The organism is Actinoplanes sp. NPDC020271, from assembly GCF_044388125.1.
Classification (GTDB): Bacteria; Actinomycetota; Actinomycetes; order Mycobacteriales; family Micromonosporaceae; genus Actinoplanes.
This window is the reverse complement of sequence record NZ_JBIRWQ010000008.1, coordinates 111910-167849: the sequence shown is the minus strand read 5'-3', so window position 1 is coordinate 167849 and position 55940 is coordinate 111910. Positions and strand designations below refer to the sequence as shown.

Genomic DNA, 55940 nt, shown 5'->3' with positions numbered 1-55940 from the left:
CACTGACCTCGTCATTCCCGCCGATCTCGTCCCCCTTCTGGACATTCCGCCACTGGCAGTCACCAATGGTGCGCCCGACCCGGAATGGTGCGAGCTCCCGATCGGCCGGTGGATCCGCCGACGCCGCCCAGCCGTGCGAGTGCCCCTGGACCCTCGGGCCGCCCGCGCCGCCCGCCGTTATCTCCGTTTCGCCCCGTGGGCACTCCCGGTCATGGTGCTCGTGACGGTTGCCTACTGGATCACGCTCCACCGGGCCGGCCTGCCCCTGGCGGTCAAACTGACCGTGATCGGCCTGTACCTGCTGACGCTGATCGGCTGGCATCGCATGGTCACCGGGATGCCCCGTCAGCGGCCCCGCCGGCTGCGCTCCGGTGACCTGCGCATCCCGGACGTCCCGATCGACGTCGCCGAGCAGTGGATCGAACGGAACCCGGGAGTGACCGCCACCGACGAGCCGATCCCGCTCCCGCACTCGCGCCGGTACTACGCCGGTTGGTCGATCGGCCTGGTCACAGCCGCGATCATCCTGGTCGTGGTCCTGGTGACCGACAACCGCGAGGACTTCATCCTGTTCTGGACGCTCGCACCGGTCCTGTTCGTCGCCGGCGTCGCCGTCGCCCTGAAGACCCAGCTCCGGGCCCGGGACAAACCGAAGTACACCCTGCTGGGCTGAGCCATACCCTGGCGAACACTCCGAAGTCGGGCAGCGGGAGGTCGGGGATCGATTCCGGTCACGGGCGGGTGAATCCGGGGCTGAGCTGGGGGATCCCCCGCTGGCGCGCGCGGGCCGGTGGGGCCATGATCTAGCCCATGATGGAGACCGAACTTCCGCGCACCGGGGTGGACGACATCGACTGGTCGCTGGTGGAGGACGGCTCCGCCGTACGGGAAATGCTCAAGAATCTTGCCGGCGGTGGCCCGGCGGTCCGGACCGTCGCATTGAGCAGCCTCTATCGGCTCGCGCCGGAGGGTGCGGACGTCCGGCCGTGGGTCGCGACCGCGCTGCCGATCCTGCTGGGCATGGTGGCGAACCCGGCCCAGCCCGACCGTGGGCGGGTGTTGCGCCTGGTCGGTGATCTCGCCGGGGCGGACCGGACGTGGCAGATGTCCGGTGAGACGCTGCGGGCCAAGCGGATCCTGGCCGAGCACGACGGCCTCACCGACCTGCTCATCGACGAGGATCCGCAGGTCAGGGACGCCGCTGCCTACACCGTGCGGGCGGTCTGCCGGCTGTCGGCCGAGCTGGTCGAGCTGCTCTGGGAACGCTACATCGAGGAGCCTGATCCGGCCGTGCGCCTGACGCTGGTCGGCAGCGGCGTGCTCGCCGGGGCGGTCGGCACCGGCTACGAGCCGACGAAAAGGCTTCTCGCCTGGGTTGCCGACACCGACAAGGATTTGCGCGTACGGACGATCGCGCTCGCCGAGCTGGTAGCCATGACCAATCCTCCGCCGTTCGACGTGGAGACCGCGCGCGACACCGTGCTGGAGGCCTACCGGGCCGGGCTGAACCGCGAGCCGGCGCCCCTGGACGACCTGGTCGCGCCGCTGCTGGCCGGGCAATGGCTGGCCGCCCGGCAGTGGACGCCCGGGTTTCCGCAGGTCGTGAGCGCGGTCCGGGCGGCGTACCGCAACGACGTCGCCCCGCAACTGGACCTGCTGCAGCGCATGCTGGAGGTGGACGGCTGGGACGCCCGGCAGGACGCGCTGTACGAGGCCCGGTCCCTGGTCCAGCGGTTCCGAGGGCCGTTCCGTCCGCTCGTCGACCGGGCCGCGGAGCTGATGCGGGATCCCGATCCGCAGGTCCGGGCAGCGTCGTTGAGCCTGCTCAGCAGTATCGGCGAGCTGGCCCGCCCGGCCGCCGACGCGGTCTGGGCGGACCTGATCGACGGCGGCTACTGGATCAACGAGGGCGGTCAGGGGCCGGTGCTGGCGATGGCCGCGCGACTGCTCGCCGAGCTACGTGACGAGCGGCTGCTGCCGACGCTGGAGCGCATGCTCGACGAGGCGCCGGACACCGGTGACCTGCATCGCGGCATCGCCGGGTACGGGTTCGCGGCGCGCGCCCTGAGCCGGACGCTGCGGCGGCGGCTGCGCACCACCGAGGACGAGACGGAGTACGCCCAGCTGCTGCTGGCGTTGACCGCGGTCGCGCCGGGCGAGGCCGCCGACCATCTCGCCGAGGAACCGATCGATCTCGGCACGCTCGGGTTGCTGGCCCGCGCCGGCCGGTCCGCGGCCGCCCGCGTCCCGGACATCCGGGCCACGCTGACCTGTGGTGAACCCGCACTGGAGCTGGCCGCGGCGCACGCGATCTGGCGGGTCGCCGGCGACGCGGAGGCCGCGGCGGGCGTCTACGACCGGTACTTCGACGATCGTAAAGCCGCGCCGGAACACGCCGTGGCGGCCCTGGACGGGCTGCGTGAGCTGCGGATCCGCGTCAAGGACCGGGCTCGGCGGATGGTCCGGCTGCGCCGCCGCCAGGCGAACGGCGCGGTGCTGGCGGCCACGGCCGACGCGCTGTGGTGGGTGGCCGGCAATCAGGACGCGGCCCGCGCGCTCGGCCCGGTCTGGGAGGCGACGCCACGGGAACGGCCCCGGATCGCCCGGCTCTGGCTGGCGACCGGCGACGTGCGGTACGGCGCCCGGTACGCCCGCGCCGAACTGGACGCGCCCCTGCGGCACAACCTGCGCGGGCACACCGCCCGACCGGCCGAGGTGACCGAGGACGAGCAGCTGCTCGCCCTCTGCCGGGAGATCGTCGCCCAGGCCGGCTGACTACGATCGGCGCGTGGACGACCCGCGAACTCGTCGTCGTCCGCGCCGAGGCCTTCGAGGTCGAAGACGACGTCAACGAGTTCCGGGTGCGGCCCGAGCAGATCACCGGCCGCTGGAACGCGTGACGCACTCGTTCGGCGGGCTGACCCGGGCTCAGCCGGACGAGCGGGAGACGCGGCTCGAGACCGTACCGGGAAGTGGCTGATGTCCTAGGAGCAGGGCACAGAACGCGGTCCCGAGCAGCACGAACAGTCCGGTGTCCCCGGCCAGGTACTCGTTGACGACAACCGGGTGAGTGGTGCTGATCGCGTAGGTGCCGAGCCACGCGAACGTCGCGTTGTGCGCGAAGTGCCCGAGCACGGCCGGCCACAGACTGTCCGACCGCAGCCGGAGCCGGCCGAGGAGCGCCGAGAACGCCAGCACGCTGCCGGCGAAGAGCGCGAGCACCAGCACCCGGTTCCCGTCGTGGTGGTAGAGCGGCGTGAGCAGGATGTACGGCAGGTGCCAGCCGACCCAGACCACGCCGCTGACCAGCAGCGCTGTCCCCTCCCCCAGCCAGAGCAGCCGCGGCAGCAGGTATCCGCGCCACCCCACCTCCTCGGCGAACGCCAGCACCGGCCCGGTGACGCCGAGCGCGACCGCGTCCTTGAGCCACGGGCCGCCCGGTGTCACGAAGTGCGCCGATCCGCACACCACGACACCGGCCGCGGCCAGCAGACTCACCCCGGCCGTGGTGGCGAGGGCGACCGGCCAGTCGCGCAGTCCGAGCCGTCCCGTCCCGAGCCGCCGCCGGCCGTCGCGGGTCCAGCCGTCGCGGGTCACCACCAGCAGCATGACCAGGGTGACCAGCAGCGGCGACAGCGCCAGGATCAGCCCGCCGAGCACCCGCGCGGTGGCCAGCGAGACACCGAGCACCAGGACGATGAACGTCAGCGCCGCCGCGCGGTCGGAGAGTCGTCGGAACACCCGCCCAGTCTTCAAAACCGGGCAGGCGCGGTCATCCGTCCAAAGGAGGAGTCCGGGCCGCGGCCCTCTACCGTTCGGTGGACCGGCAGTCGACGATGCGGCCGTCGCTGGTGCCGAGAAGCAGTCGGTCCGGTCCGGTCACGGTCACCGCGGTCGGGAAGATCCGGGGCAGCCGGCACCGCCAGCGCACGGATCCATCCTGCACCGCGAGCGCCACCACCTCACCGTCCCGGTACGCGACGTACGCCGTCTCGTCGTCGGCGTCGAGGGCGATCACCGCAGTGTCGGCGCGGAACGTCCAGCGCGGATCTCCGGTCACCGGGTCGCGGCGGATGACGAACGCGCCACCGGGCTGCGGCCCATGGCCGTGGTACACGGTTCCGGCGTAGAGCAGGCTCCCGTCCGCGAGTTCGACGCCCGGACCCGGGAAGTGCGTTTCGCCGGCCACCCACGACAGGGGTAGCAGGCGACGCGCCCCGGCGGCCTCGCGCGGCCGGCCGCCGGCCGTGGGTGGCGCCGGCTCCGCGGCGGTCAACCAGTCGGTGGCATGCTCGGTCTCCCGCGTCCAGATCCGGTGTCCGCGCCGGATGCGCAAGCGGCCGCGGCGTCCGGTACGGTCCATCGACCCGATCGCCGGCGTCCCGTCGCCGCATTGGACGAGCACGAACGGCCCCGGTGGGCTGACCTCGTCGGTCCGCTTCCCGTCCACCAGGGAGAGCCGGATCAGCGATTGCCGGAACTCCCCCCGGCGTGGACGGTCCAGCCCCACCCAGACCGACCGTCCGTCCGGCGTCACGACGAGATCGCGGCCGCCTCCTCCCTCGTCCGGAACACTCCACTGCACCTCGCCCGAGGGCAGCCGGCATTCCGCGGCGACGCCGGCGAGAGCGGCCACGATCCGCCCGTCGGCGAGTTGCTCGACCGCGCGCACGGTACGCCGCGGGTCGACCGGCCCGAGGAGGCGTCGCGCCTCGGCCCGGCCGTCCGGGCGCGGCGCCGGCCCGCGGGGCCCGGCCAGTTCCGGCCAGTCGATCGAGCGGGGTGCGACGGCTCGCCAGTCGTCCCGCTGCAGGACCACCACGTGACCCTCGACCCGCGCGGCTCGGTCCTCCCAGTCGTCTGACGGCGCCAGCAGCAGACGCAGTCGCTGACTGTCGAGCCATTCCAGGCCGAGCACCTGCCGGCCGAACTCGTGCTCGATCAGGGACACGACCGCGCCTGTCCCGAGGTCGAGCAGGAGCAGTTCGCCTTTGAAGAAGTAGCCGCCGTCGTAAGCACCGGTGCCGATCGCCAGCAGCGGCCACTCCGGGTGGAACGCCAGCGCGTGCACGGGATATCGGGATCGGTGAACCGCCTGGCAGACCAGGTCGTCCACGCCGTAGACCGCGACCGGGGCCTGGCCGGACTCATGGATGAGGTCGCCCGCCACCGCCAGCCGATCGCCGGACCGGACCGCCAGGACCGGCTCGCCGACCTCGGCGAAGGGCCGGTCACCAAGGATGCGGTCGACGATCAGCGGGACGCTCACCACCGAGATCTTCGCAGGCCGAATATCGCGGGCGTGGCGGTGGGTGGGTGTGGCAGAGTGCGCGCCATGACGAAGACCCGAAAGGACCATGGGGCGTAGGGCACCGCGCGCGGTTCGCGCGCAGTCGTACACACCGCTGGCGCAGCCGGTCGAGGGGCTGTCCAGCCGGGCGAACGCCGAGATCGCCCGGATTCAGCACCTGCGGCCGGACCTGGAGGTGCGGCGGGCCCTGCTCGGCTACCGGCGCACGACCCGGCAGCCGCGGCGTTGGCTCCCGGGCGACGGCTGCTACAGCCTCGACGAGGACCTGTGCGAGCAGCGGGACGTGCTCGAGGCCACGCTCCGGATGCTGCCGGCGCCGGCCCGGCGGGAGCTGTGGCGTCTGGTCGCCCCGCTGGACGATCTGCTGCTGCGGACGACCGTGCCGGATCACCACCCCGGCCGGGTCAGCCCCTGGTACGCGGCGGCCTGGTGGCGCCGCCGGATGGCGTTGTGACCCACCGGCAAGAAGCGCTCCACCGATCGGTGGAGTGCCGCTCTCCACCCCGTACCCGGAAGATCGGGCGATCCGAGCCGGGCCCCCGCGTTGCCAGGCTGGGTTCCATGAACACGGTGATCGAGGTGGAGCATCTCCACAAGAGGTACGGGCGGACGGTGGCCGTCGACGACGTGTCGTTCGCCGTCGGGCAGGGCGAGATCTTCGGCATCCTCGGGCGCAACGGCGCCGGCAAGACCACCACGGTCGAGTGCCTGGTCGGCCTGCGGACGCCGGACGGCGGGACGATCCGGGTACTGGGGCGCGACCCGGTGCGCGACCACACCGAGGTGACCCGCCGCGTCGGCGTGCAACTGCAGGACGGGCAACTGCCGGAGCGGCTGCGGGTCGGCGAGGCGATGCGGCTCTACGCCTCGTTCTATCCGGAGCCGGCCGACGCCACGGAGCTGCTGGAGCAGCTGGGGCTCATGGGCAAGGAGCAGATGGCGTACGGGAAATTGTCCGGTGGCCAGAAGCAGCGGCTCGCCATCGCCCTGGCACTGATCGGCCGTCCTCGCATCGCCGTGCTCGACGAGCTCACCACCGGGCTGGACCCGCACGCCCGCCGCGACACGTGGGATCTGATCGCGGCGGTCCGCGCCGGCGGGGTGACGATCGTGCTGGTCACGCACTTCATGCCGGAGGCCGAGCGGCTCTGCGACCGGGTCGCGCTGATCGACGCCGGCCGGGTCGTGCACACCGGCACACCCGCGGAACTCGTCGAGCGCAGTGGCGAACGCACCCTCGAGGACGCCTACGTGACGCTGACCAGGAGGGCCGGGTGAGCACGCTCGCGCTGACGGAGCTGAAGTTGTTCCTGCGGGAGAAGTCCGGGCCCGCGTTCGGGGTGGGACTGCCGATCCTGCTTCTGATCATTTTCGGCAACCTGCCCTTCTACCACGAGCGGCGGGACGATCTCGGCGGGCGGACGCTGCTGGACACGTACGTACCGATTCTTGTCGCTTTCAGTCTTGCCATGCTCGCGCTGAACGTGTTGCCGCCGGTGCTGGCCGGATATCGGGAGCGTGGGGTGCTGCGACGGTTGCGGACCACTCCGGTCGGGCCGGTCCGGGTGCTGGCCGCGCAACTGGTGATCACGCTGGTCACGGCCGTGGTGGCGGTGACCGCGTTGCTGCTGGTGGCCCGGTTCGCGTTCGGGGTGACGCTGCCGCGGGAGTTCGGTGGATTCCTGGTCGCGGCGCTGCTGGCCACGGCGGCGCTGACCGCTCTGGGACTGTTCGTGGCGGCGGCCGCACCGGGCGGACGGGCCGCGAACGCGATCGGCGCGGCGATCTTCTACCCGCTGATCTTCTTCGGTGGCCTGTTCCTGCCGATCGAGACGATGCCGCCGGCCCTGGCCCGGATCAGTCACGCCACTCCCCTGGGCGCCGCGGTGACCGCGATGACCGATGCCACGAACGGTCACCGGCCACCCTGGATCGCGCTTCTCACGCTGCTCGCCTGGGCCGGCGCCGCCGCGGTAGCGGCCGTTAGATTGTTCCGCTGGGAGTAGGTGAGGATGACGAACTGGCAGACGGCCGGGCCGGCGGACTGGGAACGCCGGCTGCAGCCGATGGTGACCGTGGTGCCCTATCTGCTGCTCGGCGGCCTGACGCTGTTCACCGTCATCGTGGAGCACGGGCACGGGATCGCGCTGGACCTGGGGCTCGGTGCCGTCGCGGCCGGGTGGAACCTGGTGTTCTTCACCGTCCGCCCGGCCTGGCGCGACCGGCCGCGGATCATGGAAGTGTTCCTCGGCGGGCTGATCCTTCTCGGACTCGCTCTGGCGGCCCGGCACCCATGGTTCGGGTTCTACACCCCGGCGCTGTACTTCTACGCATACCGGATCATCGGCTGGCCGCGTGAGCTGTTCTACGTCGCCGGGGCCGGACTCGTCGCGGGGACCGCGCAGGCCACCGGCAGCGACTACGGCACCTGGGCCGGCCGGCTCACCTGGCTCACCGTGGTGGCCGCGAACGTCGTGCCGATGTGCCTGCTGGCCTGGCTCATCCAGATCGCCGCGCGGTACCACCAGGCGCGCGATCGGGCGATGCACGAGACGCAGGAGGCCAACTCCCGGCTCGCCACCGCGCTCGCCGAGAACGCGGCCCTGCAGGGCGAACTGGTCGAGCAGGCGCGGCTGGCCGGGGTCCAGGACGAGCGGTCCCGGATGGCGCGCGAGATCCACGACACGATCGCGCAGGGTCTGACCGGGATCGTGACCCAGTTGCAGGCGGCCGGGCACGCGGCCGCCGACCCGGCGGCGTGGCGGCGGCATCACGAAGCGGCGACCGCGCTGGCCCGGGAGAGCCTGACCGAGGCGCGGCGCTCGGTGAACGAGCTGCGGCCCGAGCCGCTGGACGGCGGGCGGCTGGCCGATGCGGTCACCGACGTGGCGGCCCGGTGGTCGGCCCGGCAGGGCATCCCGGCGCAGGTCACGGTCACCGGGGACAGGCGTGTGATGCGGCCCGCGGCCGAGGTGGCGCTGCTGCGGACCGCCCAGGAAGCCCTGGCCAACGTGGCGAAGCACGCGCCGGACGCCGGCCGGGTCGGGCTGACCCTCTCCTACATGGACGCGCAGGTGGCGCTCGACGTGCGCGACGACGGGCCCGGCTTCGACCCGGCGGCGCACACCGCCGGGTTCGGGCTGGTCGCGATGCGGCAGCGGATCGAGGCGCTGTCCGGAACGTTGCAGATCGAATCCGAGTCGGGTGGCGGGACCGGGATCTCCGCCTGCCTGCCCGCCGACCCACCGGAGGCCCGCCCATGACGGAACCGATCAGGTTGATGATCGTCGACGACCATCCCGTGGTACGCGACGGGCTGTGCGCGATGTTAGCCCGTGACCCCGAGTTCACCGTGGTCGGCGAGGCGTCCGACGGTGCCGAGGCGATCCGGATGGCGGAGACGCTGGCGCCCGACGTGATCCTGATGGACCTGCGGATGGCGGGGATGGACGGGGTGACCGCGATCGGCGAGCTGTCCCGGCGGGAGGTGCCGGCGCGGGTGCTGGTGCTGACGACGTACGACACCGACAGTCACGTGCTGCCGGCGATCGAGGCCGGGGCGACCGGCTACCTGCTCAAGGACGCGCCGCGCGAGGAGTTGCTGCGGGCGGTGCGGTCGGCGGCCCGCGGCGAGGTGACGCTCGCGCCGTCGGTGGCGGCCCGGCTGATGAGCCGGCTGCGCGCTCCCGCGCCGACGACCGGGCCGCTCAGCCAGCGTGAGCTGGAGGTGTTGCGGCTGGTCGCGGCGGGGAACACGAATCGGGAGGCGGCGGCGCGGCTGTTCATCACCGAGGCGACGGTCAAGACGCACCTGATCAACATCTACGCGAAGCTGGACGTGAAGGATCGCGCGGCGGCGGTCGCCGCGGGTTACGACCGGGGGCTCCTAGGCTCGTGAGACCTGTCCCGAGACGTCGCCGTGGGCGCTGCGGACCCAGTCCTTCTGGGCCAGCTTGAAGTGCAGTTCATGCAGGCGGGCGGTCCGGCGGCCGCCGTCGGCCGGTCGCACGTGCTCGGCGATGACCTGCAGCGGGCTCGCGTCGTCGAGGTCGGCCGGCAGCGGGCAGCGGCCCTCCTGGCGGGCACGGCGCAGACCCGGCTGCGAGCCGAGGACGGTGAGCGGCGCGGCCTCCAGCGACCGGCGCAGGTAGTCCACGTCGACGTCGTCGACCACCTTGTTGCCGACGAAGAACAGCAGGTCAGCGACACCGGCCGCGGTCGCCAGCTCGTGATAGCGGCGGGCGACCGTCGTGGACTCCGGGGTCGGCTCGACGACCACGACGATCGCGTCGAACTGGGCGTGCAGCGAGTTGGCGAACGCGTCCGTGCCGGCCACCATGTCGCAGACCACCCAGTCGTCCTGCTCCGGCCGCAGGTGCGAGAGCAGGTTCTCCAGGATGGCCAGGTGCCCGTGGTAGCAGCCGCCGCCGATGTCCTCCGGCTCGTAGGTGCCGACGTGCATGACGTGCGTGCGCTCGTCCAGCGCGACGCCGTGACCGGAGAGGACCGGGTCGGTGGCGTCGAGGGCCACCAGGTGCGAGCCGGGGCCGGGCGGGGTGGTCGCGACGAACCGTTCGACGCCGCCGACCAGAGTGTTCGTGCCGAGCAGGTGACGGCGTACGGCGGTGACGTTGGCCGGGTGCGACAGGGCCGCCTCCCGGTCGGCGGTCACGCCGAGCAGCGGCGCGAGGTGCACGTTGACGTCGGCGTCGATCGCCAGGACGCGACGGCCGGCGGCGCGCAGGTGCCCGACGAAGAGCGCGGCGAGGGTGCTCTTGCCACTGCCGCCCTTGCCAGTGAAAGCGATTTTCATTACCGGAACGGTAGAGACAGTGTCGCGCCCTCGCAAGCGGAACACGCCAATTCGCTATGAAAACCGTTTCCAGAAAGATCGTGCCGGGCGGAGCAGCCAGCCGGCGACCTCGCTGATCACGGCCCGATCCACGTGGTTCGCCCGCTGCGGGAAGAAGAAGTGATCGCCGTCCGGGTAGACCCGGAAGGTGACGTCCGGGCGGCCCGCCAGACCGTCCCGCCACCGCGCGAGATCGTCGGCCACGGTGACCTGATGATCGCGGCCACCCTGCAGGACCAGCATCGGCAAGCTCAACGCGGCCGCCGTGCCGACCTGGTCGTAGTCGCGCAGGTCGAGCCAGTAGGAGGCCGGCCAGCCGAACGGCAGGTCCGCCGCGGGCGTAGCCGGTGACAGGGCCGGGCTGTCGGCCAGAGCGGCCTGGCGACTGATCGCCTCGACGGCGGCCGGCCCGTCGGGTCCGGGCTGCTCGGCGGCCAGGTGACGGACCGCACGGACGGCGGCCTGCGGCAACGGCGCGGCGTCGGCGGCGAGCAGGATCAGCCCGGCGACCGACCCGTCGGCTGCCGCGACTCGGGGCACTGCCCGGCCACCGGCGCTGTGCCCGAGCAGGTGGACGCGCTCGGAGTCCACGCCGTCCTGCCGCCGCAGGAGGTCGAGCGCGGCGAGCGCAGGCGGCAGATATTCGTCCACCATGGTGAACCCGGGCGCCGAGGCGAGGCCGGGATACGCGTGGGTGATCTTGTCCATCCGCAGGACCGCCACGCCGCGGCGGGCCAGCCCCCAGGCCAGATCCTTGAGGGGTTTGCCCGCGCCGACGCTCTGATCGCGGTCGAACGGCCCGCCGCCGCCGAGCAGCACGACACCCAGAACGGGAGTGCGGCGCCGCGGCAGCGACACCGTGCCGGGCACGGCCGACGACCCCGAACCGACCGTGATCTCCTGCTCGTCGAATCGCCCCGGCCTGGCGTAGCGGGGCGCGCGCCACTCCGAGGTGACGGAAGGCGCCAGCCGGAGGCCGTGCAGCTGCCCGGCCCGGTCGACCGTCATGATCACCAGGTGGCCGTCGCGCTCGCCGGTCACCGGCACCTCGACCCGGGTCAGACCCGGGTCGGCCGGCACACCGGCAGGCGCTCCGACGCGCCAGGTCGAGCCGATGCGGGCGCGCTCGGCCGCCCACGCGGTCCGCAGCGTGTCGGCGGAGACGGCCGCACGCAGCGGCGGCGCGAACAGCGCCTCGATCTCGGCAAACCGGTCCGCACGGGCCAAGTCGATCACCGCCAGCGCCACGGTCTCCGGCTCGACCACCGTCATCAACCCCCATCGTTCTCGCTTTGTGCGAACGGTAGCAGCATGTGAGAGCATTCGGGGATGGGGACCATGGAACTGCTGGGACACCCGGCCCGGCTCCGGATCGTGCACGCGCTGCGCGGCGGCCGCACGCTCACCACCGCCCAGCTGGGCGCGCTCCTGCCGGACGTGTCGAAAGCCATGGTCTACCGGCACGTCGAGGCGCTGACCGCCGGCGGGGTGCTGCAAGTCGCCGGGGAACGCCGGGTGCGCGGCGCCGTCGAACGGCGCTATCGCCTCCACGAGCATCGGACCGGCATCGACCCGGAAGTCGCCCGGTCCCTGTCGAAGGACGACCACCGGCAGGCCTTCGGCACCGCCATGGCCGCACTGATCGCCGAGTTCGGGGCGTACTTGGACCGCGACGACGCCGACCCGTCCCGGGATCCGGTCGGCTACCGCCAGCATGCGGTCTGGCTCGACGACGACGAGCTCCTGGCCCTGCTCGCCGAACTGCGGACCGTGATCGCACCCCGGTTGTCCCACCAAGCGACCCCGGCCCGCACCCGCTACCTGCTCAGCCCCATCCTCTTCCCCAGCGAAGACGCGGAGGCGCCGTGAGCGTCAGCTTCGGGCGGGGCCGGCGTCATGCCGTCGACGCAAGCGCCGGCGAGCACGTCACCCAGCAACGGTGCGAACTTCATCAGGTCCTCGCCGTGCATGGCGAGGACCTTTCCCCGGCGTACGAACGGCGGCCCGTCCCCGAGCTCCGGGTAGGCGTGGGCCAGCCGGAAGATCCGGGTGTCGCCGGCCGAACGTTCCGCCATCGGCTCGCCGGCCTCGTAGCACCGGACGTCGATCCCCCGGTGCGGCAGCGCGGCGGTCGCCGACAGCCCGACGACCCACCACCGATCACCGCGACCTTCCTGACCTGCCGCTGTCAGCGCCGCTCAGGCATCGTCGGGGCAGCGCTCGTGGGTCGAGGTCGGCGGCGGGAACAGGTCGACGAGGCCGGTCTGCTCGACCGGGAGCGCCGAGTCGATCTCCGGGGCGCGCTCGGGCACGGGTGCGGCCAGGTGCACGGTGAACCAGTCGCCGGCCTGCACGGCGACCTGCTCCAGCGCTTCCGGGTCGCTGAAGAACCGGTCGCCGTCCGGGATGACGCACAGGTCGGACCGGGACCGCATCGCCCGGCGGGACTCCTCGTTCAGGGTGCGCAGCCGCGGGTCGCGCTCCCCGACGATCAGCAGGGTCGGCGCCTGCAGTTGGGCGAGCGCGCCGCCGGCCAGGTCGGCGCGACCGCCGCGGGTCACGACCGCCTGCACGTCACCGGGCCGGGCCGCCGCCGCCACCAGCGCCGCGGCGGCGTTCACGCCCGCTCCGAACAGGCCGATCGGCAGTCGCGCGGTCAGCGGCTGGGCGCGCAGTTTGCGCAGCACCCCGATCACCCGGTCGGCGAGCAGGTCGATGTCGAACCGGTGGCCTTCGTCGGCTCGCTCGTCCGGGGTCAGCGGTTCGATCAGCAAGGTCGCGAGCCCTCGCTCGTGGAGCAGCCCGGCGACGGCACTGTCGCGGGGACTGCTCTGCGTGAACAGGATCAGCGCCGGGGCGGCCGGAGGGGTGGTCAGGTCGCCGTCGAGCAGGGCGCCCGCCGCATGAATCCGCATGCCACCGCTGATACCCAGCCGGCCCCGGCCGAATCCGTCACCGTTCGGATCCCCAGGATCAAGACCCGATTGCGGTACGCCCTGAGCCGCCCCTCCCCCCGAGACGCCCCCGAGCATCAGCCACACGGCCTCAGCCGGCACTCAGAGGTGGCTCGAACCGCCGGAGGCACCCCTGACCCCCGGCCGACGGGGATCGTCAGTCGGCTTCGGCCTGGGTGAGCTGGGCAGTCCACCAGCTGGTTTCGTCGACCGCCTCGCGGTCGCGGTGTTCGAGGGCGGAGTACATGTCGGCGGCGAAGCGCCGGCCGATCTCCTCGGTGGGCTCGGGACGTTCCCAGAAGCCGGTCGCGAAGAGGCCCAGGAAGTAGACGAACAGGGCCGGGTGGGCGTTCACGTACTGGTCGAACTCGGGGTCGGCGGCCAGGTAGACGACCCGGTCGGTGGCCGGGTCGACGCCGAGGCGGTAGCGGTCGTTGCCGCTGACCAGCAGCGGGACATACGGCCGGCCGTCGTGCTCGATGGTCGTCCCGAGTCGCTCGTCGCGGACCGGGACCAGGTCGCGGACCTTGACCGTGGGCAGGCCCACCGTGGTCAGGAAGTCCCGCACCGAGTCGGACAGGCCGGGGTGGAGCAGGGCGGTGTCGACGGGCTCGACCCGGTCGCCCCAGACCGCGCGGATCTCCTCCGCGGTGACCTGTTCCCGCCAGTCCGTTCGCGTAGCTGCCACGCCGCCGTCCTCTCGGTCGAAAACCCGGTCTGCCACACAGTGTCATATGTCCATCGGGGACACGAGGTGCGACACGGAACCGTCCGCGGTCAGGCCTTGGTGAGATCCGCCGCAGTGGGGGCCATCACGATGCGCGGGTGCAGGCCCGGGCTCATCCATTTCAGCAGAGCGGCGACGTCGGCCCGGCTGACCGAGACGCAACCCGCGGTGGAGCCCTTGCCGCTGGCGTGCAGGAAGACCGCCGAGCCCCGGCCGACGTGCGACGGGGTGCCGGTCAGGTACTCACCGCGCCCGGCGTCCCAGCGGACACCGGCCGGGCGGTTGAAGTCGATCACCGCGGCGTAGGCGTACTGCGTCGGGTAGGCGGCCAGGCGCTCCGCCTCCGAGACGCGCCACGTGCGGTTCTTCGAGGCCGAGGGCTCGAAGACGTTGTACGTCCGCGGGTCGCGCTTGTCCCCCACCCAGTAGTCGTTGCCGTCCACCTTGCGATACGGCAGTTTCGTTCCCGGGTTGGCGCGCACCCCGAACGCCTGCGTGATGGCGAACGTGCCGGCCGGGGTCGTCCCGGTGTCCTGGACGCGGCGTGACGCCCACGCCCAGCCGGCGTAACCGACCCGGGCCGGCATGGCGGCGAACATCTGACGCCACGTGCCGTCGGCGTTGCGCTGGTAGGCGCGCAGCGTCGCCCCGGTCGACTTCCAGCCGTGCCCGGTCACCACGATCAGCTGCCGTGCGTTGCCGACATGCTGGAGACCGGACGGCAGCGCGGCGGCCGCCGGGGCCGCGGGCGCCACGATCGCCGTCGTCATCAGGACCAGCACCACGAGAAGCCTGCGCATGACCACTGACCTTAGGCGCGCATGTACCAGGTGGCCATCGCCACGGTGCGGAAACCCAGCGATTCGTGGAGCGGACGGCCCGCTTCGGTGGCCACCAGGGTGAACGGGCGGTCCGGGTGGACCTCGAAGGCGCGGTTCAGGATCGCCCGGCCCAGGCCACGGAGGCGGAACTCCGGCAGGGTGGCCGGCCAGTACAGGCCGACCGCGGCACCGTCACGCACGACTGCATCGCGTACGGAAAAATGATTTGACAGCACAGATAATCTGATCCTCCGTGCTCGTGGTCGGAGTCCGGGAGGGGCCCTGCCCTTCCCCTCACTCAGGAGCCATCGATGCACCGGGCCCCCGCCCTTCGCTTTCTGCTGATCACCGTCTTCGTCGACATGCTCGGGCTCGGCCTGGTCGTGCCGATCCTGCCGGCCCTGCTGACCTCGGTCACCGCCAACGCGGCGCTGTGGTCGGGGCTGCTCGGGTCGGTCTTCGGCCTGCTGCAGTTCGCCGCCGCGCCGCTGCTCGGGCGGCTCTCCGACCGGTACGGCCGCCGGCCGGTGCTGCTGCTGTCCCTCGCCGCCCTCGGCGCCGACTGGCTCGCGCACGCCGTGACGTCCGGCCCGTGGCCGCTTCTGATCGTGCACTCGCTCGCCGGTGCGTGCGCGGGGACGAACACGGTCGTCAACGCGTACGTCGCGGATGTCTGCACGCCGCAGGAGCGGCCCCGGGCGTACGGGATGATCGGTTCTGCCTTCGGCCTGGGTTTTGTCGCCGGCCCGGTTCTCGGTGGTCTGCTCGGCGCGGTCGACGTGCGACTGCCGTTCCTGGCCGCGGCCGGGATGTCGTTCGTGAACGTCGCCTACGGCCTGCTCGTGCTGCCGGAGTCGCGTCCCGGCGACCGCGGCACGCCTCTGAGTCTCGGACTGGTCAACCCGTTCACCGCGATCGCGGCGGTCCTGCGACGGCCGGTGCTCGGGCGGCTCGCGCACGCGCGGCTGCACGCGGATCTGGCGCGGATGATCCAGCAGTCGACGTGGGCGTTCTTCCTGACCTACCAGTTCACCTGGGGAACCGTGCACGTCGGCATCGTGATGGCGGCCGGCGCGCTGGCCGGGTCCCTGTTCCAGGCGCGGGCGGCCGGTCCGGTGGTCCGCCGGCTGGGTGAGAAGCCGGCCGCGGTCGCCGGGACGGTCCTGAGCGCCGTCGTCTTCCTGGGGTTCGCGTTCGTCACCGTCCCGTGGGTGTTCTACTTGCTCCAGTCGGTGGCGGTGCTGGCCTCGGCGGCCGGCGCGGCGGTCAGCTCGTGGCTGTCGCGCGGCATCGGGCCGGACGAGCAGGGCACCGTGCAGGGTGCGCTGACCAGCCTGGCCGCGGTCGCCGAGACGGTGGTGCCGCTGGTCGCCGGGGCGGTCTTCGCGTGGACGTTCCCCGGCCTGGTCTACGTCGGCGCGGCGTTCTTCGCGGCGGCCTCCGCGATGCTGCTGTCGCTGACCCCGGCCCTGGGCTAGGGCCGCGGATGCCGGTCAGGCGCAGGTCCAGCCGGCGCAGCCGGGCCGCCGGCAGCGCCGCTGCGAACGCCGCAGGGCACCGGCGGCAGACCAGATCGGGCCACCAGCACCGAGCCGCCGCCCAAGGCGGTTCGCGCAGGTCGGAGGAGCGGTGCGGGTCAGGCGGGTTCGAGAATGCTCCAGCCGGGGCCGGCCACGAACGTGCCGTTGTCCGCGCCGTCGTGGGTCAGCAGTGTGCGCAGCGGCCCGGTCTCCAGCGGGAAGTCGTGGCCGTGGTCGGCCGCGTTGAGCAGCACGATCAGCCGATGGTCGCCGGCCGACACCTCGTACGCGAACTGCTTGTTGGCCAGGTGCACCGGGCGGGTCACCGCCCGGTGCAGCCACGGGTGCCGCCGCCGCAGCCCGATCAGTTGCTCGTGGAGGCGGTAGACGGGCCAGCCGTCCGGCGCGAGCCCGGCCGGGGTGGACGGGAACGCGGGCCGGATCGCGTCGTCGCCGTTCTCCGCCTCGCGTTTGACGCCCTGGAAGGCCTGCTCGTCGCCGGCGTAGATGCTCGGCACCCCGCCGACGGTGAACAGCACGACGAGCGCCAGCCCGAGGTGCCGCCGGTCGGTGAGGGCGCTGGCCAGCCGGGTCACGTCGTGGTTGCCGACGAACGTCATCGGCGCGAAGTCGGCCGAGAACGTGTCGTGGCGCTCCAGCGCCCACGCCAGCTCGAACAGGTTCAGGTCGTTGAGGCTGCTCCAGACGGCTTTCCAGAGCTCGTACTGGGTGACGGAGTCGAGGCCGCCGTCGCGGACCCAGGCCGGGTAGTCCCCGTGGATGACCTCGCCGACGAACCACCCGCCGTCGATGGCGCCCGCCGTTTTCTTCCAGAAGGGCAGAGGCACCGCGTACGCCGCGTCGAGGCGCCACGCGTCCACGCCGAAGTCCAGCCAGTGCCGCATCACGCCGGTCACGTACTCCACGACCTCGGGATCGTCGTGGTCGAGCGCGACCAGATGCCCGTGCCCCTCGAAGGTGGCGTAGTCGCCGCCGTCCCGGCGGAACCACTCCGGGTGCGCGAAGCCTCGGCCGACGTGGTTGAAAACCCCGTCCAGCATCACCCGGATCCCCTTGGCCCGGCACTCGTCGACCAGCCACCGCAGGTCGTCCTCGGTGCCGAGGCGACGGTCGACACGGTAGTGGTCGACCGTGTCGTACCCGTGGGTCTCCGATGCGAAGATCGGGCCGAGCGCCAGCCCGTTGCACCCGAGCTCCAGCAGGTAGTCCAGCCACGGCCCGAGGTTGCGCAGGCGTGGCTCGGCCGGTGCGCCCGGCGGCAGCGCCTGCCGGGGCGCGCCCAGGAAGGTCAGCGGGTGGAGGTGCCACCAGATCACGTGCTCGGCCCAGTCACTCATCGCTGCCACACCCTACTTGAACCCGGGCAAGGATCAGCCGTCGTCGCGGAGTCGGGACACCGGCGGGGTGGTCTCCAGCCGGGGCCACACCGACGGCGGCTATAAAGGGTCATGGACAGCGAACCGGTGATCGTGGACGTCGACGGGCCGATCGGGCGGCTGACGCTGAACCGGCCGAGGGCGATCAACGCGCTCACGCCCGAGATGGTGACGATCATGGAGCGGGCGCTCGCCGAGTGGGTCGAGTCGCCGGTCGAGACCGTCGTGATCAGCGGGAACGGCGAACGCGGGCTCTGCGCCGGCGGCGACATCCGGATGATCCACGCCGACGCGGTCTCCGGCGGGACGGCCTCGATCGGCTTCTGGGCGCAGGAGTACCGGCTGAACGCGACCATCGCGGCGTACCCGAAACCGATCGTCGCGGTCATGGACGGGCTGGTCATGGGCGGTGGCATCGGCATCTCCGCGCACGCGTCGGTCCGGGTGGTCACCGAGCGGTCGCGGCTGGCGATGCCCGAGGTCGGCATCGGCATGCACCCCGACGTGGGCGGCTCGTGGCTGCTCGCGCACGCGCCCGGCGAACTGGGCACGCACCTGGCGCTGACCGGGTCACCGGTCGGGGCCGCCGACGGGATCGCCGCCGGGCTCGCCGATCACTTCGTGCCGGCCGAACTGCTGCCCCGGCTGCTCGCCGAGCCGCACCGGGCCGCCGAGTTCGCCGGCAGCCCGCCGCCGGGGGACTTCGCGGAGGCCCGGGAGTGGATCGACGCCTGCTACGCCGGGGACGACGTGGCCACGATCGTCGCCCGGCTGGCCGCGCACCCCGCCGCCGGGGCACAGACGGCCGCCAAGGAGATCGCGACCCGGTCACCGACCGCGTTGGCGATCACGTTGCGGTCGGTGCGGACTGCCGCCGTACTGCCGGATCTGGAATCTGCTCTCGAGCAGGAGCTCCGGTTGTCCTCGGCGATGCTGCGGCTGCCGGATCTGGCCGAGGGCATCCGTGCGCAGATCATCGACAAGGACCGGAATCCGCGCTGGCGGCCGGCGACTCTCGCCGAGGTGTCTCCGGCGCTGGTCGACGCCTGTTTCGCGCGGTGACGAGCCCAGCTGCGGCGGCCTCGGGGAGAAGCGTGGCACCCGAGTCGCAACCAGGAGCGAACTTCTCGACACTCACCGTCCCGAAAACTACTGACCATGGCCACCTCCCAGCAGGCCCGCCGGGCCGCCGCACTGACCGTCGCGACCGCCGCCGCGGTCACCCTCGCCTCCTCGCCGGCCACGGCGATCACCCGGGGCGCGGGGCCGGAACCGTCCACCGTGTCCGTCGGCGTCCGGGCGGTCACGAAGGTCCCCACCGTGACCGCTGTCTCCGCCGTCTCGGGCACGACCGGGGGCGGGACGACCGTGACCGTCACCGGCAGCGGGTTCACCACCCTGGAGGCCGGGAACGCGGCCGCGGTGAAGTTCGGTGACGTCAACGCGAAGTCGTTCACCGTCGTCTCCGACACCAAACTGACCGCCGTCACCCCGGCCGGCACCGGCGGCGCGGTCCTCGTCAAGGTCACCAACAGCGCCGGGACCAGCGCCGGATCGGCCACCTTCACCTACCGCGCACCGCTGACCGCGACGTTCAAGGACGTCACCGGGGCCAAGCCGACCGGCGGGACACCGGTCGACGTGACCGTGACCGGCGGCACCGTCGGCACCACGTTCAAGGAGTTCGCCGCCGAGAAGCTCACCGCCAAGGTCGGCGACGCCACCGCGGCCGTGGCCTGGGTCGACGCGACCCACGTCAAGGTGACCACGCCCGCCTCGACGAAGTCCACGGCGCAGAGACTCACCCTGACCCACGACGGGGTGACGGGGCCGGCGTCGGAGAACACGATCCGTTACGCGCCCAAGCTGACCAGCGTCGTACCGGCGAAGGTGTCGACGGCCGGCGGCGAGACCGTCACCATCACCGGCAGCGGCTTCTCCGACGAGGTCACCGGGGTCACGTTCGGCGAGACGAAGGCGACCAGCTTCGCCGTGAAGTCGGCCACCCAGATCACCGCGGTCGTCCCGGCCGGTGCGAACGGCGCGGCCGCGGTCACCGTCACCTCCGCCGGCGGCACCGCGTCCGGGCTGGTCACCTACCGGGCGCCGCTGGGCGTCAAGGTCGCCGACGGCACCGCCGTACGCGCGTCCGGCGGCAGCGTCACCCTGGAGGTCACCGGCGGCACGGTCGGCGCCACCGCCAAGGAGTACGCAGCCGAGAAGATCACCGCGTCGGTCGGCACGGTCAAGGTCACCCCGTCCTGGGTCGACGCGACTCACGTCAAGCTGACCCTGCCGTCCTCGACGGCGGCGACCGGCAGCGTCACCCTCCTGCACGACGGGGTGGCCGGGACCGCGGCCACCGTCGGCTACGTCCCGGTCGTGGTGAGCCTCTCCGCGACCAGCGACAAGGTCGCCGGCGGGGCGAAGGTGACCGTGAAGATCGCCGGTGGCGAGGCGACCGGCGCCAAGGACTTCAAGTTCGGCAGCACCGCGGCGGATTGCACACCGATCTCGGGCAACGCCTACTCCTGCGTGGTCCCGAAGGCCGACAAGGCCGGGCCGACCTGGGTGACCTTCACCGCCGGCACCGGGACGACGAGCCGCTTCACCCCGTCCGCCACGTTCAACTACACCGACCTGGACTGAGCCGCGTCCCGGGAGACCCACATGCCGTCGACGTACAGGTCGCCGAGCGCGTCGATCAACCGGCGCGCCTCGGCCGCGGTCAGGCGGAGCGGGACCGGAGGACGCGGAGGGCCAGCTCGCCCCAGGAAATGTTCTCGCGTTCGAAGCTGATGCCCCGCTGCAGTGTCAGGTAGGGGCCGATCCGGTTCCCGGTCGCCAGGAACTCCTCGTGGCTGCGGGTGCCGAGGATGTCGGCGAGCTGCCGCTCGTACGCCTCCAGGCGTTGCTCGCTCTGTTTGATCCGGGCCTCGATCGACGCCCGTACCGCGGCATTGTCGGCCCAGGCCAGAGCCTCGACCTGGACCAACAGCTCGTCACGGACGGTGGTGGGTCTCGGATCCTGCCGGGTGAACTCGGTCAGGGCAGCCCGGCCCGCGTCGGTGACCGAGAAGAGCCGCTTGTCCGGCCGCTTGTCCTGGTGCACCACGCGGGCCGTGAGCAGGCCCTCGGCTTCCAGCTTGTCGAGTTCGCGGTAGAGCTGCTGCGGCGTCGCGGTCCAGAAGTTGGCGACCGAGACCCGGAACCGTTTGGCCAGGTCGTAACCGGACGACTCCCGGTCGATCAGCGCCGCCAGCAGGGCGTTTCTCAGGGCCACAGGCGAATCCTACGGGCCCGGGGGCCGAACTCCGGATCGCTGTTCTTCAGCACGGCGCGGCGCAGGGCGGCGGTGTTCGGCAGGCGCAGCAGTCGTAGCTGCTCCCAGCGCTCGCGGGCGAAGGTGCGGCGAGCACTGCCGGTCAGCGCGCCGTCGACGAGGCGTTTCGCGGCGGCGAGGGCGTCCGGTGACTTGGTCAGCAGGCTCTCGGCGAACACGGTGGCGGCCTTGATCGGCTCGTCGTCCAGCTCGGTGACCAGGCCCAGCCGGTGCGCCTCGGTGCCGCTGAACTGCTCGGCGGTCATCGTGAGCCGCTTCGCGACGTCGGGGCCGACGATCTCGGTGAGGCTGCGGACGCCGGTCATGTCCGGGATGATCCCCCACTTGCCTTCCAGGACCGACCATTTCGAGTCGGGGGTGGCGAAGCGGAAGTCGGCGGCGAGCGCGATCTGGATGCCGCCGCCGTAGCAGTGCCCGGTGACCGCGGCGACGACCGGGACCGGGATGCGCCGCCATGCCCAGCACGCCTCCTGGAACGTGTTGGTGCCGCGCCACGGCGCCGGGACGAACGCCTTCGCGACCCGCGCGGGCGTCTTCAGCGTGCCGGCGATGTCCAGGCCGGCGCAGAACGACGGGCCCTCCCCCGCGATCACCACGGCGCGCAGGGTGCGATCTTTTCTCAGGTCGCGGGCGGTCCGGATCAGCTCGTCGAGCGTGTCCAGGGTCAGGGCGTTGAGCTTGTCGGGACGGTCGAGTCTGACCTGGGCGATGCCGTCGTCCACCGCCAGGGACAGATATTTCATGATTCTTCTCCCAGGTCAGACGCGAGCGGCCAGCTCGGTCGCTTGCTTGATCGCCCGCTTCGCGTCGAGTTCCGCGGCCACGTCGGCACCACCGATGACGTGCACCGGGACGCCGCGCTCCCGCAGGGGCGCTTCGAGGTCACGCACCGATACCTGCCCCGCGCAGAGCACCACCGTGTCCACCTTGAGCACGCGGTCGGCCAGGTGCAGCCCGTCGTCGTCGATCCGCTGGTAGTCGACGCCGCGCAGCATCGTCACGCCCGCGTCCTGAAGCGTGGCCCGATGCACCCAGCCGGTGGTTTTCCCCAGCCCCTCGCCCACCGCGGTTTCCTTGCGTTGCAGCAGGTAGAGCTCCCGTTTCGCCGGCACTTTCACCTTCGTCGCCAGGCCACCGCGCTGCTCGGCGGGGTCGGTGACACCCCAGCGCCGCATCCAGTCGTCGAGCGGCTCGTTCCGGCCGTGCAGCAGGAACTCGCCGACGTCGAAGCCGATCCCGCCCGCTCCGATGATCGCCACCCGGTCACCGACCGGCGCGCCGTCGATGAGCTGCTGATACGTCACCACCGACGGATGGTCGACGCCGGGGATGCCGGGAACCCGGGGCTTGACCCCGGTCGCGAGGACCACCTCGTCGAACCCGGCCAGGTCATCGACGGTGGCGCGCGTTCCCAGGTGGACTTTCACCCCGCGGATGTCGAGCATGTGGCGGTAGTAGTCGAGGGTCCGCGCGAACTCCTCCTTGCCGGGGATCCGCGCGGCGAGGCGGAATTGTCCGCCGATCTCGTCGCCCGCCTCGAAAAGCTCCACCCGGTGCCCGCGCCCGGCCAGTTCCACGGCGGCGGCAAGTCCCGCCGGTCCCGCGCCGACGACGACAACCTTCTTCGCCGTACGGGTCGGCAGCAGCACCAGCTCGGTTTCATGCCCGGCCCGGGGGTTGAGCAGACACGACGCCCGCTGGTTCCGGAACGTGTGATCGAGGCAGGCCTGATTGCAGGCGATGCACGTGATGATCTCGCGTTCCCGGTCCTCGGCGGCCTTGACCACCCACTCGGCGTCGGCGAGCAGCGGGCGGGCCATCGACACCAGGTCGGCGTCGCCCGCGGCGAGGATCTGCTCGGCGGCCTCCGGCCGGTTGATCCGGTTGGACGCGATGACCGGAACCGATACCTCGGCGCGCAGCTTCCGCGTCACCCAGGTGAAGGCGCCCGGCGGCACGGACGTGACGATGGTCGGCACCCGGGCCTCGTGCCACCCGATGCCGGTGTTGAACAGGCTCACGCCCGCCGCTTCCAGCTGCCGGGCCAACTCGGCGGTCTCATCCCAGCTCTGCGCGTCGTCGACGAGGTCGAGCAGGCTGATCCGGTACTGCACGATGAAGTCGTCGCCGGCCAGGTCGCGGGTGCGCTTGACGATCTCGATCGGGAACCGCATGCGTTTCTCGGCGGTGCCACCCCACACGTCGGTGCGGTCGTTGGTGCGGGCGGCGAGGAACTGATTGATCAGGTAACCCTCGGAGCCCATGATCTCCACGCCGTCGTAGCCGGCCCGCCGGGCGAGCTCGGCGGCGCGCGCGAACGCGGTCGCGGTCCGGTCGACCTGCCGGGCCGACATCGCCCGCGGGCGGAACGGCGTGATCGGCGACTTCTTCGCGGAGGCGCTCTGGATGAACGGGTGGTATCCGTACCGCCCGGCGTGCAGCACCTGAAGAAGAATCTTTCCGTCGTGCTCGTGCACGGCGTCGGTGACGATCCGGTGCCGGTCGGCGTGGCGCCCGGTCGCCATCGTGCTGCCGAGTGGCGCCAGCCAGCCCCGCCACGTCGGTGCGTAGCCGCCGGTCACCATCAGGCCGACGCCGCCCTTGGCCCGCTCGGCGAAATACGCCGCGAGTTTCGGCAGGTCACGCTCGCGGTCCTCGAGCTTGGTGTGCATCGACCCCATCACCACGCGGTTGCGCAGCGTGGTGTGGCCGAGGTCCAGGGGGCTCAGCAGCGTCGGATACCGGCTCATGGATGGCGACTATACAAAGAGTTGCATAGTAAAGAAAGTGACTATGACATCGGCACTGCTTCGCAGCCGGATCGCCGCGGTAGTCCTGCTCTACGCCAACCACTCAGCCGGATCACCCAGCTCACCATCTACGACGGCGACCAGGTCATGCTCCGGCTCGGCGATCCGCCATCACCAGGCTGATCCGTACCGCGGCCAGACGCAGGATGCCGGCTCGGTGGTGCACTGTCGGATCGGTGGCCGCTCGTACCAGGAAAGGAACCGCGAGAGCCGCCACTACGACGGTCTCGACATGGAGCAGAGAGGAAGACAGGCTGCTGCTCAGGTTCACCTTGGCATGCTCAGCATCCTCGGCGTGCAAGGCGTGCAACTGGCCGATCAGCTTCTCGGCGGAGGAGTGAAAGACATGCCATGGCACCTTCTCCGGCGTCAGGTCTGCCGAGCCAGAAGCTCGACGACGTACTGACGCACGTCCGGCAGATCGCTGAGCTCATCGTCAAAGCGGGTGTGCCCAGGGGCCAACGCCACCGACATGAACCCCGACCCCGCAGCGCAGCCCCCAGCACAAGGCGCCAAGGTCGTCGTACGCGCAGCCACCCTCGCGGCGGACGGCCCCACCGGCAGCTTCTTCGACGTGAACGGCCCTGTGGGCTGGTGACCGTCAGGCCGCAACCCGTCGGCGTTGCCGTCTGCGCGTACGCCGGCGGGCGGCCGAGCCGGGACCTCAGCCATGCCCAGCGTGGCTGAGGTCCCGCGCCACCAAGTCGCCCGGCCGGGGATCAGAACCGGGCGAGGAGGGCTTCGAGGTTGCGTTCACCCTCGCGGGTCTGCATGCCGGCAGCGAGCAGCTTGTGCGCGAGCGCGGCGGCGTCGGCACTGAAGAGCGGGGTGAGCATCTCGTTCTCCACGGCGAGCCCTTCCCGAGTGATCGCGGTGGCGGCGGCGTTCACGGCGGTCTTGACCGCGGCGATGATTTCCGGGCGGAGGGCGCCGATGCGCCGGGCCAGCGAGTCGACGAAGGCGTCGATGTCGTCCGCCGGCAGAGCGCGGTTGACCAGTCCGTACCGTTCGGCCAGCTCGGCGTCGACGAGCTGCGCACCGAGAAGCAGTTCCAAGGACCGGGCTCGCCCGATCAGCGACGTCATGTACTGGGTGCCGCCACCGCCGGCCATGATGCCCAGCAACACCTCGGGCTGCGACTGCCCGGCTTTGCCGATCGCGGCGAAACGCATGTCGAGGGCCATCAGGAACTCGTTGCCGCCGCCCCGGACCAGACCGGTGAGCTTGCCGATCGTGATCTGGGGAAGTGAGCGCACCTCCTCGTGCACGACCTGCATGAGGTTCAGCGCCGGGGGGAACTCGGCGCCGGGGTTGGCGGCCATGGTGGCGGCACCCGCGGCGGCCAGCACGTCCGGGTCGGTGACGAAGCGCATGTCGCCGTGGGTGATGAAGAAGTCCGGGTCGGCGCTGTCGAACACGATGACCCGCACGCCGGCATCGGCGCGCACCTGAGCGACGAAGCGGCGCAGAGACGGCAGCAGCGTGCCGTCGGACAGGTTCAGCGGCGGGTTGTCGAGTGTCACCGTGGCGACGCCATCGGCAACGGCAACGTGGAGACCGGGCAGTTCGTACGTCATGGTGACGCTCCTTTGCATATCTGAAACTGAGTATCACGGTAGGTTCTCAGGTGCAGACCTGCAAGTGGGCTTCGTCTCCGTATCCTGGGTGCATGACCGGTCTTAGTACTCGCGCCATCGGGCGCGCCGCCGTGCGGGGCGAGCTGGCAAGCATCGCTCTGCCCCGGTTCTTCGACGCCGGGTTCGACAACGTCACCTTCGACGACCTGGCGACCGCGGCCGGAGTCTCGCGCAGTACCTTCCTGCGGTACTTCGGGAACAAGGAGGACGTCGTCCTGTTCGTGTTCGACCCGCTGGGCGACGCCATGTCGGCAGCCCTGGCGTCCCGCCCCGCCACCGAGGACGAATGGACGGCGCTACGGCGGGCTGTCGACCCGGCTGTCGCACTGCTCACCCGGGAGCCGGGCGAAGGGCTGGCGCTGCTGCGGCTGGTGTGGAACACCCCGGCCCTCTGGGGCCGACTGCACGAGAAGCAAGCGAGCTGGCGACCCGCGCTGGCCGGCCACCTGGCCGAGCGTTCCGGCGCCGGCGCCACGTCACCCCTGGCCCTGCGCACGCGTGCCATGGCGGCGCTGGGATGCCTGATGGTCGCCCTCGACAGCTGGGTCGACGGCAACGGGCGCGACGATCTCGGCGCCCTGACCGACCTCACGTTCGGAGCCCTGGCCCCGATCCACCCGTGCCATCACGATGACGACCGGACCCCTACGGAGGGATCGGCTTAGAAAGACCTCGTCCGACCGGGTTCACAAGAGCTGGACGGTCCGCCCTCAGCGTGCTCTCCGTCCCGCCACGGATCCCGGTGGTGCGCTCGCCGAAGCTCCCCGGCCAGCGCCTCCCGGAACCGTGGCCGGCAGCCGCCGAGCAGCTCGCCGGGGCGGTGCGCGAGGGGGCTCGCGATACTCCTCGGCGCCGGGGTCGGTCTCAGCATGCCGAAGTAGCCGAAGTTCACCGCGCGCATGGCCCACACACGGACGCGCCGGAGACCCCCGTGGTTCGAGGGCCTCCGGCGAGGCGGTTCCGTGCGGTGGATCAGGGTCCGCGAAGGATCAGGTTGCCGTTGTCGGCGGTGCCGCTCTGCGAGCCGCTTATTTCGCCGGCGCGTTTTGCGGCGCCGCATTCCCCGCGGCTTTATCCGCCGGCGTTTCGTTCAGAGCCAGACCACGCAGGATGTTGTCCCGGTTCGCGTTCCCACGCAGCGCGGTCAAGGAGTTCAAGCGGCCCAGCAAAGTCGTGGAAGACGCCGGGCATTTCAAGTCCTGAATCGCCGACAAGGTCTTCTCGAAACGTTGAATGCGGCTTTCCAGGTCCGTTCCACTCGGAAGGCTCGCATTCTTCAACGCCACCTGCGCGTTCACCTGGGCTTGAGTGGGCGGGCAGCGACCGGGAACTTTCACCCCGGTAGGGCCCACCCGGTCGGCCGTCGCGTTCGGATTGCCCGGGCTGAAACCCAGCGCCGGCACCAAAGCGTCGATGTTACCGGAGCCGGCTCCGGCGTTCCCCGTCGTTCCACCCGCGGCCGCGTCACCGGATCCTGCGGCGGCTTTATCCGCCGGCGTTTCGTTCAGACCCAGACCACGCAGGATGTTGTCCCGGTTCGCGTTCCCACGCAGCGCGGTCAAGGAGTTCAAGCGGCCCAGCAAAGTCGTGGAAGACGCCGGGCATTTCAAGTCCTGAATCGCCGACAAGGTCTTCTCGAAACGTTGAATGCGGCTTTCCAGGTCCGTTCCACTCGGAAGGCTCGCATTCTTCAACGCCACCTGCGCGTTCACCTGGGCTTGAGTGGGCGGGCAGCGACCGGGAACTTTCACCCCGGTAGGGCCCACCCGGTCGGCCGTCGCGTTCGGATTGCCCGGGCTGAAACCCAGCGCCGGCACCAAAGCGTCGATGTTACCGGAGCCGGCTCCGGCGTTGCCCGCGGGTTGGACGGCGGCCTGGCCCATCCCCGTGCCGACCGCGAGCGCCGAGCCGAGCAGCGCTGCGGCGACACCTCCCATCACCAGCTTGCGCGTCCGGCTGCTGACTCCGCGTCGATACATGCACGGCTCCTCTTCGTTTCGGTCCTGCTTGTGCCGAGATGTACGAGCAATGATGTGGCAGCAGTTCACGACGCTGAGCAAGCTTTCCTTAAAGTTTCTTTAACGTGACTCCCGGGAGGTGCAGCCGCCGGCATCGTCGCGCCCACGTCCGTGGGCACCCCGGTCGCGGGTCAGCAGCGAGCCCGCCGCCATCACCGTGAACGCGGCCGGCTGCGCGAGCGGCTCGGTCGGCCAGCCGGACAGCATCGGCCCGATCACTGTGACCAGCACCGCGGCGCCGCCACCGCACCACCATGCGGACCGCCACCAACCGCGAGTCACGCCGGCTGTTCCCCGGCCGCCGCGCCGGCGAGCCCCCGCAGCCCAGCACCCTGTCGAACCTGGTGCACGACCTCGGCGTCCCGCACTTCGTACGAGGGCGTCGTCCCGTCCGAGATCGCCGATGTGGCGCCGTGGCCCTCTTCCTGCGGTACCGCGGGTGAGCGCAGTGTCCGGCCCGAACGAGAAGGGCCGCGCCCGTTGCCGGACGCGGCCCTGGTTTCGAACCTCGGCCCCTACTTGCAGGGGTAGTTCGAGGCGGTGCAGGCGACGCCGTTGTTGTAGGCGTCGTTGAAGTGGGTGAAGTACGCGTCGTAGAGCGGGTGGGTGGTGCCCGACTCCGGCGCCATCTTCACGAAGAGCTCGTCGTTGTCGGTCAGTGCGTCCGCGCTCCAGTTCTGCGAACCGGTGTAGATCCGGTAGTGGTAGGTGTCGCCGAACTTCGCGTACAGCGCGAAGAACTTGTCGTGCACCATGTCCATCCGGTGGATCTTGATCCCGGCGCCGATCAGGTCGTCGTAGACGCTCTCGGTCATGTCGATGCCGCCGTCGTCCTTGGTGCCGACGACGACCCAGATCTGGCAGCCCTCCGACTTGAACTTCTTGACCAGGCTGGTGATGCCGGGACGGCCGCCGGTGACGAAGGCCATGCCGATCCGCAGCCGGCAGTTCGCGTCCGGGGTGGCGTCGTTGAGCCGGGTGACGATGGTGTCGGTCTCACCCGCGGCCTCCGGCGAGGCGTACGCGTCCGCGGCGGTGGCCTGGTAGTACCCACGACCCGAGGCGGAGTCGTAGTAGTTGTTGCCGGCGACGTGCTTGCCGTTCCACATGTCGGTGAAGTTGGCGTTCAGGCCGTTCATCAGCGCGGTGTCGCCGTAGACCGTGATGGTGTTGTTGAACGAGTTCGGGCCGGTCGTGTACGTCATGTTCGCCGAACCGAACCAGGAGACGTTGGACCGCGCGACACCGTTCGGGTCGGTCGTGGACGTGAAGGTGAACATCTTGGTGTGCATGTCACCGTCGCCGCTGGTGCTGATGCAGGCCCGGCCGCCGGTCGACGGGTACGAGCAGAACTTGTGGTTCTTCAGCGTCTTGAGCAGGGCGACGCCGGAGTCGGTGGACGCCTCGTTCTTGCCGTCGATCACGACCTTCACGATGACTTCGCGCTTCTCCGCGTTCACCAGGGCCTGCGCCACCGAGTCGATGCTCAGCGAGTGGAGGGTGCCCTGGATGGTGGACCCCTTCGGCGCGGCGTTGATCAGCCGCTGCAGCTCCAGGTGGATGGTGTTGTCCGCGCCGTTCGCGGCGGCGTGCGGGTTGTTGAAGTGCGCCCAGACCGGGTAGCCGCCGATCGTCGCCTGCACCGAGCTCGCGGCCGCGGCCGGCGTCGGCGCCGGGAGGACGAGGGCCAACCCGCTCAGCACCAGGGCCAGTCCCGCTCTCAACAAGTTACGTTTACGCAAAAGTTCCTCCCCGTTCAATGATCCACTACAGCGGGGAGTGTTACCCATACCTGCACATGCGTCAATTCGATGTGCATCCATGTTCATGCCGCGGCCCGGCCCGGCCGGCGCCACCCGCTGCGGCGGGCCCGCCGGCGAGTACCGGCTCGCGCCCGAGCACCCGCACCCGGCGCCGGTCGAGGACTGCTACGCCGGGCTCGTGTGGACCGCGTCGCACGCCGCTGAGCTGGGCATCGACCCGTCCCCGGCCGATCGTCGCCGGGGCCGGCGCCGCCTCAGCACTCGATGACGTTGACGGCGAGGCCGCCGCGGGACGTCTCCTTGTACTTGATCTTCATGTCGGCGCCGGTCTCCTTCATCGTCTTGATGACCTTGTCGAGGGAGACGTGGTGTTTCCCGTCGCCGCGCAGGGCCAGCTTCGCCGCCGTGACCGCCTTCACCGCCGCCATCCCGTTGCGTTCGATGCACGGGATCTGGACGAGACCGCCGACCGGGTCGCAGGTCAGCCCGAGGTTGTGTTCCATCCCGATCTCGGCCGCGTTCTCCACCTGCTCGGGGGTGCCGCCGAGGACTTCGGCGAGCCCGGCCGCCGCCATCGCGCAGGCCGAGCCGACTTCGCCCTGGCAGCCGACCTCGGCCCCGGAGATCGACGCGTTCTCCTTGAACAGCAGCCCGATCGCGCCGGCGGCGAGGAGGAACCGGACCACGCCGTCGTCGTCGAAGCCGGGCACGAACGCCTTGCAGTAGCTGAGCACGGCCGGGATGATGCCCGCGGCGCCGTTGGTGGGCGCGGTCACGACGCGACCTCCGGCCGCGTTCTGCTCGTTGACGGCCATCGCGTACGCGGTGAGCCACTCCATCGCGTGCACGGCCGGGTCCCCGGCGGCGCGCAGTTGCCGGGCGGTGGCGGCCGCTCGACGGCGCACCTTGAGGCCGCCCGGGAGGACCCCTTCGGCGTCCAACCCCGCGTTCACGCACTCCTGCATGACCTGCCAGATGCCGAGCAGCCCGGCCCGGATGTCCGGTACTGATCGCCACGCGGTCTCGTTGGCCAGCATCAGCCGCGAGATCGAGAGCCCGGTCGTGCGGGTCAGCTCCAGCAGTTCCGCACCGGAGCTGAACGGATGTGGAAGCCGGGTGTCGTCCGCCCGTACGCGGGAAGATCCGACCTGGTCCACGACGAAGCCGCCGCCGACCGAGAAGTAGGTCTTGGCGAGCAGCTCGGCGCCGTCGGCGCCGAGCGCGGTGAAGGTCATCCCGTTGGGGTGTTCGGGCAGCGAGCGGCGGCGGTGCAGCACCAGGTCGACGGCGATCTCCCGGCCGTCGAGCATGATCGGCCCCGGTTCCAGGGTCGTGTCGACCGTCTCCGGCTCCTCCCCCATCAGGCCGAGCAGCACGGCGCGCGGCGTGCCGTGCCCGTGTCCGGTGGCGCCCAGCGAGCCGAACAGTTCGGCGCGGATGCCGGCGACCCGCGGGTCGAGGTGCCGGGCGAACATCCGAGCGGCACGCATCGGGCCGACCGTGTGGGAGCTGGACGGCCCGATGCCGATCGAGAAGAGGTCGAAGACGGAGACGGCCATGATCACTGATCCTTACCGGGGGCGCTGGTAGAACGGGAGCGGGACGATCTCGACGGCTTCACGCTTGCCCCGAACATCGACCGCCAGATGGCGTGAGTCGAGATTTTTCGTGACATAGGCGAGAGCGATCGGGTGACCCAGCGTCGGCGACGGCGCACCGCTGGTCACCTCGCCGAGCGTTTCCCCGGTGTCCGCGTCGACCACCACATACCCGGCTCGCGGCGATCGACGCCCGGTCGCCCGGAGTCCGACCAGTTCCCGCGTCGGCGTGCAGGCCCGCAGCGCCTCGCCACCGACGAAGTCCCCCTTGTCCAGCGCCACGATCCGCCCGAGCCCGGCGTCGAACGGGGTGGTGTGAATGCTCAGCTCGTGGCCGTAGAGCGGCATCCCCGCCTCGAGCCGCAGCGTGTCGCGGCACGCCAGCCCGGCCGGTTGGGCGCCCTTGTCCTGCAGGAACGCCCAGATCGCCGGCGCGTCCTGGTTGCCGCAGTAGATCTCGAAGCCGTCCTCGCCGGTGTACCCGGTGCGGGCCAGCAGCACGTCCCGGCCGGCCACCTCGGCGGGCTTGATCGCGTAGTACTTGAGATCCGGGTGCTCGCCGACGATCTTCACGGCGTCCGGTCCCTGCACGGCGATCAGCGCCCGGTCCACCACCTCGACCGTGACCGCGAAGCCACCGGAGTGCTCGCCCAGCATCGCGCGCACGACCGGCGCGTTCGCGGCGTTCGCGACCACCAGGAACTCCTGGTCGGTGAGCCGGTAGACGACCAGGTCGTCCAGCACTCCGCCGGTCGTGTGGCACAGCATCGTGTACTTCGCCCGCCCCGGCTTGACCGCGGAGAGCCGGCCGACCAGCGCGTAGTCCAGGAACGCGGCGGCGTCGGGCCCACCGACCGCGATCTGCCCCATGTGCCCGAGGTCGAAAAGACCCGCCGATTGCCGTACGGCATGGTGCTCCCCCACATCACTGCCGTACCGCAGCGGCATCTCCCAGCCGGCGAAGCCGGTGAAGGTGGCGCCGAGGCGCTGGTGGACGTCGAAAAGCGCGGTGCGTCGCAACGGGAGGCTCCTGTGGTCGGGGCCTCCCTCGCTCTGTCATCTCTGCCTGAGAGGTTCACCGCCGTTGGGCGGTTTGCACCGTGGGCGCAGCGCCATGGGAGCGCTGTCTTTCCAGAGTCGCCGAACCGCTGCGGTACTGGGGCCTGAGAGATTCTGAGGGAGAAGTTGCTCCTTCGGCGCCCTCGCCAGGTCGCGAGGGCTCTCCCGCAGCGGTCGTTGCGGCGAAGTCTTCACTTGTCGGGTCGGACCCTATCAGCCGGTGCGCTCCGTCTCACCCGCCTGGGCCAGGCGTTCCAGGGCGGGCAGGGCCTGCACGATCGCGTCACGGTCGGCCGGTTCCAGGTGGTCGAAGAGCCGGTCGAGCGTGGTCGCGTAGTGGGCGAGGGTCCTGATCACCACCGCCCGCCCCTCGTCGGTCACCTCGACGAGCACGCCGCGACCGTCGGTGGGGTCAGGCACCCGCCGGACCAGGGCAGTCTTCTCCATCCGGCCGACGAGCTGGGTCATGCCGGGCTGGGAGGCCCGGGTGACCCGGGCCAGTTCGGTGACCCGGGCCGGCCCGTCGTCGGCGAGCCGGCGCAGCACCGAGAGCGCCACCGAGCTCGGGTTGTCGGGCCCTTCGAGCTGGCGCAGGAAGCGCACCAGTCGACCGAGCACCGGCAACAACTGTGATCCACGACTCTCGCCGGTCACCATTTGAATAACCTCATTATGGACATAGTGTCGAAGAAGTTCAGATCCTTTCGTACGGGAGGCCGTCCGGTGAGCGCGGCTCCCGGTCAGTCACTCCTCAAACCACCGAGGGCGGTCTTCGCGGTCGCCTTCGCCTGCGTCGTCAGCTTCATGGGCATCGGCCCGGTCGACCCGATCCTGCCGGCGCTCTCCGCCGAACCGGACGCCACGCTCGGCCTCGGCATCGCGGCCGGCCCGCTGCTCGGCGGCTTCCTCGGCAACATCAGCTGGCGCGGCCCGTTCTTCGGCGTGGCGGTCCTGATGGCGATCGCCCTGCCGGCCACGGTCACGCTGGTCGAGCCGACCCCTAAGCCGGCCACGCCGACGTCGCCGGTGAGGTGGCCGACGAGTTCGGTGGCGCCCCCGACGCCATCGACTTCGGGGAAGAGCTCAAAACCCACTGATCCCGATTTCCCGTACGCCGTGAGCCCCCGCCCCTGATTCCGCGCCCGCAACGCCCGCCGCACTCGAGGCCGCCACGCGACTCGCGCCCGGCCCGGCATACGCGACGCCCGCCGTGGTCGAGCCCGCAGCGCGCATTGCGCAAGGGGGTTTACCCCCGGAGAACCGAAACCGCGATCCGGGGGTCTGCACGATTCTGCGGAAACGCTCTGACCAGCAGAATTTGTCCTATCAGCAAGGCACACACCGAATGGACAGGACAGAGACCATGTGGCAGAGCAACTACTCGTACGACGACAGCCAGACCTTCGCCTACGGTTCGCAGAGCAGCGGCTACTCCGGCTACGACGGCTTCCCGCAGCACGACGACTTCCAGCCGGACAACTCGCAGCCGGAAAGCTCGCACCAGGACAGCTCGCACCAGGACGGTGCGGCCCAGGACGGTGCGGCCCAGGACGGTGCGGCCCAGGACGACTCGATGCGGAACCACCTCGGGCACGGCGGATACCAGGGCAACGACTTCCAGCCGGAAGGCTGCTCCGGCTACGGGGAGCACTACCAGACCCAGGAGTTCCACTACTACCACTCCGAGCACCACGTCGACTCGTCCGCGTTCCACGCCTGAGCGGAGAGACCCCGATGACCGTCACCGTCGACCACGATGAACTGCGGGAACTGGTCCGGCTCGTCCGGCTGGGCGCCGAGGCCAACGCACGGCCCGACCTCGTCGCCCGCCTGTCGGCCGGTCCGGTCACCGCCGGCCAGGTCATCCGGTCCCTGCAGTCGCTGGAGATCGACCTACGTAACCGGCGTGCCGGGCTGTGCGATCCGGGCCGCGGTGCCCGCCTCGCCGCCGAGGCGCGGCACGCCGAGACCCGGCTCCGCCGGTTCCGCGAGCAGAGCGCACGCTGGGCTCGCACCCTCGGCGAGGCGGTGGGCACGGCCGATTCCGATGTGGGGTACGCCCTGCAGCGCCGCGTGCGATGCCTCGTCGACGAGGGCACCGCGATGATCGAGTCCCGTGTCCCCCGCGCCGACCTCGACCGGTGGTTGCAGTACCGGCTCGCCGCCGAGGTGGCCGAGAGTGATCGCGCACTGCGCCGGACCGCGGAGACGATCACCACCCGGCTCGCCGTGATCGCTCCGATCCCGCCGGTGACGCTGGTCTTCGGGGCACCGGCGGTGGTCGCCCCGCCGTGGCCGGCCCCGACCGGCCGGCAGCCGATGGCGACGCGGCTGACCGGGGTGCTGATGCCCGCCTACAGCGGCATTGCCATCTCCTTCGTGATGCTCCGGGATCGGGCACCGGACTGGCTGCTCGTCACGGCGGCGATCATCCTCGCCGTCGGCCTGGGTGGCGCCGCGCTCGCCGGTGACCGCTGGCGGCAGGCCGACCGGGAACGAGCCGAGGCCCTCCACCGGCTGAGCTCGACCGCCGACGCGTTGCGGCTGGCCCTGACCAAACAGCTCCGTGACGGCCTGCGCGCCATCGAACAGCGGGTGCACGCCGCGGTCGACGCGGCGGTCAACGAGCAGACGGCGCGGCTGACCGCGGCTGCCGGCGCAGCCAAGCGGGCGGCGCAGGCGCACCTGGCGGGCCGCGCGGTCAGCGCCGTCGACGCGGATCTGGCGTCGATCCAGGACTTGCTGCTCCGGGCATCCCGGCTCCGGGCGCCGGCGTGGTGAAAGCGGCCGCCGTCCCCCACGACCCATTGCGAGCCCGGACGTGCTCACCCGAGCGGACCACCGTCACGGCGCCCCGCGCGAGTCCGCGAGTGACCAGTCGAGCGGGCCGGCATCACACCGGCGGCGCGAGTCCGAGTTTGATCAGCCTGGCGGGCCGGCATCACAGCGACGGCGCGAGTCCGAGTCTGATCAGCCGAGCGGGCCGGCGTCACGGCGGTCCGTCGTGAGCAGCAGGTGTTCGCACGAGCGGACCACGGTCGCAGCGACCCGGCGGACGCTGCGGGCGGTGCCCGGGTGGGAGGCTCGCGCACGCCAGACGGTCAGCGCCCGGCTGACGGCGTCGGCGATCTGCGCCGGCCCGGCATCCGGTTCCAGCCCGAGCCGGTGGACCGGGTCCGGGCCGGCGTCGCCCAGCAGCCGCGCGGCCGTGGCCACGTCGGCAGGGCTCAGGTCACCGGGGTCCGAGCGCAGCTCGTCGATCGCGGTCACCTCGGCGTACTCCCGGCTCTCGGCCCGGATCCGGTCCAGCCGATGCCGCAGGTGCTGCGCTCCCGAGCCGGGCGGATCGTCACGGACCAGCTCGTCGAGCGCCCCGAGCGCCGACCACGCGGCCAGGACGGCGTCCCGCCGCGTCCCCGGCTGGTCGAGACCGGCCCGGATCCGGCGGAGGCGTTCCACCGGCTCGGCGTCGCCGTAGAGGCTCGCGGCCTGCTGAACGGCCGCCCGAACGGCTCCGGCCAGCGGGGAGTCGTCCGGCGGCGCGTCACCCAGCGCGACCCAGCCGTCGACCCGGGTGCCCTCCCCGGGCGCGGACCGGACCGTGACGAGCCCACCGGCGGCGGTCACCCGGGCCATCACGTTGCGCATGCCCCGGCCCGGAGATCCGGTGCCGGCGGTGGTGTCCCAGCCCGGCCCGTCGTCGTGGATCCCGAAGGTCAGCCGCGCCCCGGTGCAGGCCAGGGTCACGCGGATCGAGGCGCCCGGGGCGTGTTTGCGGGCGTTGCCGACCGCTTCCAGGCAGCAGAACCACACCGCCGACTCCGGCTCCGCGGGGAACCGGCGGCCGTCGTCCATTCCGGTGACTTCGACGGGTACGCCCGCGCCCAGTTCCGCCCGCAGCGCCGCGACGAGTCCCCGCTGGGCCAGCACCGGCGAGGTCATGCCGCTGACCGTACGGGCCAGGATCGCCTCGGCGTCGTCGATGCGGGCGGCGATCCGGTCGAGGGCGGTGACCGCGTCGTCGAGGCGTCCGATGCCGGCCTGGTGTTCGGCCAGTCCGAGCGCGAGCCGGAGCGAGACCAGGTGATGCTGGGCGCCGTCGTGCAGGTCCCGTTCGATGCGGCGGCGTTCGGCGTCCATCTCGGCCACCAGCCGTCGCCGTGATCCGGCGATGCCGGCGGCGTGGGCGCGTACCGCCCGGAGTTGCCGTTCGAGGTCGATGCCCAGCCGGTGGGCGGCGAGCACGGCGGCCAGCCCGTCGGCGACGTCCTGGACGAGCCGGCGCCGGTGACCGTCGGTGGCGTCGGCGGCGCTGGCCCGGTCCACGGTGATCGACCCGAGCTGCTCGCCGCCGCGCACGATCGGCAGGGTGAGCACGGCGTCGGCCGAGGCCGGGCCGGGCCACGCGTACGTACGATCGGGCAGTCCCGGCCGGTGGACGGTCAACCGGCACAGCCGTGCACCCAGCGCCCGCCCGAGCGTCTCCGGCACCTGCGCCAGGTCGGTGCCGGTCAGCGTGCCCAGACCGGCCAGGACGGTGTACGGCGACGGCCGCCGCCCGTGCAGGAGTCGCTCGGCGTAACGCTCAGCCCGTACCGACGCGGGGTTCACGAGGATCGCCACGGCAACCGCCGCGAAGGGTGCCGCGATCATGGTGTGCAGCAGCAGGAAGAGGCCGCCGCCGAGGATCGCCACCGGAACGACGGTGAGCAGGCGGAACACGACGGTCACGGGGACGGCTCGGCGTCGAGTCGATCGGGCAGCCGGGCGAGCAGGCGCAGCATCGGCTCCCCGTCCTCGGATTCCAGGTCGTCGCATTCGAGGTCGCCGCCGAGCGCCGCCAGCCGTTCGGCGTCGTGAGCCAGCGCCGTCCGGATCTGATCAGCGGTGACCGGCGGTCCGGGGTCTTCGACCAGCGCCCGGATCCGGCCGTCCCCGCTGGTCAGGCTGACCTGAATGGTCGCGCCGGGCTCGGTCGCGAGGACGCCCAGCGTCGCCGCGACGATCTGGTAGACGGCCGATTCGATCTCCCAGGCGACCCGGCCGCCGAGCCGGCTGGTGAAGTGCACGCCGCGGCGCAGGTCGGCGGCCAGTTCGTCCAGGGCCGCGTCGGGGCCCTGGCCCCGCAGCACCGCGGGGTAGACACCGCGCGCGATCGTCCGGAACCGGTCGAGCAGCTCGTCGACCTCGGTGCGGGCCCGCGCCAGCTGCGACCCCCGCGGGTCGGCGCGGGCCGCGGTCACGTGCTCGCGCAGCGCGGTCAGCCGCCCCGAGGTGGCCCGGGCCAGTTCGGTCAGCAGCCGGCGCCGTTCCACCTCGCGGGCCTGGGCGAGCCGTCGGCGGGAGGCGACCAGTTCCCGCGCGAGGTGCTCGGCCCGGCGGACGCGGTCGGCCAGTTCGGCGTTGAGTGCGACCGTCCGCAGCAGCAGCGCCGCCCCACCGGCGACGTCGCGCATCAGATGACGGTCACCGGGAGTGATCGGCAGCCCGGGCTTCTCGATCGACAGCACGGCTCGCACCTCGATGCCGTCGAGCACCGGCACGACGTGCCCGGTGCCGGGCCGCGCGAGCAGCACGGCCAGGTTCTCCACGCTGTCCGTGCCGGTCCGCAGCCGTGACCCGGCGGCCAGCCAGACCGTGGCCCGGCGGGCGCCGGTCCCGTCGGCGAGGATCCGTTCGAGGTCGGGCAGCGCCTCCTCGATCGTCGCCGACCGCAGGTGCCGGGTCGCGTCGGCCAGCGCGGTGTACGGGGTGACCCGCCGCCGCCCGGTGACCCGTTCCCGCAGCACGGCGGCGGCGCGGCGGATCGTGGGCAGCAACGCCGCGAACACCGCGCAGACCAGGAACGGCAGCCCGGTCAGCAGGATCGCCCTAGGCGACATCCGGCTGGGACCTCAGATAGGTCAGCACGGCGAGGACCCGGCGGTGGTGTTCGGCCGCGTCGGCCGGCAGCCCGAGCTTGGCGAAGATGTTGGCGATGTGCTTCTCGACGGCTTTGGGCATCACCACCAGCTGCGCGGCGATGCCGGTGTTGGACCGGCCCTCGGCCATCAGCCGCAACACCTGCCGTTCCCGGGCGGACAGCCCGGCCACCACGTCGCGGCGCCGGCTGCTGGGCCGTTCGACCAGGCGCTGGGCCAGCACCGGCTCGATGACGATCTCGCCGTCGCGGATCCGGGTCAGCGTGTCGCTCAGGACGTCGACGCTGCCGACCTTCTCCTTCAGCCGGTACCCGATCGCCTCGGTGCCGATCCGCAGCACCCGCATCAGGTAGTGCGTCTCGGCGTAGTGGGAGAGGAACAGCAGGCCGAGCCGGGGATGGGCGGCCCGGAGCCGTTCGCCGGTGGGCAGGCCGCCGTCGGGCTCGGGCGGCATCCGGATGTCGAGGATCGCGACGTCGGCCGGCTCGGTGGCGAGCAGTTTCACCAGCGAGTCCCCGTCGGCGGTGCAGCCGACGACCTCGTGCCCGGCCGCCGCCAGCAGCATCATCAGGCCGTCCCGGAACAGCGCACCGTCCTCGGCCAGCGCTACCCGCACGGGATCCGCACCTTGATCGTGGGCAACGCGGCACCTCCGACGATCTCGACAGCACCGCCCAGCCACTCGATGCGGTCACGCACGGTCACGACCTGGCCAGTATCGACGTTGGCGAGGTCGAGAACCAGACCGGCGTCATCCCGGCGGACGGTGATGTCCACCGTTCGGGTGTCGTCGCGTCCACCCCCGAGGACCTCGCAGACCGTGTAGAAGGCGACCCCCTCCACGGCGGGGCCGAACCGCTCAGCGGTCGCGTCGACCCGGACCGGGGCGCCGGCGGTCAGCTCCCGCAGGGCCGCGCCCAGGCCCTGCTCGCGCAGCAGCGGCGGGTAGATCCGGTCGGCGATCAGCCGCAGCTCCTGCTGGACGACGTGCAGCTGACGCTGCAGGTCCTCGATGTCGGGTCGCAGATCGTGCGCCTTCTCGGCCAGCAGGCCCAGGTGCAGCGTGACGGCCGCGATCCGCAGCGCCGGCCCGTCGTGCAGCCGTCGCTCCAGATCGAGGCGCCGGTTCCAGTGCTCGTCCGGCGTCATGTCGCCCATTGTCGGACATTCGGCCGACCTCGTACGGGTACCCCCGCTGGAAGATCCCGGCAAAATGCCCGAAACTGGGCGCGTGGGCTACAACCTCGGCGTCGATCTGGGCACCACTTTCGTGGCCGCCGCGATCGCGCGCGACGGCCGCACCGAGATGTGCACGCTGGGCAGCCAGACCGTGGTCAGTCCCGCGGTCGTCTACTTCACCGAGGAGTCCCGGCTGGCGTTCGGGGACGCCGCCGAGCGCCGCGCGCTGAGCCGGCCGGACAGGGTGGAGCGCGCGTTCAAACGACGGCTCGGTGACCCGACCCCGGTGGTGCTCGGCGGGGTGCCGCACGCGGTCACCGCGCTGATGGCGGCCCAGTTGCGGGACGTGCTGGACACCGTCGCGCGGGTCGAGGGCGGGCCGCCGGACCGGGTGGCGCTGACGTATCCGGCGACCTGGGGGCCGTACCGTCGGGAGCTTTTCGAAGAGGTCCCGCGGCTGGCCGGCCTGCACGATCACGTGACGCTGACCGAGCCGGAGGCGGCGGCCGCGTTCTACGGCGCGTCCCGCCTGCTCGGCGAGGGTGACACTCTCGCCGTCTACGACCTCGGCGGGGGCACGTTCGACGCCACGGTGCTGCGCAAACGCGGCGGCGCGGTCGAGGTCGCGGGCGACCCGGACGGGATGGAACGGCTCGGCGGTATCGACTTCGACGAGGCGATCCTGCAGTGGATCGACTACCGGCACGACGGCGCACTGGCCGATCTGGATCTCTCGGCGCCCCCGGCCGCGGCGGCGATGGCCCGGCTGCGGCAGGAGTGCGTGCAGGCCAAGGAGGCGCTGTCGGCCGACGTGGAGACGACCATCCCGGTGCTGTTGCCGCACCGGCACTTCTTCGCCCGCCTCACCCGGGCCGAGTTCGAGGGGCTCATCCGGGCGTCGGTCGAGTCCACGATCGGCACGCTGGTCCGGGCGGTGCACACCGCGCGGCTGGACGTCGGGCAACTCTCCGGGGTGCTGCTGGTCGGCGGGTCGTCCCGGATTCCGCTGGTGGAGCGCATGGTCGCGGCCGAGACCGGGCGGCCGACGGTGACCGACGCGCATCCGAAGTATGCCGTGGCACTGGGCGCGGCCATCGTCGCCGGGCTGCGGCCCGCCACGTCCGTACCATCGCCGCGGTTTGCCCCCGAGCCGGCGCCCGCACCCGTTCCCGCCGCCGCGCCGGTCGTCCTGCCACCTCCGCGGCGCCGGCGGCTTCCCGTGGTCCTGGCCGTCCTCGCCGCTGTCGCGCTGCTCGCCGGAACACCGCTCTACCTGGTCGAACGCGAGACCGGCAAACTCCGGGCGGCGCCCGTGGCCGTCACCCCCGCCGCCACCGTGGTCACCACCGCCCTCGCCGCCGGTCCCGCCGCGGTGGCGGTGCCCTCGCTCGGCCGTCCGATCACACTCGCCCACCCGCCTGACTTCGTCGCCGCCACACCGGACGGGCGCCGGCTCTACATCGCCTCCGGAGAGCAGACGGTCTCCGTGCTCGACGTCGCTACCGGCACCGTGACCAGCGAGATCCCGACGCCCGGCCCGGCCCGTTTCGTGTCGTTCTCCCCCGACGGCCGATACGCCTACGTGAGCCTGTGGGACCAGCGGGACGGCCAGGTGCACGCGGTCAGTGTGCTCGACACCGACGACAACACCATCACCAAGACTTTTCCCGTACGCACGAGACCCTTCCTCGCCGCGGTCACGCCCGACGGCAAATGGCTGTACGTGCCCAACCACGACGGTCACACGGTCACCGTCATCGACGCCGAGCGGCTCACCCAGGTCACGGAGATCACCGTCCCGCCCGAGCCGCACTACGTGTCATTCTCGGTCGACGGCACCCGCGCGTACGTCGCCGACCACGAATCCGACAAGATCAGCGTCGTCGACACCGCCACCCGGCAGGTCCTCACGAACATCGGCGTCGGCCGCTCCCCGCACGCCGTCGAACAGAACCCGCACCGCCCCCTGCTGATCAACGTCAACTGGGACGACGACACGGTCAGCCTGATCGACACCGCCGCGGACCGCGTGGACCGGACCGTCAAGGTCGGTGACCATCCGCTCAACGTCCGTTGGTCGGCGGACGGGCGCTACGCCTACGTGGTCAACAGCGGCAGCGACAACGTCTCCGTGGTGCGCGCCGACACGCGGCAGGTCACCGCGACCCTGCCGACCGGGAACGCCCCGACGTCGATCGCCGTACTGCCGGACGGCACCCGCGCCTACGTCACCAACAGCCGCGACAAGACGCTCACCGTCCTCAACCTGACCCGCTGACCGTGGATCATCGTGGCGGTCATGGCGGTGGCGGTGGTGAGGACGGCCGCGGTCGCGTACCGGCTGTGCCGAAACGGCGGCTCGATCCCTGAGCCGGAGGGGGCGGCTCACGGCGTACCGGAAATCGGGTTGTGATCGCCGCCGTTGGCCTTGCTCCGGGCCGTGGTTCTCCTCGGGCGCGGCTCCCGCTCGCCGACGGCTTGCCCGGGGCGGCCGTTGTCCCGGCCTTCCGGGAATCTGACGGCAGCTTGAGGAGGTCTTGAGGTGGGCGGCTCAGTATTTGTCCCATGCCAGAGATGATGACGCCGGGGCAGGCCACGATCGACACGTTGCACTCGGTGCTGCGCTCGGGAGCCATCCAGCCTTCCTTCCAGCCGGTGGTCCGGCTGAAGGACGGCGAGATCGTCGCCTTCGAGGCGCTGGCGCGTTTTCGGGAGCACCACTTCGCCAGCCCGGACCAGGCTTTCGCGGCTGCCAACGCGGCCGGTCTCGGCGTCGAGCTGGAGCTGCTCGCCATGCAACGGGCGCTGGCGTCGCTGGACGGGATACCCGGGGACGCCTACCTGAGCACGAATCTGTCGGTGGAGGCGATCCTCGACCCTCAGGTCCAGGAGACGCTGCTGGCGAACGCGCACCGCCGGCTCGCGGTCGAGCTCACTGAGCACACCCAGGTGCACGACTACCCGCGCCTGGTGGCGGTGACCGAGCGGTTCCGCGCCGCCGGCATCCTGATCGCGGTGGACGACGCCGGCGCCGGGTTCGCCAGTCTCAGCCACATCCTGCAACTGCGCCCCGACATCATCAAACTGGACATCACGCTGACCAGCGGCATCGACACCGATCCGGTGCGGATGGCGTTGGCCCGCTGCCTCGCCGGCTTCGCCACCGACATCGGCGCCGTGCTGGTCGCCGAGGGCATCGAGACCGCCGCCGAGCACGAGAAGCTCCTGATGCTGGGAGTGCAGTTCGGCCAGGGGTATCTGCTCGGCCGCCCGGCTCCGCTCCCGCGAACCGCTCACTCCCTGACCATGAGATGAGGTCATCTTGAACATCGCCACCCGCTCTTCTCGCATGACGAACTCGACCAGCGGCGCCGTCGAACCGGCCCGGTCCGCCGCCTCCGTCGTCGAGGCATGGGAGCCGCTGTTCGAAATCCTCAACGGCACGCCGGCCCGCGACGGCAGCGGCGGCCGTCGCCCCACGGCCACCCACCGATCCCGGTGACCACGTGGCCAGGTGGCGCCTGAACTGCGACGATTCAGCCGATCACTCGGCAACTCGGGTTTGTCACGATGGTGGGATGAGCGCTTCTGGTGCCCGCCTCACCTCGGCCCGCAGGGCCGGCCTGCTCTTGGCCGGCGCGCTGCTCGGGGCCGGCCTGACCCCGGTGGCCGCCCTCGCCGACGGCCCCGGTTACGGCGGCACCGCGAACGCTCTCACCGTCGCCTGGAACCCCGGCTCCGAGCAGCGGGGCGTGGCCGTCTACGCGGTCGGCTTCCGTAGCGGCTCGCCGGTCGGGGTACGGGTCGGCGGGGAGGCCGAACGCAACGTCACCGCCGACCCGTCCGGAGCCATCGACATGGTGCTCACCGCCGCGACCGCCGCCACGGCCACCGCCGTCGCCGGCGGCACCGTCGTGCTGGTCAGCGGTCACACGCCGGCCGGCGAGCTACGCACTCTGGTCGGCGTGGTCCCGCCGGAAGCAGCCGGGATCGGCGTCGCCCAGCTCGTGCCGTGGACCGCCGCGATGACCGGTCTGGGCAGTGCCGTTCTCTGGTTCCGCCGTCGCTGTGCCAGGGCGGCCGCGTGGCAACTACGCCGTTATCGCCACCTGGCCCGCCATCGCGCCTGATTCCTCTTGATGAACGCCCGATGACCACGCCGGAGCCCGGCTCGCCGGTGGGTGCCGGCCGGGGATCTCGCACGACGGCTTCAGCGGGCCGGTTCCGGACCGGGTCTCCGACCTTGAGTGCCGGCTGACAGGGTGGGGCGGGACCGAAGCCGGGCGCACCGCGGGGTGGCCATGTCGCCACGGGAAGTCACGACCCGCACCGGGAACAAGCCGCAGGCGGGAGAGGCCGGGCGCGGTCAGCTCTCGTCGAGGTAGCCGGTCATGGCGATCGCGGCAGCCCCGGCGGCGCGGTCCACCTCACTCACCGCGGCGGCCAGTACGGCGATGTCCACGGCCGCGGCGGCCAGGCGTTCGACTCGGGCGCAGGCGTCGGCCAGGGGCTGGGCTCCGAGCAGCGCGCTGGACGACTTCAAGGTGTGCGCGACCGCGCCGAGCCGGTCGTGGCGGGATTCGGCGAGAGCGCCGGCCATGGCTTGCTTGCGGCCGTCGAGCTCGTTCAGGAACGTGCTGATGGTCATGGCCACCAGTTCCCGACCTTCCAGCTGGACCTCCAGGTCGCGCAACTGGGCCCAGGAGAGAACCTCGCGATCGGGCTCCGAGGCCGGTGCGTCGGGCGTCACCGGCGCGGGCATGTCCGGTGCACCGGCAGTGGCCGGCGTGTCCATGGTGACCGGCGGGGACGCAGTGGCGGGTGCGGCCGCCTCCGTGGGGGCCAGGTAAGGGGACAGCGCCCTCCGTAGCTCGACCAGGGTGATCGGCTTGGTGAGGTAGCCGTCCATGCCCGCGGCCAGGCATCGGGCGTGGTCCTCGGGCAGCGCCGTCGCGGTCAGTGCGACAATCGGCACGACGCAGCCGGCCGAGCGCACCCGGCGGGTCGCCTCCAGGCCGTCCGTCCCAGGCATCTGCATGTCCATCAGGGCCACCTGATAGCGGTTGTCACCGAGCAGTTCGCGGACCGCGGCGGCTCCGTCCGCGACGGTGTCGCAGTCGACACCGAGCACGCGGATCATGCGGGCCAGCACGGTGCGGTTGACCTCGTTGTCCTCGGCGAGCAGGACCCGGCCGGCGGGCAGTGGCGGCAGGGTCACCGGCGCTCCGCGCACGCCGGTGCGCTGCTGGTCGAGCGCGGCGACGAGCCGGTCAAGGGTCACCGGCGCGCTCAGCAGGCCGGGCCGGCGGACCACGCCGGTACGCGGGTCGGTGCTGCTCAGCATCAGCGCTCGCCCGGCGGAGCCGAGCGCGGTCAGGATCGCGTCGGCCCGGTCCACAGCGGCCGGGTCGTGGGCGTCGTCGCACCACAGCACGGTGTCGACGCCGGGCCGGCGCGTGGTCAGGTCGTCGAGGTCGAGCCGGACGGCTTCCGCTCCGCCGACCGTGACCAGCCAGGACAGCGCCTGCCAGGACCGGGCGGTCGGCGCGCCGATCCCGATCCGGCGCCCGGCCAGCGGCAGCGCCGACGGGGCCGGGCCCGGCAGCGCCCGCAACGGCAGCGTGATCGTGAAGCGGGAACCGCGCCCGGGCTCGGAGCTGACGGTCAGCGTCCCGCCGAGGCAGGCGGCGAGCCGCCGGGCGAGCGGCAGGCCCAGCCCGGCTCCCTCGTGGCGGCGCGCCGCCGAGAAGCCGGCCTGCACGAACGGTTCGAAGATGCGTTCCTGGTCGACGGCCGCGATGCCCGGCCCGGTGTCGGTGACCTCGAGGCGACAGCGGTCGGCGCCGTCGGGCTCGGCGGTCACCACCACCTCGCCCCGTTCGGTGAAGCGGACCGCGTTGCCGACCACGGCCGCGAGGATCTGGCGGAGCCGGTCAGCGTCGGCCTCGACGATCGCCGGCAGCTCGGGCGCGGGCGAGGCCAGCAACAGCAACCCTCGGTCACGCGCCTGCTGCTGCAGCGGTTCGAGCACGCTGTCCAGGACGTCGCGCACCGCCGTCGGCGCGACCCGCGGCACCAGCGACCCGGTTTCCAGCCGGGCCAGGTCCAGCAGATCGTCGGTGAGGTCCCGGAGGTTGCGTACCGCCCGGTGCACGGTGTCGACCGTTTCCCGGACGTCGGACGGCAGGCTCTGCGCACGTAACAGGTCGATGGCGGCGACCACGGTGGTGACCGGGGTGCGTACCTCGTGACCGAGCAGCGCCAGGAACTGCTGCCGCCCGTCGACGGCCGCCGCGGTCTCCACGGTGATCAGCCGCCGGTGCGCGCCGCACGTGCTCTCCAGGCCGGTGACCCGGACCGCGGTGCCGGAGTCGGGGCCGCAGTGGCAGGCCGGCGCGGTGGTCGTCCCGGGTCGTGCCGCTCGGACCAGCTCGGGCAGCCGGCCGTGGGCGGGGCAGCCCGGGTCGCCGGCGGCCAGCGGCTCGCCTTCGGCGGGGCCGGGCCAGCGCGAGTTGGCGACCAGGACCCGGCCGTGTTCGTCGGCGATCGCGGCCGGACCGGCGACCGCTTCGACCAGCGTGCGAGCGGCGAAACTCATGCGGGGACCCCTTCGGCGAGGTGGCTGCCGTCGAGCGGTGCGGGCACCCGGCGCGTCCAGGCCCGGATCTCGGTCGCCGCGACGACGATCAGGGTGGGTAGCAGCGCCGCGGCCGAGCAGGCGGCGATCACGAGCGGCGAGCCGTGCCAGAGCTGGATGAGGCCGACCTCCAGGGCGGCTCCCGCCCACGGCAGCCAGGTGGCGCGGGAGTGGCGGGCCAGCGCCGCGTTGGTCAGCACGGTCACCACCGAGGTGACGCCGGCAACCAGGGCGAGGGTTCGGACCAGGGTCGTGGCGCCGGCGTACTCGTCGCCGTAGAGCAGGGTGAGGACCAGGCCGGGCACGGCCGCCACGACCACCGCACCGAGCAGGGCCGGCCCGCTGACCGCGGCGACCGCGGTGCGCAGCGTGCGGGCCCGGCCGGGCCGGTCACGCGCCGCGGTCAGGCGCGGGAACACCGCCGACATGACCGCGGCAGGCAGGGCGAGCACCGTCTTGGCCACGGTCGCCGCGGCGACGTAGGCGCCGGAGGCGGTCCCGGCCAGGTGATGCCGGGCCAGCAGCAGGTCGGCCGTGGAGAACAGGAACAGACCGGTCACCGCGACGGCCGCGCCACCCACGGCCCGCGGCCGCAGCCGGGCGCCGGGCCCGGGATCCGGGCGACCGGTGAGCCGGCGGGCCGCCGTCGCCAGGGCCGCGACCTCACCCATCAGGGTGGCGACGAGGGCACCGGCCACGCCGAAGGGCACGGTCAGGGCAACCCCCAGACCCAGCCGTACGACGGTCGCCGCCAGGTAGGAACCGGCGACCGTGGACACCTTCTGGTCGCCGAGCAGCAGCCCGCGCGCGGTGGCCAGCAGTGCCGCCACCACGAGGTACGGTGCGAGCGGCACGGCCTCGCCCAGCCCGGCCAGGTGGAAGTAGCTCTTCAGCAACGGCGCGCCGGCCAGCGTGACCAGCCCGGCGGGCAGTGTCCACAGCGCGACCGCTCGCAGGCAGCGCAGCGTGGTGGCCCGGCCGGCGCCGTGCGCGGCCGCGTGCGCCGAGGCGGCGGTCTGCAGCGCGCCGAGCGGGATGCCGAGCATCACCATGGCGGCCAGCACGGCGCCCAGCGCCCCGTACGCGGCCGGGTCGAGGAGCCGGCCGACCAGGGCATGAAAGGCGAGGTTGCCGGCGCTCTGTACGGCCACCGCGAGCGCGATCGGGCCGGCGGCGCGGAGCAGGACGCCACGGCCCTGGGCGAGATCCAACTGCACAGCGTACCTATCGGCGGGACGGCGGCGTTGCTGCCGAAAGTCGCTCATGTTCTCCCGCCGGCCGGGATAATCGTGACAAATGACCGATAAATTGCTGACGCAGTTGCCGAGCCGGGCGGACGTGCTGGGCACCCTGACCGCAGTCCTCACCGAGGCCGGCCTGCCGTGGGCGTGGCAGGGCGCGGCCGGCGCGCCCGAGCGCTGGCAGGCCGGTGCCGGGCCGAGCGATCTCGACGTCTGGTGCGCCGGAGACGAGCCCTTGGCCACATTGACGACCAGGTACCCGTGCGCTGTGATCGCCGCGCCGTCGGACCCTCGCCGACTGCGGCACACCAGCCTCGCGGTGCTGACCGGCAACGGCCCGGCGATCATCGACGTGACCCACGGTGACCTGCGAGTCGGGCCGATCCTGCTGGTCCCGGCGGCCGAGGTCACCCACGATCCGGTCAGCCGCCGGCTGACCGGCGCGGCCGCCGTCGCCGACCTGCTGGTCCGGCCGGTGCTGCGGGGCCGGATCCCGGAAGCCGACCGGCTCGCCGAGGCTCGGCGGGCCTGGGCCGACGCGGACGCGGCGCACCGGTCGGCGCTGGCCGGACGGCTGACCCGGCAGCTCGGAGCCCGGGTGATGGCGGATCTGATCGCAGCGCTGCGGGGTGCCCGGCCCGATCCAGCGCTGCCGCGCCGGGCCCGGCTGCGCCTGGCCGCCGGCAGTCTCACGCCGGGAACGATCGGCGCGACCTGGGCGCAGCGGCACAGCGTGTGGCCGGCCGGCCGGGCCGCCGGGCCGCTGGGCCTGCGGACGCGCGGAGTGGTGGTCGCCCTGGTCGGCACCGACGGGTCGGGCAAGTCGACGGTCGCCGGCGCGCTGCACGACCAGCTGCGGGACAGCGGGTTCGACACGGCCGCGGCATATTTCGGGATGGCCCGCGGCAACCTGCCCGGGGTGGCACTCGCCCGGCGTCTGCTCGGTGTCGGGTCCACGGCTGCGCAGACCGGGGCCGCGTCGCGGAATCAGGGCGCTCCGCGAAGGGCAGCCGCGCCGGGGACGGAGGCCTCCCGTACGACGGCCGGACCGCTCGACCACGCCCGATTGCGGCGGATGGCGGCCTGGTTCTACGCCGGGGAGTACGGCTGGCGCTACCTGCGCACGGTCGCGCCGGCACTTGCCCGGCGGCAGATCCTGATCGCCGACCGCTGGGTCTACGACCTGCGGGACTCCCCATGGCCGGGCTCGGCGGCGGCCCGGCTGGCGGAGCTGGTGCTGCCCGCGCCGGACCTGCTGGTGCTGCCGGACGCGCCGGCTGAAATGATCCATCGTCGCAAACCGGAGCGCGGCCTGGACGAGCAGCGGGCGCAGCAGGAGCAGTTCCGCCGGCTGCTCGCCGAACGGCCGGCCCGCTGCGCCGAGCTGGTGGTGGACACCTCCGGCGAGCCCGGCGCCGGGCTGGCGGAGCTGGTCGCCGCGGTGATCGAGGCGGCCCACGCGCCCCGGCGGCGGCGCCGGGTGAGCGCCGGTCAGGGCTCGAAGCGGTAGCCGACGCCGCGCAGCGTACGGATGTGCCGCGGCGCTGACGCCGACTCACCGAGCTTGCGGCGCAGGTTCCCGACGTGCACGTCGATGATGTGGTCGTCGCCGAAGAAGTTGTCGCCCCAGACGTCCTCGAGCAGCTTGCGGCGGGTGAAGGTACGACGGGGCGCGGAGGACAACAGGTCCAGCAGGTCGAATTCGATCTTGGTGAGCTCGAGCACCTCGCCGGACCGGGACACCTCCCGCACCTCGAGGTCGATACGCAGCTCGCCGTATTCGCGGACGGCCTCGCGCCGGGCCTGGGCGGTGGCGCGCGGCCGGCGGCGCATCGCCTGGATGCGGGCCGCGAGCTCGCGCGGCGAGAACGGCTTGGTGACGTAGTCGTCGGCGCCCACCGACAGCCCGACCACCTTGTCCACCTCGTCGGTGCGCCCGGTGACCATGATGATGTAGGCGTCGGTGAACTGGCGGATCTGGCGGCACACCTCGATGCCGTCGACGTCCGGCAGGCCCAGGTCGAGGATGGCGAGGTCCGGACGCTGCTTGTGGGCGCGGTCCACCGCCTCCTGACCGTCACCCGCGGCGATGACCTCGAAACCCTCCTTCTCCAGCAGGTGGCGGCAGATCATCATGAACTCCGGGGAGTCCTCGACGACGAGCGCACGTGGCTTGGACACGGCACCTCCGGTGACAGGTGGATCGTTACTGACCTCTGATCGGCCGCGCCGGCCGGAATCCAAGGCCTGGCGGGTGATCTCTCAGGCGGCGGCGCGCTCCCGGGCCTGGTGCAGGAGCTCGATGAAGGCGTACGCGTCGAGCTCGGCGCATTCGGCGATGTCCAGGAAACCGATCCACCGGCCCTCCGCGGCCGAGACGCCGGCCTGCCACGACGCGTCCCGGTCCAGCCGGTCGGCGTGCACGGTACGGGCCAGCGGCAGGTCGCTGAGCTCGGCGACGGCGGTGTCGGCGACGGCCACCAGCTCGAAGCTGATGCACTGGGCGTAGAGCGCCTCGGCCATCCGGTCGATCAGGTAGCGCAGAGTGGTGGCGGGCCCGGAGAGCGGGAGCACCAGGGTCAGGTCGACGGCGGCGCGGCCGGGGCCCGGTACGACAACGGCGGCGGGGCGGAAGGTGGCGGCGGGGGCGGTGAGCTGCGAGGTCGGCATGCATTGAGAATGGCGGGCCTGCCTCAAGCGCAGCTCATCCCGGGGTCAGCCGATCGGCAAGACCGCTGAGCACCGACCGGTACGCGTCGGCCGCCAGCGCCGTCGCACGGTCCCAGCTCATATGGTCGCGCGCCGACGCTCGCCCGGCGTGGGCGTACCGCTGCCACGTCGGTTCGTCCGTGAGCAGCTGGATCAGGGCCCGGGCCAGCGCGGGCGGGTCGGCCGGCGGCACTGACAGGCCGTTCACGCCCGGCTGGAGGACGGCCCGTACGCAGGCGACGTCGGTGCCGACCACCGGCAACCCCACCGCCATTGCCTCGACCAGGGCCATCGCCGGTGGCGAGGTGGTGTAGTCGAACTTGAACGGCCACGTGCCGGCCTGAGCCGCGGCGAACTCGCCGAGCAGGTCCGGCACCGGGTCGGTGACCACGTCGATCGCGTCACCGGCGGCTCCGGCCCGGGCCAGGATGGCGGGCAGTTCCGGCCGCGGGATGAGCAGCAGGCGCAGGCGCACACCGGGCACCTCGGCGCGCACCACGCGGAAGGCGTCGAGCAGGGTGTCCAGGCCGCGAACTGTCTCGGCGCGGCCGGCGAAGACGATGACCGGGTGATCCGGGTCGAAACGGGCCCGGCGGTCGTCGTCGGGGGCACCACCCGCGTATCGGACGATCGCCGGGCCGCCGGGACGGCCCAGACGGCCGGCCACCCGCGGGTCGGGGGTCAGCACGGTGGTCACGCCGGCCCGGCGCAGCGCCGCGGCCGCCAACGGCACCGGCAGGGCCGTGGTGAGCGCCACCCGCGGCCGCAGGACGTTCGACGACCACATCTCGGCCAGGCCGCTGCGGCGCCAGGCGGCCGGGCCGGGCAGCGTCGGCCAGGCGTAGACGGTGAGGACCTTGGGATATGGCCGCAGCGCCGGGTGCAGGGCCATCAGCGGCCCGAGCGCTCCGGCGTGCAGGTGCACCAGATCGGGGCGGATCCCGGCGAGCGCGGCGGCCAGCGGCGCGGAACGGCCCAGCGGGAAGGTCTCGAGCCGGCCGCCGAGCTCGTGCACGCCGGTGAAGGCCCCGGCGCCGTCGACGACGTGCGTGGTGATCAGATGGTGCTCGCCGGGCACCCGCCGCACGGTCTCGGTGACGGTACGCCCCATCGCCTCGCGGGCCGAGAACTCGGCGATGATGTGGGCTGTCCGGGTCATGCCCGCACCACCGGCCGGGCCGTGGCCGGCGCCCGGTTGCGGAGGTAGCCGATCGCTCCGAAGGCGAACTCGCTGAGCTTCATCAGCCACATCCCGCCGTACAGAAGCGGGTGTGTCCGCAGGTATCGAACGTTACGCAGGTAGATGGCGAATCGGTGCAGGACGTTGGCCTGCCACCGGAAGGCCTCCGGATGCTCGCTCGCGAAAATGTCGGCGGTCGCCGCGTACCCGAGCTTCTTACGCAGCGTGCGGGACAGACGCAGGTCGCCCTCGTTGTGGTAGAGGAAGTTGCGGGTGCGGCCGACCCGGTAACCGGCCGCACGCACCCGCAGATCCAGGTCCTTGTCCTCGGAGAAGACCATCCGCTCGTCGTGCCCGCCCAGACTGTCGTAGACGTCGCGGCGCAGGCAGCGCAGCGACTCGATCTGCGCGACGCCGTCGTAACACTTCTTCTCCAGCCACTTGCAGCGTGCCCAGAACGTGGTGCCGAACGACTCCTCCGGGATCACCAGGGCGTCGTACGAACCGGCCAGGTCGGCGCACTCGCCGAGCAGCCCGGGCGTGACGATCATGTCGGTGTCCAGGTGAAGCAGCACGGCCCCGGCTGCTTCGGCCGCGCCACGCCGGCGGCCCTGAGCCATCGACCGGTTCGCCTTGAGATAGCGGACGTCGAGGCCCCGGTCCCGGAAGTCGGCGACGACCTGGGGCGTCTCGTCGGCCGACCGGACGTCGTCGTTCACGATGATCTCGAAGTCCCGGTACGTCGAGGTGAGGAACGACGTCAGGAATTCCCGCAACAGGGCGGCACTGTCGAAGACCGGCACGATGACCGACAGCGCGGGGGTTCGGGTCATAGGCCCCAGTATGCGGGCTTTTCCGGTCCCGCCGGACCGGTACGACGACGATGGGCCGGGACTCCGCGAGCCCGGCCCATCTCAGGTGTATCGGTGGATCAGTAATACATCGGCAGCATCGCCGCCCAGTAGACCAGCGTCGTCGCGTCGCCCACCGTCACCACCGGCTTCGGGCCCAGCGCCAGCGCCGTCACCCGGGCCGTGTATGCCGTCCAGCGGTGCCCGACCAGATCGGCGTCCAGCTGCTTGAGCGTGACAGCCGAAGCCCCGGGCAGGTACTTGTGGGTCAGCGCGATCAGCCACTCGACCGTCGGCTTGACGCTGTAGGTGAGTTGGACCGCGGCGGCCGCGTTGCCCGCCTTGTCGACGGCACCGGAGCAGGTCACCGTGTGTTTGCCGTAGCTCTCGTAGTCGGACAGGGTGGCCTTGCCGGCGACACCGGACACCGCGTCCACGGTGACACAGGTGACCACCGGAGCGGCGTCCGGGCTGTAGAACATGCCGTTGGTCGCCCCGGCGACGGTGACGACCGGAGCCTGGCGGTCGACGTTGACAGTGGCGCTGGTGCTCGCCGTGTTGCCGGCCCGGTCGACGACGGTGCCGGCGATCTTCTGTGCGGCGCCGTCCGTGACGATCTGGGAAGCGGGGCAGGCAACCACGCCGGAACGGTCGTCACTGCAGGTGAAGGTCACCGTCGGAGCAGCGGTGTACCAACCGGCCCGGTTCGCGCTGCCGGTCACCGTGGCGGTGATCTGCGGCGCCACCCGGTCCAGGTTCACCGTGGTGGTGGTGCTCGCGGTGTTCCCGGCCTTGTCGGTGACCGTGCCGGTCACCTGCTGCCCGGCACCGTCGGTGCCGACCGTGGTGCCGGTGCCGCACACGGCTACCCCGGAGCGGTCGTCGGCGCAAGTGAACGTGAACGTCGGGGCGGTATTGTACCACCCGTTGGCGTTCACCGTGCCGCCGCTGATCGTGGTGGCGATGCTCGGCGCCACCCGGTCCAGGCTGACCGTGGTGGTGACGGTGGCGCTGTTCCCGGCCTGGTCGGTGACCGTGCCGCTGACGGACCGGTCGGTGCCGTCCGCCGTCAGCGGGACGTCGGCCGGGCAGGATGTCACACCGGATCCGGTGTCGGTACAGGTGAAGTGGACCGTGGGAACGTCGCGGTACCAGCCGCCGGCGTTGGCGGTGGCGCCGAGCACGGTCGCGGCGATGGCCGGCGCGGTGCGGTCGACGTTCAGGGTGATCGAGGTGGTGGCGCTGTTGCCGGCCGCGTCCAGCACGGTCCCGGTGAGGATCTGACCGGCGCCGTCGGTGCCGACAGCGATGTCGGCCGGGCAGGACGCCACACCGGATCCGGTGTCGGCGCAGGTGAAGTGGACCGTGGGAACGTCGCGGTACCAGCCGTCGGCGTTGGCGGTGGCGCCGAGCACGGTGGCCGCGATGGTCGGTGCGGTTCCGTCCACGTCGACGGTGACCGAGCGGCCGGCGCTGTTGCCGGCCCGGTCGGTGGCGGTGCCCGCCAGGACCTGTCCGGCGCCGTCGGCGGCAGCCGTGGTGTCGGCCGGGCAGGACGCCACGCCGGAGGTCTCGTCGGTGCAGGTGAAGTGAACCGTCGGGGCCGTCCGGTACCAGCCGCCGGCGTTGGCGGTGGCCCCGGAGACCGTGGCGGCGATGACCGGCGCCGCCCGGTCCAGGTTCAGGGTGACCGAGGTGGCCGCCGTGTTGCCGACCCGGTCGATGACCGTACCGCTGATCTTCTGGGCGGCGCCGTCGGTGCGGACCGGCACGTCAGCCGGGCAGACCGCCACCCCGGAACCGCTGTCGGAGCAGCTGAAGTGCACGGTGGGCGCGGTGGTCCACCAGTCACCGGCGGAGACGCCGCCGGTGACCGTGGCGGTGATCTTCGGCGCGGTCGCGTCGACGCTGAGTACGACGGTGGCCGTCGCGGTGTTACCGGCCTTGTCGAACGCGATGCCGCTGATCTTCTGGTCCGCCCCGCCGACACCGACGACGGTGTCCGCCGGGCAGCTGGAGATGGTCGAGGTCTCGTCGGCGCACGTGTAGTGGATGGTCGGCGCCGTGGTGTACCAGCCGGCCGCGTTCTTGGTGCCGAGCACCGTGGCGGTGATCGACGGAGCCTTCTGATCGACCTTGAGGGTCAGCGCGATCGTGGTGGTGTTGCCGGCCGCGTCCTTGGCGGTGCCGGCGAAACGCCGGGCGAGGCCGTCCGTGTCGGCCAGCATCGGCGCCGGGCAGACGGCGACCGTGCCGCCGTTGTCGGCGCAGCTGAACTGGATGGTGACCGGCATCCGGAACCACCCGTTCACCGGCTTCTGCGACAGCGTGGCGGCGATCGTCGGCGGGGTCCGGTCCGGTCCGTTGTCCACGACAGTGCTGGTGGACGGCCACGCCGAGTCCACCACCGGCAAGCCGCCGGCCGCCTCGAAGACCGGGACCGAGCCGCTCACCACGCTGCTGCCGCCGTTGTCGTTGTAGGCCTTCACCTCGACGATCCAGCTCTTGTCGGTGGCGAGGGCGAGGGTGGTGGCGGTCGCCGGGACATCCAGCTTGAGCGTCTTGGTGACCTTGTCGATGCCGTAGCCGACCTGGTAGTAGGTCGGCGGAGCCCCGCTGGTGGGCGCCTTCCAGCTCACCGAGACGGTTCCCGGGGCCTGCGCGAGCCGCTCCACGACCAGGTCGGTCGGGTCGGCCGGCCGGAACCGGTCGAGCAGCGACTTGGCGGTCACGCAGGCGCCGTACTCGTTGACCGTCGTCACCGCCAGCGTGTACGCCCGGCTCGCGTCGATCCCGGAGTAGGCGAACGACGGGTCGGTGCTCGTCTGGTCGGCCAGCACGGCACCGTCGGACAGCCGGGTGAACACCGAGTGGTAGCCGGTGAGCGGCGTGTACCCGGTCCAGGCCGGCTCGCGCCAGGTGGCCACCGCGGTGGTGCCCTCGTCGGTGCGGGTGGGCGCCATGCCCATCACCGCGCTCGGCGTCAGTGCCCGCAGCGACCAGTACCCGGTGTTGGCCACCGTGCCCGCCGCGTCGACCGCGCCGACCCGGACCTTGTACCCGACGCACGGGTTCGGCCCGTCGATCGTGTAGCCGGTCGCCGTGACCGGCAGGTCGAGCACCGTCTCCACGTCGCCGGCCAGGATGTCGATCACGTAGTGGTCGGCACCGGTGACCGGTTTCCAGCCGACCTCGATCTGGTGGACGTCGGCGGCGGCCCGCGCCACCGTCAAGTTCTTAGGCGCGGCCAGGGCGGATAGGGCCGCCGCCGGAGTGGCGACGAGACTCGTCGCCACTGTCGTCAGGACGCCGACCGCGCCCAGCAGTCGTCTTCTGTCCATGCGGACTCCTTCTCCGGGCATATTTCTTCGGGGGGTTTCATCGGCAGGCAACCTCAAGCCGGCCTCAGGCGGAGGTGTGGCTCAGGTCAAGTTCGGGAGCGGCCGCCACGGGCGGCTCGCCGAGGGTGGCGGCCATCGGGAGGGTGAACCAGATCCGGGCGCCACCGCGGAATTGCGGGTCGGCGCCGATGGCGCCACCCAGGCGTTGCACGATGCGCCGGCAGATGGGCAGACCAAGACCATTTCCCGGGTACGCGTCGGGGTGTGCGCGATGCAGCTCCTCGAAGATCGCCTCGTGCTGCCCGTCGGGAATGCCGATGCCGCGGTCGGTCACCTCGATCCGGACCATTCCGCCGTCCAGCCGCCGGGCGGAGACGTGCACCCGGGCGATCTCGCCGTGCGGCACGTACTTGATGGCGTTGCCGACCAGGTTCTCCATCAGCCGCCGCAGCATGCCGTGGTCGCCCCGCACGGCGGGCAGCGGTTCCCGGCTCACCTGCGGCGCTGGGCGGATCAGCTCGCCCGCGTCCGCGACCAGGTCGTCGACCAGCGCGGCCAGATCGATCGGGGCCAGGTGCAGCCGGGCTTCCTGGGTCGTGGCGTAGGTGAGCACATCGTCGATCAGCTGCCGCATGCGGACGGTGCAGCGGTTGATCTCGGCGACGAACTCGTCGTACTCGGCCGGGCGCGGATAGCCGATGTCAAGGTGTTCGAGCAGCTGGGCGTAGCCGCAGATGCCGGCGAGAGGGGCCTTGAGATCGTGGCTGACGTCGCGGGCGAAGGTGCGTAGTTCCGCCACCGTCCGGTCCAGCTCGCCGATCCTGCGCTCGAGCTCGGCGTTGCGGCGGCGTTCCCGGTCCAGCTCGGCGCGGAGCTCGGCGAGCTCGGTGCCGGGCGACACAACGTTGTTCGACACCGTGGACCTTTCGTAGTGGCGGTTCATCGGGTCATCACCCAGGACTTCTCGTCATCGCTCGGCAGCCGGGTGACCAGATGATCGACGCCGGAGGCCAGGTAGGGCGACAGGGCGCTGCGCAGCTCGGGCAGCGTGATCGGCTTGCTCAGCCGCCC

The 55940-nt window shown here is 72.0% G+C and carries 53 protein-coding genes, 2 pseudogenes and 1 riboswitch (1 of these 56 running past the window's edge); of the genes and pseudogenes, 22 read left to right on the top strand and 33 right to left on the bottom strand.

The window, feature by feature from the left end; translation table 11 throughout:
* Positions 1 to 211: 211 nt before the first annotated feature.
* Together ACH442_RS20035 and ACH442_RS20030 are read left to right on the top strand one after the other, a co-directional pair.
* Positions 212 to 673: a hypothetical protein gene (locus ACH442_RS20035; protein WP_396339551.1), complete on the top strand. Its 462-nt coding sequence runs from the start codon at positions 212 to 214 to the stop codon at positions 671 to 673.
* A gap of 137 nt (positions 674 to 810) precedes the next feature.
* Entirely contained in the window at positions 811 to 2775 is a 1965-nt protein-coding gene (locus tag ACH442_RS20030; RefSeq protein WP_396339550.1) for a hypothetical protein, read from the top strand.
* A 153-nt stretch (positions 2776 to 2928) separates the two neighbouring features.
* Here the strand turns inward: ACH442_RS20030 and ACH442_RS20025 are convergent, their stop codons facing one another.
* Both ACH442_RS20025 and ACH442_RS20020 read right to left on the bottom strand, forming a co-directional pair.
* A complete protein-coding gene (locus tag ACH442_RS20025) occupies positions 2929 to 3741 on the bottom strand; it encodes a lysostaphin resistance A-like protein (protein WP_396339549.1) in 813 nt (270 codons plus the stop codon).
* A 67-nt stretch (positions 3742 to 3808) separates the two neighbouring features.
* Positions 3809 to 5269, bottom strand: coding sequence for a PQQ-binding-like beta-propeller repeat protein (locus tag ACH442_RS20020; RefSeq protein WP_396339548.1), 1461 nt, complete (start codon positions 5267 to 5269; stop codon positions 3809 to 3811).
* An 88-nt stretch (positions 5270 to 5357) separates the two neighbouring features.
* Between ACH442_RS20020 and ACH442_RS20015 the strand changes: the two genes are divergently transcribed.
* The 5 genes and pseudogenes from ACH442_RS20015 (at position 5358) to ACH442_RS19995 (ending at position 9209) form a co-directional block, all read left to right on the top strand.
* Entirely contained in the window at positions 5358 to 5765 is a 408-nt protein-coding gene (locus ACH442_RS20015; protein ID WP_396339547.1) for a hypothetical protein, read from the top strand.
* 107 nt (positions 5766 to 5872) lie between these two features.
* Positions 5873 to 6538: pseudogene (locus ACH442_RS20010) on the top strand (ABC transporter ATP-binding protein); the annotation flags it as partial.
* 47 nt (positions 6539 to 6585) lie between these two features.
* Positions 6586 to 7317 (top strand): ABC transporter permease, encoded by a 732-nt coding sequence (locus ACH442_RS20005; protein WP_396339546.1) that lies wholly within the window; start codon positions 6586 to 6588, stop codon positions 7315 to 7317.
* Positions 7318 to 7323: 6 nt separating this feature from the next.
* Positions 7324 to 8574 (top strand): sensor histidine kinase, encoded by a 1251-nt coding sequence (locus tag ACH442_RS20000; RefSeq protein ID WP_396339545.1) that lies wholly within the window; start codon positions 7324 to 7326, stop codon positions 8572 to 8574.
* Positions 8571 to 9209, top strand: a complete 639-nt coding sequence (locus ACH442_RS19995) for a response regulator (protein WP_396339544.1) — start codon at positions 8571 to 8573, stop codon at positions 9207 to 9209. The genes ACH442_RS20000 and ACH442_RS19995 overlap by 4 nt, the downstream gene beginning before the upstream one ends.
* Here ACH442_RS19995 and ACH442_RS19990 read toward each other — a convergent pair.
* On the bottom strand, positions 9198 to 10124 hold the full coding sequence (locus ACH442_RS19990) for an ATP-binding protein (RefSeq protein ID WP_396339543.1): 927 nt from the start codon (positions 10122 to 10124) through the stop codon (positions 9198 to 9200). The genes ACH442_RS19995 and ACH442_RS19990 overlap by 12 nt on opposite strands.
* Before the next feature lie 54 nt (positions 10125 to 10178).
* Entirely contained in the window at positions 10179 to 11435 is a 1257-nt protein-coding gene (locus tag ACH442_RS19985) for an alpha/beta hydrolase family protein (RefSeq protein ID WP_396339542.1), read from the bottom strand.
* A 57-nt stretch (positions 11436 to 11492) separates the two neighbouring features.
* On the opposite strand from ACH442_RS19985, the gene ACH442_RS19980 reads away from it, so the two are divergent.
* Positions 11493 to 12032, top strand: coding sequence for a helix-turn-helix domain-containing protein (locus ACH442_RS19980; protein ID WP_396339541.1), 540 nt, complete (start codon positions 11493 to 11495; stop codon positions 12030 to 12032).
* Here ACH442_RS19980 and ACH442_RS19975 read toward each other — a convergent pair.
* From ACH442_RS19975 to ACH442_RS19955, 5 genes are all read right to left on the bottom strand, one after another.
* Positions 11981 to 12238 carry a hypothetical protein gene (locus tag ACH442_RS19975; RefSeq protein WP_396339540.1) on the bottom strand — a complete coding sequence of 86 codons (258 nt, stop codon included), beginning with the start codon at positions 12236 to 12238 and terminating at the stop codon, positions 11981 to 11983. The two genes, ACH442_RS19980 and ACH442_RS19975, sit on opposite strands and share 52 nt — an antisense overlap.
* A 123-nt stretch (positions 12239 to 12361) precedes the next feature.
* Positions 12362 to 13078: a hydrolase gene (locus ACH442_RS19970; protein WP_396339539.1), complete on the bottom strand. Its 717-nt coding sequence runs from the start codon at positions 13076 to 13078 to the stop codon at positions 12362 to 12364.
* Between the two features lie 196 nt (positions 13079 to 13274).
* Positions 13275 to 13805 carry an SUKH-4 family immunity protein gene (locus ACH442_RS19965; RefSeq protein ID WP_396339538.1) on the bottom strand — a complete coding sequence of 177 codons (531 nt, stop codon included), beginning with the start codon at positions 13803 to 13805 and terminating at the stop codon, positions 13275 to 13277.
* 89 nt (positions 13806 to 13894) lie between these two features.
* Positions 13895 to 14644 (bottom strand): L,D-transpeptidase, encoded by a 750-nt coding sequence (locus ACH442_RS19960; protein ID WP_396339537.1) that lies wholly within the window; start codon positions 14642 to 14644, stop codon positions 13895 to 13897.
* Between the two features lie 11 nt (positions 14645 to 14655).
* Positions 14656 to 14865, bottom strand: a complete 210-nt coding sequence (locus tag ACH442_RS19955; protein ID WP_396339536.1) for a hypothetical protein — start codon at positions 14863 to 14865, stop codon at positions 14656 to 14658.
* Between the two features lie 111 nt (positions 14866 to 14976).
* Between ACH442_RS19955 and ACH442_RS19950 the strand changes: the two genes are divergently transcribed.
* Complete coding sequence (locus tag ACH442_RS19950) at positions 14977 to 16143, top strand: MFS transporter (RefSeq protein ID WP_396339535.1); 1167 nt, start codon at positions 14977 to 14979, stop codon at positions 16141 to 16143.
* Between the two features lie 158 nt (positions 16144 to 16301).
* On the opposite strand, the gene ACH442_RS19945 is transcribed toward ACH442_RS19950, so the two are convergent.
* Complete coding sequence (locus ACH442_RS19945) at positions 16302 to 17543, bottom strand: alpha-amylase family glycosyl hydrolase (RefSeq protein ID WP_396339534.1); 1242 nt, start codon at positions 17541 to 17543, stop codon at positions 16302 to 16304.
* Between the two features lie 111 nt (positions 17544 to 17654).
* Here ACH442_RS19945 and ACH442_RS19940 point away from each other — a divergent pair, with 111 nt between their 5' ends.
* Both ACH442_RS19940 and ACH442_RS19935 read left to right on the top strand, forming a co-directional pair.
* Positions 17655 to 18644: an enoyl-CoA hydratase/isomerase family protein gene (locus ACH442_RS19940; RefSeq protein WP_396339533.1), complete on the top strand. Its 990-nt coding sequence runs from the start codon at positions 17655 to 17657 to the stop codon at positions 18642 to 18644.
* 96 nt (positions 18645 to 18740) lie between these two features.
* Positions 18741 to 20231 (top strand): IPT/TIG domain-containing protein, encoded by a 1491-nt coding sequence (locus tag ACH442_RS19935; RefSeq protein WP_396339532.1) that lies wholly within the window; start codon positions 18741 to 18743, stop codon positions 20229 to 20231.
* A 79-nt stretch (positions 20232 to 20310) separates the two neighbouring features.
* Here ACH442_RS19935 and ACH442_RS19930 read toward each other — a convergent pair whose 3' ends face one another.
* The 3 genes from ACH442_RS19930 to ACH442_RS19920 are packed head-to-tail and all read right to left on the bottom strand — an operon-like array spanning position 20311 to position 23675.
* Positions 20311 to 20865 (bottom strand): PadR family transcriptional regulator, encoded by a 555-nt coding sequence (locus ACH442_RS19930; RefSeq protein WP_396339531.1) that lies wholly within the window; start codon positions 20863 to 20865, stop codon positions 20311 to 20313.
* Complete coding sequence (locus tag ACH442_RS19925) at positions 20856 to 21668, bottom strand: crotonase/enoyl-CoA hydratase family protein (RefSeq protein WP_396339530.1); 813 nt, start codon at positions 21666 to 21668, stop codon at positions 20856 to 20858. The genes ACH442_RS19930 and ACH442_RS19925 overlap by 10 nt, the downstream gene beginning before the upstream one ends.
* Before the next feature lie 15 nt (positions 21669 to 21683).
* Entirely contained in the window at positions 21684 to 23675 is a 1992-nt protein-coding gene (locus tag ACH442_RS19920) for an FAD-dependent oxidoreductase (RefSeq protein ID WP_396339529.1), read from the bottom strand.
* A gap of 43 nt (positions 23676 to 23718) precedes the next feature.
* Between ACH442_RS19920 and ACH442_RS19915 the strand changes: the two genes are divergently transcribed.
* Positions 23719 to 24141 (top strand): hypothetical protein, encoded by a 423-nt coding sequence (locus tag ACH442_RS19915; protein ID WP_396339528.1) that lies wholly within the window; start codon positions 23719 to 23721, stop codon positions 24139 to 24141.
* 313 nt (positions 24142 to 24454) lie between these two features.
* Here the strand turns inward: ACH442_RS19915 and ACH442_RS19910 are convergent, their stop codons facing one another.
* The gene (locus tag ACH442_RS19910; protein ID WP_396339527.1) at positions 24455 to 25312 is read right to left on the bottom strand and encodes an enoyl-CoA hydratase/isomerase family protein; all 858 of its coding nucleotides are present in this window, start codon (positions 25310 to 25312) and stop codon (positions 24455 to 24457) included.
* 92 nt (positions 25313 to 25404) lie between these two features.
* Between ACH442_RS19910 and ACH442_RS19905 the strand changes: the two genes are divergently transcribed.
* Positions 25405 to 26037: a TetR family transcriptional regulator gene (locus ACH442_RS19905; protein ID WP_396339526.1), complete on the top strand. Its 633-nt coding sequence runs from the start codon at positions 25405 to 25407 to the stop codon at positions 26035 to 26037.
* Between the two features lie 363 nt (positions 26038 to 26400).
* On the opposite strand, the gene ACH442_RS19900 is transcribed toward ACH442_RS19905, so the two are convergent.
* The 3 genes and pseudogenes from ACH442_RS19900 to ACH442_RS19890 form a co-directional block, all read right to left on the bottom strand.
* Complete coding sequence (locus ACH442_RS19900) at positions 26401 to 27351, bottom strand: hypothetical protein (RefSeq protein ID WP_396339525.1); 951 nt, start codon at positions 27349 to 27351, stop codon at positions 26401 to 26403.
* A 65-nt stretch (positions 27352 to 27416) separates the two neighbouring features.
* Positions 27417 to 27723: pseudogene (locus tag ACH442_RS19895) on the bottom strand (hypothetical protein); the annotation flags it as partial.
* Positions 27724 to 27905: 182 nt separating this feature from the next.
* Positions 27906 to 29114 carry a phosphatidylserine/phosphatidylglycerophosphate/cardiolipin synthase family protein gene (locus ACH442_RS19890; RefSeq protein WP_396339524.1) on the bottom strand — a complete coding sequence of 403 codons (1209 nt, stop codon included), beginning with the start codon at positions 29112 to 29114 and terminating at the stop codon, positions 27906 to 27908.
* 97 nt (positions 29115 to 29211) lie between these two features.
* Here ACH442_RS19890 and ACH442_RS19885 point away from each other — a divergent pair, with 97 nt between their 5' ends.
* Positions 29212 to 29421 (top strand): alpha/beta hydrolase, encoded by a 210-nt coding sequence (locus ACH442_RS19885; RefSeq protein WP_396339523.1) that lies wholly within the window; start codon positions 29212 to 29214, stop codon positions 29419 to 29421.
* On the opposite strand, the gene ACH442_RS19880 is transcribed toward ACH442_RS19885, so the two are convergent.
* The 3 genes from ACH442_RS19880 to ACH442_RS19870 all read right to left on the bottom strand — a co-directional run bounded on the left by ACH442_RS19880 (position 29408) and on the right by ACH442_RS19870 (position 32467).
* Positions 29408 to 30712 (bottom strand): L-serine ammonia-lyase, encoded by a 1305-nt coding sequence (locus tag ACH442_RS19880; RefSeq protein ID WP_396339522.1) that lies wholly within the window; start codon positions 30710 to 30712, stop codon positions 29408 to 29410. The genes ACH442_RS19885 and ACH442_RS19880 overlap by 14 nt on opposite strands.
* 12 nt (positions 30713 to 30724) lie before the next feature.
* Positions 30725 to 31771: a glycine cleavage system aminomethyltransferase GcvT gene (gene gcvT, locus ACH442_RS19875; protein ID WP_396339521.1), complete on the bottom strand. Its 1047-nt coding sequence runs from the start codon at positions 31769 to 31771 to the stop codon at positions 30725 to 30727.
* Positions 31772 to 31892: 121 nt separating this feature from the next.
* Positions 31893 to 31988, bottom strand: a riboswitch (glycine riboswitch).
* Positions 31989 to 32023: 35 nt separating this feature from the next.
* Positions 32024 to 32467, bottom strand: coding sequence for a MarR family winged helix-turn-helix transcriptional regulator (locus ACH442_RS19870; protein WP_396339520.1), 444 nt, complete (start codon positions 32465 to 32467; stop codon positions 32024 to 32026).
* Positions 32468 to 32533: 66 nt separating this feature from the next.
* On the opposite strand from ACH442_RS19870, the gene ACH442_RS19865 reads away from it, so the two are divergent.
* The 3 genes from ACH442_RS19865 to ACH442_RS19855 all read left to right on the top strand — a co-directional run bounded on the left by ACH442_RS19865 (position 32534) and on the right by ACH442_RS19855 (position 34591).
* Positions 32534 to 32944, top strand: coding sequence for an MFS transporter (locus ACH442_RS19865; RefSeq protein ID WP_396339519.1), 411 nt, complete (start codon positions 32534 to 32536; stop codon positions 32942 to 32944).
* 211 nt (positions 32945 to 33155) lie between these two features.
* The gene (locus ACH442_RS19860; protein ID WP_396339518.1) at positions 33156 to 33530 is read left to right on the top strand and encodes a hypothetical protein; all 375 of its coding nucleotides are present in this window, start codon (positions 33156 to 33158) and stop codon (positions 33528 to 33530) included.
* A gap of 14 nt (positions 33531 to 33544) precedes the next feature.
* Entirely contained in the window at positions 33545 to 34591 is a 1047-nt protein-coding gene (locus tag ACH442_RS19855) for a hypothetical protein (protein WP_396339516.1), read from the top strand.
* Positions 34592 to 34780: 189 nt separating this feature from the next.
* Here ACH442_RS19855 and ACH442_RS19850 read toward each other — a convergent pair whose 3' ends face one another.
* From ACH442_RS19850 to ACH442_RS19835, 4 genes are read right to left on the bottom strand one after another with little or no spacing between them, the layout of a single operon-like run.
* Entirely contained in the window at positions 34781 to 36541 is a 1761-nt protein-coding gene (locus tag ACH442_RS19850; protein ID WP_396339515.1) for a sensor histidine kinase, read from the bottom strand.
* Positions 36538 to 37692: a hypothetical protein gene (locus ACH442_RS19845; protein WP_396339514.1), complete on the bottom strand. Its 1155-nt coding sequence runs from the start codon at positions 37690 to 37692 to the stop codon at positions 36538 to 36540. The genes ACH442_RS19850 and ACH442_RS19845 overlap by 4 nt, the downstream gene beginning before the upstream one ends.
* On the bottom strand, positions 37682 to 38347 hold the full coding sequence (locus tag ACH442_RS19840) for a LuxR C-terminal-related transcriptional regulator (protein ID WP_396339513.1): 666 nt from the start codon (positions 38345 to 38347) through the stop codon (positions 37682 to 37684). The genes ACH442_RS19845 and ACH442_RS19840 overlap by 11 nt, the downstream gene beginning before the upstream one ends.
* Entirely contained in the window at positions 38338 to 38880 is a 543-nt protein-coding gene (locus ACH442_RS19835; protein WP_396339512.1) for a hypothetical protein, read from the bottom strand. The genes ACH442_RS19840 and ACH442_RS19835 overlap by 10 nt, the downstream gene beginning before the upstream one ends.
* A gap of 82 nt (positions 38881 to 38962) precedes the next feature.
* Between ACH442_RS19835 and ACH442_RS19830 the strand changes: the two genes are divergently transcribed.
* From ACH442_RS19830 to ACH442_RS19815, 4 genes are all read left to right on the top strand, one after another.
* The gene (locus ACH442_RS19830; protein ID WP_396339511.1) at positions 38963 to 41188 is read left to right on the top strand and encodes an Hsp70 family protein; all 2226 of its coding nucleotides are present in this window, start codon (positions 38963 to 38965) and stop codon (positions 41186 to 41188) included.
* A gap of 287 nt (positions 41189 to 41475) precedes the next feature.
* A complete protein-coding gene (locus ACH442_RS19825) occupies positions 41476 to 42225 on the top strand; it encodes an EAL domain-containing protein (RefSeq protein ID WP_396339510.1) in 750 nt (249 codons plus the stop codon).
* Between the two features lie 34 nt (positions 42226 to 42259).
* Positions 42260 to 42412 carry a hypothetical protein gene (locus ACH442_RS19820; RefSeq protein WP_396339509.1) on the top strand — a complete coding sequence of 51 codons (153 nt, stop codon included), beginning with the start codon at positions 42260 to 42262 and terminating at the stop codon, positions 42410 to 42412.
* Positions 42413 to 42488: 76 nt separating this feature from the next.
* A complete protein-coding gene (locus ACH442_RS19815) occupies positions 42489 to 43040 on the top strand; it encodes a hypothetical protein (protein WP_396339508.1) in 552 nt (183 codons plus the stop codon).
* Between the two features lie 236 nt (positions 43041 to 43276).
* On the opposite strand, the gene ACH442_RS19810 is transcribed toward ACH442_RS19815, so the two are convergent.
* Both ACH442_RS19810 and ACH442_RS19805 read right to left on the bottom strand, forming a co-directional pair.
* Complete coding sequence (locus ACH442_RS19810) at positions 43277 to 45508, bottom strand: ATP-binding protein (protein WP_396339507.1); 2232 nt, start codon at positions 45506 to 45508, stop codon at positions 43277 to 43279.
* On the bottom strand, positions 45505 to 46812 hold the full coding sequence (locus tag ACH442_RS19805; RefSeq protein WP_396339506.1) for a lipopolysaccharide biosynthesis protein: 1308 nt from the start codon (positions 46810 to 46812) through the stop codon (positions 45505 to 45507). The genes ACH442_RS19810 and ACH442_RS19805 overlap by 4 nt, the downstream gene beginning before the upstream one ends.
* 31 nt (positions 46813 to 46843) lie before the next feature.
* Between ACH442_RS19805 and ACH442_RS19800 the strand changes: the two genes are divergently transcribed.
* Positions 46844 to 48298 (top strand): thymidylate kinase, encoded by a 1455-nt coding sequence (locus ACH442_RS19800; protein ID WP_396339505.1) that lies wholly within the window; start codon positions 46844 to 46846, stop codon positions 48296 to 48298.
* On the opposite strand, the gene ACH442_RS19795 is transcribed toward ACH442_RS19800, so the two are convergent.
* The 7 genes from ACH442_RS19795 to ACH442_RS19765 all read right to left on the bottom strand — a co-directional run.
* Positions 48280 to 48969 carry a response regulator transcription factor gene (locus tag ACH442_RS19795; RefSeq protein WP_396339504.1) on the bottom strand — a complete coding sequence of 230 codons (690 nt, stop codon included), beginning with the start codon at positions 48967 to 48969 and terminating at the stop codon, positions 48280 to 48282. The genes ACH442_RS19800 and ACH442_RS19795 overlap by 19 nt on opposite strands.
* Before the next feature lie 81 nt (positions 48970 to 49050).
* On the bottom strand, positions 49051 to 49458 hold the full coding sequence (locus tag ACH442_RS19790; protein ID WP_396339503.1) for a hypothetical protein: 408 nt from the start codon (positions 49456 to 49458) through the stop codon (positions 49051 to 49053).
* Positions 49459 to 49492: 34 nt separating this feature from the next.
* Complete coding sequence (locus ACH442_RS19785; RefSeq protein WP_396339502.1) at positions 49493 to 50656, bottom strand: glycosyltransferase family 4 protein; 1164 nt, start codon at positions 50654 to 50656, stop codon at positions 49493 to 49495.
* On the bottom strand, positions 50653 to 51510 hold the full coding sequence (locus ACH442_RS19780; RefSeq protein ID WP_396339501.1) for a glycosyltransferase family 2 protein: 858 nt from the start codon (positions 51508 to 51510) through the stop codon (positions 50653 to 50655). Before ACH442_RS19780 ends, ACH442_RS19785 begins: the two co-directional genes overlap by 4 nt.
* A 98-nt stretch (positions 51511 to 51608) precedes the next feature.
* On the bottom strand, positions 51609 to 54869 hold the full coding sequence (locus ACH442_RS19775) for a Neogenin (protein ID WP_396339500.1): 3261 nt from the start codon (positions 54867 to 54869) through the stop codon (positions 51609 to 51611).
* 64 nt (positions 54870 to 54933) lie between these two features.
* Entirely contained in the window at positions 54934 to 55785 is an 852-nt protein-coding gene (locus ACH442_RS19770) for an ATP-binding protein (RefSeq protein WP_396339499.1), read from the bottom strand.
* A 23-nt stretch (positions 55786 to 55808) separates the two neighbouring features.
* Positions 55809 to 55940: the final stretch of an ATP-binding protein gene (locus tag ACH442_RS19765; protein ID WP_396339498.1), read on the bottom strand. Its footprint extends 1713 nt past the window's final position; only the last 132 of its 1845 coding nucleotides appear in the window; the start codon falls outside the window, past its right edge — the gene reads right to left on this strand; its stop codon occupies positions 55809 to 55811.

Coding starts and splice junctions, on each gene's coding strand:
- ACH442_RS19945 (WP_396339534.1), bottom strand. CDS start 17,543: ATGAGTGACTGGGCCGAGCACGTGATCTGGTGGCACCTCCACCCGCTG.
- ACH442_RS19935 (WP_396339532.1), top strand. CDS start 18,741: ATGGCCACCTCCCAGCAGGCCCGCCGGGCCGCCGCACTGACCGTCGCG.
- ACH442_RS20030 (WP_396339550.1), top strand. CDS start 811: ATGATGGAGACCGAACTTCCGCGCACCGGGGTGGACGACATCGACTGG.
- ACH442_RS19825 (WP_396339510.1), top strand. CDS start 41,476: ATGCCAGAGATGATGACGCCGGGGCAGGCCACGATCGACACGTTGCAC.
- ACH442_RS19800 (WP_396339505.1), top strand. CDS start 46,844: ATGACCGATAAATTGCTGACGCAGTTGCCGAGCCGGGCGGACGTGCTG.
- ACH442_RS19835 (WP_396339512.1), bottom strand. CDS start 38,880: ATGACGCCGGACGAGCACTGGAACCGGCGCCTCGATCTGGAGCGACGG.
- ACH442_RS19880 (WP_396339522.1), bottom strand. CDS start 30,712: ATGGCCGTCTCCGTCTTCGACCTCTTCTCGATCGGCATCGGGCCGTCC.
- ACH442_RS20015 (WP_396339547.1), top strand. CDS start 5,358: ATGGGGCGTAGGGCACCGCGCGCGGTTCGCGCGCAGTCGTACACACCG.
- ACH442_RS19940 (WP_396339533.1), top strand. CDS start 17,655: ATGGACAGCGAACCGGTGATCGTGGACGTCGACGGGCCGATCGGGCGG.
- ACH442_RS19885 (WP_396339523.1), top strand. CDS start 29,212: ATGTTCATGCCGCGGCCCGGCCCGGCCGGCGCCACCCGCTGCGGCGGG.
- ACH442_RS19990 (WP_396339543.1), bottom strand. CDS start 10,124: ATGAAAATCGCTTTCACTGGCAAGGGCGGCAGTGGCAAGAGCACCCTC.
- ACH442_RS19805 (WP_396339506.1), bottom strand. CDS start 46,812: ATGAGCGACTTTCGGCAGCAACGCCGCCGTCCCGCCGATAGGTACGCT.
- ACH442_RS19950 (WP_396339535.1), top strand. CDS start 14,977: ATGCACCGGGCCCCCGCCCTTCGCTTTCTGCTGATCACCGTCTTCGTC.
- ACH442_RS19980 (WP_396339541.1), top strand. CDS start 11,493: ATGGGGACCATGGAACTGCTGGGACACCCGGCCCGGCTCCGGATCGTG.
- ACH442_RS19790 (WP_396339503.1), bottom strand. CDS start 49,458: ATGCCGACCTCGCAGCTCACCGCCCCCGCCGCCACCTTCCGCCCCGCC.
- ACH442_RS19920 (WP_396339529.1), bottom strand. CDS start 23,675: ATGAGCCGGTATCCGACGCTGCTGAGCCCCCTGGACCTCGGCCACACC.
- ACH442_RS19985 (WP_396339542.1), bottom strand. CDS start 11,435: ATGACGGTGGTCGAGCCGGAGACCGTGGCGCTGGCGGTGATCGACTTG.
- ACH442_RS20000 (WP_396339545.1), top strand. CDS start 7,324: ATGACGAACTGGCAGACGGCCGGGCCGGCGGACTGGGAACGCCGGCTG.
- ACH442_RS19995 (WP_396339544.1), top strand. CDS start 8,571: ATGACGGAACCGATCAGGTTGATGATCGTCGACGACCATCCCGTGGTA.
- ACH442_RS19905 (WP_396339526.1), top strand. CDS start 25,405: ATGACCGGTCTTAGTACTCGCGCCATCGGGCGCGCCGCCGTGCGGGGC.
- ACH442_RS19845 (WP_396339514.1), bottom strand. CDS start 37,692: ATGTCGCCTAGGGCGATCCTGCTGACCGGGCTGCCGTTCCTGGTCTGC.
- ACH442_RS19870 (WP_396339520.1), bottom strand. CDS start 32,467: ATGGTGACCGGCGAGAGTCGTGGATCACAGTTGTTGCCGGTGCTCGGT.
- ACH442_RS19780 (WP_396339501.1), bottom strand. CDS start 51,510: ATGACCCGAACCCCCGCGCTGTCGGTCATCGTGCCGGTCTTCGACAGT.
- ACH442_RS19925 (WP_396339530.1), bottom strand. CDS start 21,668: ATGAAATATCTGTCCCTGGCGGTGGACGACGGCATCGCCCAGGTCAGA.
- ACH442_RS19820 (WP_396339509.1), top strand. CDS start 42,260: ATGACGAACTCGACCAGCGGCGCCGTCGAACCGGCCCGGTCCGCCGCC.
- ACH442_RS19810 (WP_396339507.1), bottom strand. CDS start 45,508: ATGAGTTTCGCCGCTCGCACGCTGGTCGAAGCGGTCGCCGGTCCGGCC.
- ACH442_RS19960 (WP_396339537.1), bottom strand. CDS start 14,644: ATGCGCAGGCTTCTCGTGGTGCTGGTCCTGATGACGACGGCGATCGTG.
- ACH442_RS19785 (WP_396339502.1), bottom strand. CDS start 50,656: ATGACCCGGACAGCCCACATCATCGCCGAGTTCTCGGCCCGCGAGGCG.
- ACH442_RS19910 (WP_396339527.1), bottom strand. CDS start 25,312: ATGACGTACGAACTGCCCGGTCTCCACGTTGCCGTTGCCGATGGCGTC.
- ACH442_RS19855 (WP_396339516.1), top strand. CDS start 33,545: ATGACCGTCACCGTCGACCACGATGAACTGCGGGAACTGGTCCGGCTC.
- ACH442_RS20035 (WP_396339551.1), top strand. CDS start 212: ATGGTGCTCGTGACGGTTGCCTACTGGATCACGCTCCACCGGGCCGGC.
- ACH442_RS19970 (WP_396339539.1), bottom strand. CDS start 13,078: ATGCGGATTCATGCGGCGGGCGCCCTGCTCGACGGCGACCTGACCACC.
- ACH442_RS19900 (WP_396339525.1), bottom strand. CDS start 27,351: ATGTATCGACGCGGAGTCAGCAGCCGGACGCGCAAGCTGGTGATGGGA.
- ACH442_RS19775 (WP_396339500.1), bottom strand. CDS start 54,869: ATGGACAGAAGACGACTGCTGGGCGCGGTCGGCGTCCTGACGACAGTG.
- ACH442_RS19860 (WP_396339518.1), top strand. CDS start 33,156: ATGGACAGGACAGAGACCATGTGGCAGAGCAACTACTCGTACGACGAC.
- ACH442_RS19915 (WP_396339528.1), top strand. CDS start 23,719: ATGACATCGGCACTGCTTCGCAGCCGGATCGCCGCGGTAGTCCTGCTC.
- ACH442_RS19815 (WP_396339508.1), top strand. CDS start 42,489: ATGAGCGCTTCTGGTGCCCGCCTCACCTCGGCCCGCAGGGCCGGCCTG.
- ACH442_RS19975 (WP_396339540.1), bottom strand. CDS start 12,238: ATGGCGGAACGTTCGGCCGGCGACACCCGGATCTTCCGGCTGGCCCAC.